The 56,482-nt window shown below is 60.0% G+C and carries 56 protein-coding genes (2 of these 56 only partly in view); 23 read left to right on the top strand and 33 right to left on the bottom strand.

The window, feature by feature from the left end; all coding sequences use genetic code 11:
- Positions 1-697 carry the 5' portion of a ferredoxin--NADP reductase gene (locus V6Z53_RS29090; protein ID WP_338583193.1) on the bottom strand. Its footprint begins 80 nt before the window's first position, so 697 of the gene's 777 nt are visible here — the first part of the coding sequence; it begins with the start codon at positions 695-697; its stop codon lies off the left edge, out of view.
- A gap of 348 nt (positions 698-1,045) precedes the next feature.
- On the opposite strand from V6Z53_RS29090, the gene V6Z53_RS29095 reads away from it, so the two are divergent.
- Positions 1,046-1,777 (top strand): autoinducer binding domain-containing protein, encoded by a 732-nt coding sequence (locus V6Z53_RS29095; protein WP_338583195.1) that lies wholly within the window; start codon positions 1,046-1,048, stop codon positions 1,775-1,777.
- A 158-nt stretch (positions 1,778-1,935) separates the two neighbouring features.
- Complete coding sequence (locus V6Z53_RS29100) at positions 1,936-3,060, top strand: methyltransferase (RefSeq protein ID WP_338583198.1); 1,125 nt, start codon at positions 1,936-1,938, stop codon at positions 3,058-3,060.
- Between the two features lie 66 nt (positions 3,061-3,126).
- On the opposite strand, the gene V6Z53_RS29105 is transcribed toward V6Z53_RS29100, so the two are convergent.
- From V6Z53_RS29105 to V6Z53_RS29115, 3 genes are all read right to left on the bottom strand, one after another.
- Entirely contained in the window at positions 3,127-3,294 is a 168-nt protein-coding gene (locus tag V6Z53_RS29105; protein ID WP_338583199.1) for a DUF2474 domain-containing protein, read from the bottom strand.
- Positions 3,295-3,379: 85 nt separating this feature from the next.
- On the bottom strand, positions 3,380-4,387 hold the full coding sequence (gene cydB, locus V6Z53_RS29110; protein ID WP_128605959.1) for a cytochrome d ubiquinol oxidase subunit II: 1,008 nt from the start codon (positions 4,385-4,387) through the stop codon (positions 3,380-3,382).
- A gap of 3 nt (positions 4,388-4,390) precedes the next feature.
- Positions 4,391-5,821: a cytochrome ubiquinol oxidase subunit I gene (locus V6Z53_RS29115; protein ID WP_338583201.1), complete on the bottom strand. Its 1,431-nt coding sequence runs from the start codon at positions 5,819-5,821 to the stop codon at positions 4,391-4,393.
- 404 nt (positions 5,822-6,225) lie between these two features.
- On the opposite strand from V6Z53_RS29115, the gene V6Z53_RS29120 reads away from it, so the two are divergent.
- The 3 genes from V6Z53_RS29120 to V6Z53_RS29130 all read left to right on the top strand — a co-directional run bounded on the left by V6Z53_RS29120 (position 6,226) and on the right by V6Z53_RS29130 (position 8,128).
- Positions 6,226-7,464: an MFS transporter gene (locus V6Z53_RS29120; protein WP_338583202.1), complete on the top strand. Its 1,239-nt coding sequence runs from the start codon at positions 6,226-6,228 to the stop codon at positions 7,462-7,464.
- An 84-nt stretch (positions 7,465-7,548) separates the two neighbouring features.
- Positions 7,549-7,827, top strand: a complete 279-nt coding sequence (locus V6Z53_RS29125; RefSeq protein ID WP_338583203.1) for a type II toxin-antitoxin system RelE/ParE family toxin — start codon at positions 7,549-7,551, stop codon at positions 7,825-7,827.
- A gap of 13 nt (positions 7,828-7,840) precedes the next feature.
- The gene (locus V6Z53_RS29130; protein ID WP_338583204.1) at positions 7,841-8,128 is read left to right on the top strand and encodes a HigA family addiction module antitoxin; all 288 of its coding nucleotides are present in this window, start codon (positions 7,841-7,843) and stop codon (positions 8,126-8,128) included.
- 5 nt (positions 8,129-8,133) lie between these two features.
- Here V6Z53_RS29130 and V6Z53_RS29135 read toward each other — a convergent pair whose 3' ends face one another.
- Both V6Z53_RS29135 and V6Z53_RS29140 read right to left on the bottom strand, forming a co-directional pair.
- On the bottom strand, positions 8,134-8,685 hold the full coding sequence (locus V6Z53_RS29135) for a DJ-1 family glyoxalase III (protein WP_338583205.1): 552 nt from the start codon (positions 8,683-8,685) through the stop codon (positions 8,134-8,136).
- An 83-nt stretch (positions 8,686-8,768) separates the two neighbouring features.
- The gene (locus tag V6Z53_RS29140; RefSeq protein WP_338583207.1) at positions 8,769-9,206 is read right to left on the bottom strand and encodes a DUF4879 domain-containing protein; all 438 of its coding nucleotides are present in this window, start codon (positions 9,204-9,206) and stop codon (positions 8,769-8,771) included.
- A 220-nt stretch (positions 9,207-9,426) separates the two neighbouring features.
- On the opposite strand from V6Z53_RS29140, the gene V6Z53_RS29145 reads away from it, so the two are divergent.
- Positions 9,427-10,722 (top strand): NCS2 family permease, encoded by a 1,296-nt coding sequence (locus V6Z53_RS29145; protein WP_338583209.1) that lies wholly within the window; start codon positions 9,427-9,429, stop codon positions 10,720-10,722.
- Positions 10,719-11,798, top strand: coding sequence for a tRNA (uridine(54)-C5)-methyltransferase TrmA (gene trmA, locus V6Z53_RS29150; protein ID WP_338583210.1), 1,080 nt, complete (start codon positions 10,719-10,721; stop codon positions 11,796-11,798). The genes V6Z53_RS29145 and trmA overlap by 4 nt, the downstream gene beginning before the upstream one ends.
- Before the next feature lie 54 nt (positions 11,799-11,852).
- Here trmA and V6Z53_RS29155 read toward each other — a convergent pair whose 3' ends face one another.
- From V6Z53_RS29155 to V6Z53_RS29165, 3 genes are all read right to left on the bottom strand, one after another.
- Positions 11,853-12,299, bottom strand: a complete 447-nt coding sequence (locus V6Z53_RS29155; protein ID WP_338583211.1) for a DUF2442 domain-containing protein — start codon at positions 12,297-12,299, stop codon at positions 11,853-11,855.
- The gene (locus tag V6Z53_RS29160) at positions 12,296-12,724 is read right to left on the bottom strand and encodes a DUF4160 domain-containing protein (RefSeq protein ID WP_338583212.1); all 429 of its coding nucleotides are present in this window, start codon (positions 12,722-12,724) and stop codon (positions 12,296-12,298) included. Before V6Z53_RS29160 ends, V6Z53_RS29155 begins: the two co-directional genes overlap by 4 nt.
- A 214-nt stretch (positions 12,725-12,938) precedes the next feature.
- The gene (locus tag V6Z53_RS29165; protein ID WP_338583214.1) at positions 12,939-13,145 is read right to left on the bottom strand and encodes a 4-oxalocrotonate tautomerase family protein; all 207 of its coding nucleotides are present in this window, start codon (positions 13,143-13,145) and stop codon (positions 12,939-12,941) included.
- 119 nt (positions 13,146-13,264) lie between these two features.
- Between V6Z53_RS29165 and V6Z53_RS29170 the strand changes: the two genes are divergently transcribed.
- The 3 genes from V6Z53_RS29170 to V6Z53_RS29180 all read left to right on the top strand — a co-directional run bounded on the left by V6Z53_RS29170 (position 13,265) and on the right by V6Z53_RS29180 (position 15,616).
- Entirely contained in the window at positions 13,265-14,179 is a 915-nt protein-coding gene (locus V6Z53_RS29170; protein WP_338583216.1) for a LysR substrate-binding domain-containing protein, read from the top strand.
- A 136-nt stretch (positions 14,180-14,315) separates the two neighbouring features.
- A complete protein-coding gene (gene aroQ / locus V6Z53_RS29175; RefSeq protein ID WP_338583217.1) occupies positions 14,316-14,756 on the top strand; it encodes a type II 3-dehydroquinate dehydratase in 441 nt (146 codons plus the stop codon).
- A gap of 5 nt (positions 14,757-14,761) precedes the next feature.
- Positions 14,762-15,616 carry a shikimate dehydrogenase gene (locus tag V6Z53_RS29180; RefSeq protein ID WP_338583219.1) on the top strand — a complete coding sequence of 285 codons (855 nt, stop codon included), beginning with the start codon at positions 14,762-14,764 and terminating at the stop codon, positions 15,614-15,616.
- Between the two features lie 105 nt (positions 15,617-15,721).
- Here V6Z53_RS29180 and V6Z53_RS29185 read toward each other — a convergent pair whose 3' ends face one another.
- Together V6Z53_RS29185 and quiC are read right to left on the bottom strand one after the other, a co-directional pair.
- Positions 15,722-16,399, bottom strand: a complete 678-nt coding sequence (locus V6Z53_RS29185) for a TetR/AcrR family transcriptional regulator (protein WP_338583221.1) — start codon at positions 16,397-16,399, stop codon at positions 15,722-15,724.
- Positions 16,400-16,501: 102 nt separating this feature from the next.
- Positions 16,502-18,403 (bottom strand): 3-dehydroshikimate dehydratase QuiC, encoded by a 1,902-nt coding sequence (quiC, locus tag V6Z53_RS29190; protein ID WP_338583222.1) that lies wholly within the window; start codon positions 18,401-18,403, stop codon positions 16,502-16,504.
- A gap of 361 nt (positions 18,404-18,764) precedes the next feature.
- Between quiC and V6Z53_RS29195 the strand changes: the two genes are divergently transcribed.
- Positions 18,765-20,102 (top strand): MFS transporter, encoded by a 1,338-nt coding sequence (locus V6Z53_RS29195; RefSeq protein ID WP_338583223.1) that lies wholly within the window; start codon positions 18,765-18,767, stop codon positions 20,100-20,102.
- Positions 20,103-20,228: 126 nt separating this feature from the next.
- Here V6Z53_RS29195 and V6Z53_RS29200 read toward each other — a convergent pair whose 3' ends face one another.
- From V6Z53_RS29200 to V6Z53_RS29215, 4 genes are all read right to left on the bottom strand, one after another.
- The gene (locus tag V6Z53_RS29200; protein WP_338583224.1) at positions 20,229-21,107 is read right to left on the bottom strand and encodes a DMT family transporter; all 879 of its coding nucleotides are present in this window, start codon (positions 21,105-21,107) and stop codon (positions 20,229-20,231) included.
- Positions 21,108-21,236: 129 nt separating this feature from the next.
- Positions 21,237-22,052, bottom strand: coding sequence for a sugar phosphate isomerase/epimerase (locus tag V6Z53_RS29205; protein ID WP_338583225.1), 816 nt, complete (start codon positions 22,050-22,052; stop codon positions 21,237-21,239).
- A gap of 2 nt (positions 22,053-22,054) precedes the next feature.
- On the bottom strand, positions 22,055-23,110 hold the full coding sequence (locus V6Z53_RS29210) for a Gfo/Idh/MocA family oxidoreductase (protein ID WP_338583226.1): 1,056 nt from the start codon (positions 23,108-23,110) through the stop codon (positions 22,055-22,057).
- 238 nt (positions 23,111-23,348) lie between these two features.
- Positions 23,349-24,125, bottom strand: a complete 777-nt coding sequence (locus tag V6Z53_RS29215) for an IclR family transcriptional regulator (RefSeq protein WP_338583228.1) — start codon at positions 24,123-24,125, stop codon at positions 23,349-23,351.
- 176 nt (positions 24,126-24,301) lie between these two features.
- Between V6Z53_RS29215 and V6Z53_RS29220 the strand changes: the two genes are divergently transcribed.
- From V6Z53_RS29220 to V6Z53_RS29235, 4 genes are all read left to right on the top strand, one after another.
- A complete protein-coding gene (locus tag V6Z53_RS29220; protein ID WP_338583229.1) occupies positions 24,302-26,050 on the top strand; it encodes an FAD-dependent oxidoreductase in 1,749 nt (582 codons plus the stop codon).
- Positions 26,034-26,867 carry an aldo/keto reductase gene (locus V6Z53_RS29225; protein WP_338583230.1) on the top strand — a complete coding sequence of 278 codons (834 nt, stop codon included), beginning with the start codon at positions 26,034-26,036 and terminating at the stop codon, positions 26,865-26,867. Before V6Z53_RS29220 ends, V6Z53_RS29225 begins: the two co-directional genes overlap by 17 nt.
- Before the next feature lie 212 nt (positions 26,868-27,079).
- Entirely contained in the window at positions 27,080-27,970 is an 891-nt protein-coding gene (locus V6Z53_RS29230) for a neutral zinc metallopeptidase (protein WP_338583231.1), read from the top strand.
- Positions 27,971-28,927 (top strand): alpha/beta hydrolase, encoded by a 957-nt coding sequence (locus V6Z53_RS29235; protein WP_338583232.1) that lies wholly within the window; start codon positions 27,971-27,973, stop codon positions 28,925-28,927.
- 95 nt (positions 28,928-29,022) lie between these two features.
- Here the strand turns inward: V6Z53_RS29235 and V6Z53_RS29240 are convergent, their stop codons facing one another.
- From V6Z53_RS29240 to V6Z53_RS29250, 3 genes are all read right to left on the bottom strand, one after another.
- Positions 29,023-29,616 (bottom strand): HAD family hydrolase, encoded by a 594-nt coding sequence (locus tag V6Z53_RS29240; RefSeq protein WP_338583233.1) that lies wholly within the window; start codon positions 29,614-29,616, stop codon positions 29,023-29,025.
- Positions 29,613-30,482 (bottom strand): acyl-CoA thioesterase II, encoded by an 870-nt coding sequence (gene tesB / locus V6Z53_RS29245; protein WP_338583234.1) that lies wholly within the window; start codon positions 30,480-30,482, stop codon positions 29,613-29,615. Before tesB ends, V6Z53_RS29240 begins: the two co-directional genes overlap by 4 nt.
- Before the next feature lie 106 nt (positions 30,483-30,588).
- Complete coding sequence (locus tag V6Z53_RS29250; RefSeq protein WP_338586590.1) at positions 30,589-31,158, bottom strand: GNAT family N-acetyltransferase; 570 nt, start codon at positions 31,156-31,158, stop codon at positions 30,589-30,591.
- Positions 31,159-31,236: 78 nt separating this feature from the next.
- Between V6Z53_RS29250 and V6Z53_RS29255 the strand changes: the two genes are divergently transcribed.
- Together V6Z53_RS29255 and V6Z53_RS29260 are read left to right on the top strand one after the other, a co-directional pair.
- Positions 31,237-32,157 (top strand): histone deacetylase, encoded by a 921-nt coding sequence (locus V6Z53_RS29255; protein WP_338583236.1) that lies wholly within the window; start codon positions 31,237-31,239, stop codon positions 32,155-32,157.
- Between the two features lie 280 nt (positions 32,158-32,437).
- Positions 32,438-33,679: a TIGR03862 family flavoprotein gene (locus V6Z53_RS29260; protein ID WP_338583237.1), complete on the top strand. Its 1,242-nt coding sequence runs from the start codon at positions 32,438-32,440 to the stop codon at positions 33,677-33,679.
- 117 nt (positions 33,680-33,796) lie between these two features.
- Here the strand turns inward: V6Z53_RS29260 and V6Z53_RS29265 are convergent, their stop codons facing one another.
- Together V6Z53_RS29265 and yedA are read right to left on the bottom strand one after the other, a co-directional pair.
- The gene (locus V6Z53_RS29265) at positions 33,797-35,134 is read right to left on the bottom strand and encodes a DEAD/DEAH box helicase (protein ID WP_338583238.1); all 1,338 of its coding nucleotides are present in this window, start codon (positions 35,132-35,134) and stop codon (positions 33,797-33,799) included.
- 67 nt (positions 35,135-35,201) lie between these two features.
- On the bottom strand, positions 35,202-36,131 hold the full coding sequence (yedA, locus tag V6Z53_RS29270) for a drug/metabolite exporter YedA (RefSeq protein WP_338583240.1): 930 nt from the start codon (positions 36,129-36,131) through the stop codon (positions 35,202-35,204).
- A gap of 165 nt (positions 36,132-36,296) precedes the next feature.
- Here yedA and V6Z53_RS29275 point away from each other — a divergent pair, with 165 nt between their 5' ends.
- Positions 36,297-36,755, top strand: a complete 459-nt coding sequence (locus V6Z53_RS29275; protein ID WP_338583241.1) for an Lrp/AsnC family transcriptional regulator — start codon at positions 36,297-36,299, stop codon at positions 36,753-36,755.
- Positions 36,756-36,884: 129 nt separating this feature from the next.
- Here the strand turns inward: V6Z53_RS29275 and V6Z53_RS29280 are convergent, their stop codons facing one another.
- From V6Z53_RS29280 to V6Z53_RS29290, 3 genes are all read right to left on the bottom strand, one after another.
- A complete protein-coding gene (locus V6Z53_RS29280) occupies positions 36,885-37,490 on the bottom strand; it encodes a 3'-5' exonuclease (RefSeq protein WP_034148168.1) in 606 nt (201 codons plus the stop codon).
- Positions 37,491-37,512: 22 nt separating this feature from the next.
- Positions 37,513-37,992 carry an NYN domain-containing protein gene (locus tag V6Z53_RS29285; protein WP_007990686.1) on the bottom strand — a complete coding sequence of 160 codons (480 nt, stop codon included), beginning with the start codon at positions 37,990-37,992 and terminating at the stop codon, positions 37,513-37,515.
- A 120-nt stretch (positions 37,993-38,112) separates the two neighbouring features.
- Positions 38,113-38,892, bottom strand: a complete 780-nt coding sequence (locus V6Z53_RS29290; RefSeq protein ID WP_338583244.1) for a DUF2076 domain-containing protein — start codon at positions 38,890-38,892, stop codon at positions 38,113-38,115.
- Between the two features lie 178 nt (positions 38,893-39,070).
- On the opposite strand from V6Z53_RS29290, the gene V6Z53_RS29295 reads away from it, so the two are divergent.
- Positions 39,071-39,745 carry a YciC family protein gene (locus V6Z53_RS29295; protein ID WP_338583245.1) on the top strand — a complete coding sequence of 225 codons (675 nt, stop codon included), beginning with the start codon at positions 39,071-39,073 and terminating at the stop codon, positions 39,743-39,745.
- 66 nt (positions 39,746-39,811) lie between these two features.
- Positions 39,812-40,891 carry an endonuclease/exonuclease/phosphatase family protein gene (locus V6Z53_RS29300; RefSeq protein ID WP_338583246.1) on the top strand — a complete coding sequence of 360 codons (1,080 nt, stop codon included), beginning with the start codon at positions 39,812-39,814 and terminating at the stop codon, positions 40,889-40,891.
- 90 nt (positions 40,892-40,981) lie between these two features.
- Here the strand turns inward: V6Z53_RS29300 and V6Z53_RS29305 are convergent, their stop codons facing one another.
- From V6Z53_RS29305 to V6Z53_RS29330, 6 genes are all read right to left on the bottom strand, one after another.
- Positions 40,982-41,416: a RidA family protein gene (locus V6Z53_RS29305; RefSeq protein WP_338583247.1), complete on the bottom strand. Its 435-nt coding sequence runs from the start codon at positions 41,414-41,416 to the stop codon at positions 40,982-40,984.
- Between the two features lie 72 nt (positions 41,417-41,488).
- Positions 41,489-42,754 carry an NAD(P)/FAD-dependent oxidoreductase gene (locus V6Z53_RS29310; protein ID WP_338583248.1) on the bottom strand — a complete coding sequence of 422 codons (1,266 nt, stop codon included), beginning with the start codon at positions 42,752-42,754 and terminating at the stop codon, positions 41,489-41,491.
- A gap of 338 nt (positions 42,755-43,092) precedes the next feature.
- The gene (locus tag V6Z53_RS29315) at positions 43,093-44,475 is read right to left on the bottom strand and encodes an aspartate aminotransferase family protein (RefSeq protein WP_338583250.1); all 1,383 of its coding nucleotides are present in this window, start codon (positions 44,473-44,475) and stop codon (positions 43,093-43,095) included.
- A 28-nt stretch (positions 44,476-44,503) separates the two neighbouring features.
- A complete protein-coding gene (locus tag V6Z53_RS29320; protein ID WP_338583251.1) occupies positions 44,504-45,949 on the bottom strand; it encodes an APC family permease in 1,446 nt (481 codons plus the stop codon).
- Between the two features lie 101 nt (positions 45,950-46,050).
- Positions 46,051-47,091: an ABC transporter substrate-binding protein gene (locus tag V6Z53_RS29325; RefSeq protein ID WP_338583253.1), complete on the bottom strand. Its 1,041-nt coding sequence runs from the start codon at positions 47,089-47,091 to the stop codon at positions 46,051-46,053.
- Positions 47,092-47,240: 149 nt separating this feature from the next.
- Positions 47,241-48,731 (bottom strand): aldehyde dehydrogenase, encoded by a 1,491-nt coding sequence (locus V6Z53_RS29330; RefSeq protein ID WP_338583255.1) that lies wholly within the window; start codon positions 48,729-48,731, stop codon positions 47,241-47,243.
- A 229-nt stretch (positions 48,732-48,960) separates the two neighbouring features.
- On the opposite strand from V6Z53_RS29330, the gene V6Z53_RS29335 reads away from it, so the two are divergent.
- The gene (locus tag V6Z53_RS29335; protein WP_338583256.1) at positions 48,961-49,875 is read left to right on the top strand and encodes a LysR family transcriptional regulator; all 915 of its coding nucleotides are present in this window, start codon (positions 48,961-48,963) and stop codon (positions 49,873-49,875) included.
- A gap of 81 nt (positions 49,876-49,956) precedes the next feature.
- Here the strand turns inward: V6Z53_RS29335 and argE are convergent, their stop codons facing one another.
- The 4 genes from argE to hrpB all read right to left on the bottom strand — a co-directional run bounded on the left by argE (position 49,957) and on the right by hrpB (position 55,271).
- On the bottom strand, positions 49,957-51,120 hold the full coding sequence (gene argE / locus V6Z53_RS29340) for an acetylornithine deacetylase (protein WP_338583257.1): 1,164 nt from the start codon (positions 51,118-51,120) through the stop codon (positions 49,957-49,959).
- Positions 51,113-51,790: a DUF1028 domain-containing protein gene (locus tag V6Z53_RS29345; RefSeq protein ID WP_150787112.1), complete on the bottom strand. Its 678-nt coding sequence runs from the start codon at positions 51,788-51,790 to the stop codon at positions 51,113-51,115. Before V6Z53_RS29345 ends, argE begins: the two co-directional genes overlap by 8 nt.
- Positions 51,791-51,907: 117 nt before the next feature.
- Entirely contained in the window at positions 51,908-52,267 is a 360-nt protein-coding gene (locus tag V6Z53_RS29350) for a hypothetical protein (protein ID WP_338583258.1), read from the bottom strand.
- Positions 52,268-52,754: 487 nt separating this feature from the next.
- On the bottom strand, positions 52,755-55,271 hold the full coding sequence (gene hrpB, locus V6Z53_RS29355; protein WP_338583259.1) for an ATP-dependent helicase HrpB: 2,517 nt from the start codon (positions 55,269-55,271) through the stop codon (positions 52,755-52,757).
- A 109-nt stretch (positions 55,272-55,380) separates the two neighbouring features.
- Between hrpB and V6Z53_RS29360 the strand changes: the two genes are divergently transcribed.
- Together V6Z53_RS29360 and V6Z53_RS29365 are read left to right on the top strand one after the other, a co-directional pair.
- The gene (locus tag V6Z53_RS29360; protein WP_338583261.1) at positions 55,381-55,800 is read left to right on the top strand and encodes a polyribonucleotide nucleotidyltransferase; all 420 of its coding nucleotides are present in this window, start codon (positions 55,381-55,383) and stop codon (positions 55,798-55,800) included.
- A 29-nt stretch (positions 55,801-55,829) separates the two neighbouring features.
- On the top strand, positions 55,830-56,482 hold the 5' portion of the coding sequence (locus tag V6Z53_RS29365; protein WP_338583263.1) for a cation diffusion facilitator family transporter. It continues 253 nt past the right edge of the window; only the first 653 of its 906 coding nucleotides appear in the window; its start codon is at positions 55,830-55,832; its stop codon lies off the right edge, out of view.

Raw genomic sequence — 56,482 nt, forward strand, 5'->3', positions numbered from 1 at the left:
GCGTGTCATCAATCATCTGAGGGTTTCCGCACAACATCACCCGCGAATGCTCAGGCGTCAGCGCCACTCCAGCCTCGCGCTCCAGCTCGCCGTTTTCGATCAACGTGGTGATCCGCCCGTTCAGGGCGCCGGGATGCTGCTCGCGCGTCACCGTGTTGATCAGTTGCAGCTTGTGTGCGTATTCCGCCAGATATTCACGCTGCGCCAACCCTGCAATCAGCTCCTGATAGGCCAGCTCCCGCGATTCGCGCACGCTGTAGACCAGGATAATCCGTTCGAATTTCTCCCACACTTCGAAGTCCTGAAGGATCGACAGAAACGGCGCAATGCCGGTGCCAGTGGATAGCAGCCACAGATCGCGTCCGTCGACAAAACGGTCGAGCGTCAGGTAACCGAAGGCCTGGCGGTCGACCAGCAGCGTATCGCCGACACCCAGCCGACTCAGTTCGCTGGTGAACTCGCCTCCAGGAACCACAATGGAAAAGAACTCGAGAAACTCGTCAAAGGGTGACGACACCATGGAATAGGCGCGCCAAACCGTACTGCCATCAGCCTTCGTCACGCCCAGCCGGGCGAATTGACCTGCGCGAAAACGAAACCCGGAATCCCTCGACGCCCGCAGAGTGAACAGGTTCGGGGTCAACGGCTGGACTTCGAGCAAGGTCTGGCGAGTAAATTTCTCTTCACTGGCACTCATGGGGCGCTCCATTCAACAGATAGCCTCAGTGTCTCGCAAAGCGAGCAGCAGAAACACCGGTGATTTGTAGTGTCATTAAGCAGACGCTCTTATTCTCATTTGTATCTCAAAAATTTTTTACCTCCTATTAACCGCTTGGTTAACTTTCAAAAAAATGACATTAATACCAACATACAAACTAACTATTACCTTATGGCAAAGTTTTAGAACCATAGACCTGTTTAAAAACACTTCAGCAAAGCAAAAAAATCTCAACGGAATATCAGAATCATCCTACACTCCAACTCGCGCCTGCCTCTTGGATCCAAGTGCGCCTGTCACGTTAGAAACTTACAAACGGAGCCGATGATGGAAAGGTGGAAGGAACTACAACTCATACAACTATCCAGTACGACGGAAATTGAGAGCGCCTACCGGATCTCACTGAGTTTTGCGAAAAATATCGGATTTAAATTTTTCGCGTTTTCAACAAGTTGTCCAACAAAAAATGAAAGTTTTCACACGGTCCGTTTCAACAATTATCCAAAAGACTGGAACGCCGAATATGAAAGAAAGAAGCTGTGCGCAATAGATCCGGTAGTAGCCCATTGCAATCAATCCATGTTGCCTGTTCTGTGGAGTGAAGAGCTCTTCAGCAACACACCCTGGCTATGGGATGAGCTGGAACAACAAGGGTTACAGCATGGTTGGTCACAAGCCGTCCATGACGAGGAAAGCGGTCTGTGCAGCATTTTGAGTCTCGCCAGAACCCATTGCCCGGTCAGTGCGTGGGAGCTCTACGAGAACCTCGGTTTCTCTGTGTTTATTGGCCGTCACCTGCATAAATTGATTGCCCAGACAATGCCCAAGGCACCTGAACATCCGTCTACACCACATTTGACGCCACGGGAAATCGACGTGCTGAAACTGGCTGCGGACGGCAAGACTGCCTATGAAAGCGCCAGAATTCTCAATCTCAGCGCGCGCACCATCAACTTCCATGTTCAGGAAGCCATTCGCAAACTCGGGGTCAACAACAAGATTTCGGCCGTCATCGCCGCCGTCAAGGCTGGTTATCTCACCAGCAATGCGCTGCGCTGAATCGAAACCTGCGGGTAATCCGACACAAAAAAACGTACCATTCGCGGTCCGGCCTGAGTGAAGACGTGTGAGCTTTCCACGTTGCAGTCCACTCGGACGGCCCCGCCCGCCAAGCCCCTGGGCGCGGGACACCCGTTGATTACCCAGAGCCCCGCCCCATGCCTTTGCTCGAAACGCCTTTCGCCAGCCTCGACCTGATCCGCCAGCCCGAACAGCAGAACGAACCGCTGCAAGCCTTCGATGCGGCGGACGAGTACCTGCTCAACCATCTGGCTGAACAGCAACTTTCGACTGAAACACGGGTTCTGGTGCTCAACGACAGTTTTGGCGCATTGGCCGCCAGTCTGGCCGGCAAGGTCAACGTGATCAGCAGCGGCGATTCGTTCCTGGCGTTTCAAGGTCTGGAAAAGAACCTTGTCCGTAATGGCCAGGCATTTGATGCGGTGCAGCATGTACCAGCCAGCGAAGCAATCACCGGCCCGTTCGACCGGGTGCTGATCCGGGTGCCGAAGACCCTGGCATTGCTGGAAGAACAACTGATCCGCCTGCAAGGCCAACTGGCACCCGGCGCTCAGGTGGTCGCGGGTGCGATGATCAAGCATTTGCCGCGTGCGGCGGGTGACTTGCTGGAACGCTACATCGGCCCGGTGCAGGCGTCGCTGGCGGTGAAGAAAGCCCGGTTGTTGATTGCCACGGTTGAGGCCAAAGCGCCGGTCACATCGCCCTACCCGACGCGCTATCGTCTCGACGAACCGGCCATCGAATTGCTCAACCACGCCAACGTGTTCTGCCGCGAAGGCCTGGACATCGGCACCCGGGCGTTCCTGCCGCACCTGCCGAAGAACCTTGGCACTGCGCGGGTTGCCGACCTCGGTTGTGGCAACGGCGTGCTGGCCATCGCCAGCGCCCTGCAAAACCCCGAGGCCCATTACACGCTGGTGGACGAATCGTTCATGGCGGTGCAATCGGCCGCCGAAAACTGGCGCGCAGCGCTGGGTGAGCGCGATGTCATCGTGCGTGCCGGTGACGGCTTGGCCGGACAGGAACCCCAATCGCTGGACGTGGTGCTGTGCAATCCACCGTTTCACCAGCAGCAGGTCGTCGGCGATTTCCTGGCGTGGCGTATGTTCCAGCAAGCCCGGGAAGCGCTGGTGGTGGGTGGCGCGCTGTACATCGTTGGCAACCGTCACTTGGGTTACCACAGCAAACTGGCGCGATTGTTCCGTGGCGTCGAGCAAGTGGCGGCCACACCGAAGTTCGTGATTCTCAAGGCACGCAAGTAACGAAGCGAAAAAAACCCTCCGGTCGGAGGGTTATGAATCCGCGCCCGCAGACGACGGTATGGGATGTCAGTGTGTGGTCAGGCCGGCGGCGTTCATGAACATCCGCATCAGGCTGGCCGCGATAAACAGTACACCGACGCTGCCAGCCCAGATCAGGGCCAACCAGCCAAGCCGCTGCCAGAGCGGCTTTTTTTCGGCTTCTTCGATGTCGTGCAGGGAATGTTTGTTGTTCATTGCTTCTACCTCTCGTATAGGTCGATGGCGCCTGTGACGACGCCATCGCGAGCAAGCTCGGCTCCTACAGGTTCTATGCGACGCCTTAGTGGTAACCGTCTTCGTGGGTGACCTTGCCGCGGAACACGTAGTAGCTCCAGAAGGTGTAGCCCAGGATGAACGGGATGATGAACAGCGTGCCCACCAGCATGAAGCCCTGGCTTTGTGGCGGCGCGGCGGCATCCCAGATCGAGATCGACGGCGGCACGATGTTCGGCCACAGGCTGATTCCCAAGCCGCTGTAGCCGAGGAAGATCAGCACTAGCGTCAGCAGGAACGGCGTGTAGTGCGCATTGCGCGCCACCGCGCGGATCAGGCCGTACAGGGTGACCAGCACCAGAATCGGCACCGGCAGGAACCAGAACAGGTTCGGCAAGGTGAACCAGCGCGCAGCGATTTCGGCATGGGCCAGCGGAGTCCAGATGCTGACGATACCGATCACCGCCAGCAACACGAACGCCAAGGGCCGCGCCAGGTCATGCATCTGTTCCTGCAACTTGCCTTCGGTCTTCATGATCAGCCAGGTGCAACCGAGCAACGCATAAGCCACCACCAGCGCCGCACCACAGAACATCGTGAACGGCGTCAGCCAGTCCAGTGAACCTCCGGCGAACTGCCGATTGACCACCGGCAAGCCATCGATGAATGCGCCCAATGCCACGCCCTGGAAGAACGTTGCGGCAATCGAACCACCGATGAACGCCTTGTCCCACAAGTGGCGCTTGTCGTCCCTGGCCTTGAAGCGGAACTCGAACGCCACGCCACGGAAGATCAGCCCGATCAACATGAAGATCAGCGGCAGGTACAACGCCGAGAGCACCACCGAATAGGCCAGTGGGAAAGCGCCGAACAACGCCGCGCCGCCCAATACCAGCCAGGTTTCGTTGCCGTCCCAGACGGGTGCGACGGTGTTCATCATCACGTCGCGGTCGGTTTTACCGGGGATGAACGGGAAGAGAATGCCGATCCCCAGATCGAAACCATCCATGACCACATACATCATGATGCCGAAGATGATGATCACGGCCCAGATCAGCGGAAGATCAATACCCATGATTCAAATCTCCTTGGTCAGGCTGTGGTCGGTGTGGTCGTCGTCGGCAGCAGACAACGGCCGGGCCGGCGTGCGTTTCTGGCCGGGGCCACCGTCGTTGGTTTCCTTGCCTTCATCGATCTTCGGCCCTTTGCGCACCAGGCGCATCATGTAGCCCAGGCCGGCACCGAACAGCGCGAAATACACCACGACAAACAGGATCAAGGTGATGCTCATCTGCATGAAACTGTGGTTGGAGGACGCATCCGCCGTGCGCATCAGGCCGTAGACCACCCATGGCTGACGACCGATTTCCGTAGTGAACCAGCCGGCGAGAATCGCGATCAGGCCGGACGGCCCCATCCACAACGCCAGGTACAGGAACGGCCGCGAGGTATACAGCTTGTCGCGTTTGCGCAGCCACAAGCTCCACAAACCGGTGAAGATCATCAGGAAGCCCAGGCCGACCATGATCCGGAACGACCAGAACACGATGGTCGAATTTGGCCGGTCTTCGGGTGGAAACTCCTTGAGCGCCGGCACCTGTTTGTCCAGCGAGTGAGTGAGGATCAGGCTGCCCAGATACGGAATCTCGACAGCGTATTTGGTCCTCTCTTCCTTCATGTCCGGCCAGCCGAACAGGATCAGCGGCGTCGCTTCGTCACCTTTGTTTTCCCAGTGGCCCTCGATCGCGGCGATTTTCGCCGGCTGATGTTCCAGCGTGTTGAGGCCGTGGAAGTCACCGATGACCGCCTGGATCGGCGCGACAATCAGCGCCATCCACATCGCCATCGACAGCATCTTGCGGATCGCCGGGTTGTCCTTGCCGCGCAGCAAGTGCCAGGCCGCCGAGGAACCGACGAAGAACGCCGTCGCGACGAACGCCGCCGTGGCCATGTGCATCAGGCGATACGGGAACGACGGGTTGAAGATCACCGCCAGCCAGTCGGTCGGGATCACCTGGCCGTTGACGATTTCGAAGCCCTGCGGGGTCTGCATCCAACTATTGGACGCGAGAATCCAGAAGGTCGAAATCAACGTGCCGATGGCAACCATGACCGTGGCAAAAAAGTGCAGGCCACGTCCGACCTTGTTCCAGCCGAACAGCATGACGCCGAGGAAACCGGCCTCGAGGAAGAACGCAGTCAATACTTCGTACGTCAGTAGCGGCCCGGTCACGGAACCGGCGAAGTCCGAGAATCGGCTCCAGTTGGTGCCGAACTGATAGGCCATCACCAGCCCCGAAACCACGCCCATGCCGAAGTTGACGGCAAAGATCTTCGACCAGAAATGGTAGAGGTCACGGTAGGTGTCGTTGTGGGTTTTCAGCCACAAACCTTCGAGGACGGCCAGGTAACTGGCCAGGCCAATGGTGATGGCAGGGAACAGGATGTGGAACGAGATGGTGAACGCGAACTGAATTCGGGCGAGATCAAGTGCCTCTAAACCGAACATAAGTCTTCCTCTGTCAGGTAGTACGGCTGCGGGCTGGAAGCCTGCACCCACGGCCCCCACGGATATGGAGTGTGGCGAATCTCTGTTTGTTCTTTTTTTCTACGCATCACAACGCAGGGAGTCTGGCCTTGCGGCCGCCGGATCAAATTCCTTGTGAGGGCTTTGATCTGGATCAAGCAACGATGAAAGAGTAGTCCCATTTTTGGGGATGAACTGCGTGGTCTTTTGCCGCGTGACAAGTTGCCTCATGGCTTTGGTCATGGACAGAAATACATTTCCCGGATCACGGTGCAGTGCGGGCGAATGAAATCGATGCCTGGCTAACTAAAATTTCTGTCATGGCAACTTTCTGTTACAGGTTGGTGATAATCTCGGTTTTCCCTCTCCTCCAAATTTGCCCGCAGATGCCCAGCCAAGAGCCCTTGCTGTTACGCCATCACCGTCCTTTCCTTGCGTTCTGGCTGGCCCGGGTTTTTACCGCCAGCGGCTTTCAGATGCTCACCGTGGCCATTGGCTGGAACCTCTACCAACTGACCGGCAACGTGCTCGATCTGGGTCTGGTGGGGTTGGTTGAGTTCGCCCCGCGCGTACTGTTCATGCTGCACACCGGGCATGTCGCCGACCGCTACGACCGGCGCAAGGTCGCGGCCATCTGCCAGTCCCTGCAAGCGCTGATCGCCCTCTCGCTGGCCATCGGCAGCGCTACCGACCATGTCACTCGGGAGATGATCTTCATCCTCGCTTTCCTGCTCGGGGCTGCCCGCTCCTTCGAGATGCCGACCACCCAGGCCTTGCTGCCGAGCATCGTGCCCAGCGCGCTGTTCCCCCGCGCCGTGGCCGCGGCGCAGTCGGCCCAACAATCGGCAACCATCGTCGCCCCGGCCCTTGGCGGTTTGCTCTACGCCTTCGGCAGTGTCTGGGTCTACGGTCCGACGGTGATCCTGTACATCATCGCCTGCTCGCTGATGCTCAATCTGCCCGCGCGGCAAACACCGTTGAACAAAGGCAAGGCAACCCTGGATTCGCTACTGGCGGGCATTCGCTTCATTCGCAGTCGGCCGGACATTCTCGGGGCGATTTCTCTGGACCTGTTCGCCGTCCTGCTGGGTGGTGCAACGGCGCTGTTGCCGGTGTTCGCCAAGGACATTCTGCTGACCGGTCCGTGGGGCCTCGGCCTGTTGCGCTCGGCGCCGGCGGTAGGTGCGTTGCTGATGTCGCTGTACCTCGCGCGGTTTGCCGTAGAGCGCAATGTCGGGCGGGTGATGTTCACCGCAGTGGGTATATTCGGCGTGGCGACCATCGCCTTCGGCCTGTCGACCTCCTTCTGGTTCTCGCTGGCCGTCCTGGTGGTTTTGGGCGCCGCCGACATGATCAGCATGGTGATCCGCGCCTCATTCGTTCAGCTGGAAACCCCGGACGAAATGCGTGGCCGGGTCAGCGCTGTGAACGGCCTGTTTATCGGCGCTTCAAACCAGTTGGGCGAATTCGAATCCGGCCTGACGGCTCACTGGTTCGGCACCGTGCCGGCGGTGGTCATGGGCGGCATCGGCACGCTGGTGGTGACGGGAACCTGGATCAAACTGTTCCCGACCCTGGCCAATCGCGACCGCATGCATGTGCCGGCCGAAGAAGCGAAGGTCTAAAAATGTCGCGAGGCACAATTTTGCCGACCAGGTGCAATACATAGTTACCGCAGCAGGTGTAATGTATCGCCTTACACTCACCCCATGATCAAATCCTTTCAGCACAAAGGCCTTCGGGGCTTCTACGAAACTGGTTCGACTCGTGGGATCCGGGCAGATCATGCGAAGCGTCTGGCTCGCATGCTGCAGTTCATGGATCGTGCACTGGCGCCGGGTGACCTCGATCTTCCAGGATGGCGGCTCCACCCGCTCAAGGGAGACTTGATCGACTATTGGTCATTGAGTGTTTCAGGAAACTGGAGAGTCGTTTTTCGTTTTATCGGGTCGGACATCGAACTGGTCGACTATCTGGACTACCACTGACAGGAGGCAGGACATGCCCATGCACAACCCGCCGCACCCTGGGGAAACGCTGTTGATGGATGTATTGCCCGACCTGGGGATCAGTGTCGCGCAATTGGCCCGTCACTTGGGCTTCGCCCGCCCACATCTGTCGCGGGTCTTGCACGGTCACGCGCCAATCAGCCCGGACCTGGCAGTGCGTCTGGAACGGGCCGGAATTGGCAAGGCGCGGATGTGGCTCGGGGTGCAGACCGACTACGACCTCTGGCAAGCGGAGCAGCGTGAACAACCGGACATCGAACCTATCGCCCCCCACGCCTGACCGTTCTAAACCACCAACTCCCCCGCCACCGCCGCCCGAGTGGCCTTGCCACATAGTTGTTCAACCAGCGTCAGGGCAAATGCCAATGCAGCGCCTGAACCCTGGGCAGTGATGCAATTGCCGTCGACCACCACCGGTTGATCGACGAAGTTACAACCCGACAGTTGGTGGCTGGCCGAAGGCAGGCAAGTCATGCGCCGCTGGCGCAATACGCCAAACGCTTGTAGCGCCACGGCAGGGGCTTCGGCGATACCGGCGAACAGCCGACCGGCCGCAGCCTGGTCCTTGATCAATTGCTGAAGGGGTTGGTGTGCGGCCAGATGCTGAGTCCCCACGGCACCTCCCGGCAGGACGATCAGGTCGAAGGGCTGGGCCAGCAAGTCCACCAGCATGGCGTCAGAGGTCAGGCGCGTACCGCGTGCACACGTCAGCATGCGTCGCCCTTCGATGCTGGCCACCACCACTTCAACCTTGGCGCGGCGCAGGACATCGATCAGGGTCACTGTTTGCAGGTCGTCAGTGCCCTCGGCGAGGGTAATCAAAGCTCGAAAGGTCATGGGAACAATCCACAGGAGGGTTCTTCAAGCGTAGTCAGCTTTCCTTACCCTTGTTCGAGGCCCGCCGTTACCTGATGTAAAAGCTACTTGATGTAAAGCTGCGTCGACATTGTGTTGCCCGGCGCATTGATCGAGGTGTTGCTGAAGGTGAACGTGCCTTCCTGTTTGCCCGCCAGACTGAAGATGTACAAATTGCCGACGACCTTGGTCCGCTGGGAACAATCAGTCAGGTTACCGTTTTCGTAAGCACAGACCTGCGTGCGGGTTCCGTTGACCTCGAAACCATCCAGCGCGGCATGGGGCTGGCTGCGACCGTAACCCACTTCCAGCACGTAGACCCTGATGTTCGGGCCGCTGTGATTGCAGCGCGTTTGTGTCTGGCCTTCATCAATGGTTTCAAAACCACATTCAGGCGACTCGACCTTGAGCACTTTTACCTGGGTCAACGGCGGTGCCGAGGCTGCCGAGACGGTTTGTGTCCCCAAGGTCAAGGCCAGCAAGATCAACAGACGCTTTTTCATGCAAACACCACCCCAAAAAACCAGCGTGCAGTATGGCTGGTTTGGGCTAAACGCAAAACATCGACGACGATCACCGCCATAAGCAGCCATAACCCTGTGCGGCTGGTATGATGCGCGGCTTTTTCCGACCCACAGAAAAATCCCAGGCGCCTGCAGCGGTCTGTGCTTTGCTGTTGAGGTCGATACATTCACGGCGCCGGGCGCGCCACGGGGAGCAGACATGCTGGAAAGGCTGTTTCAACTCAAGGCACACAACACCAACGTACGCACCGAGATCCTGGCGGGCGTCACGACCTTTTTGGCCATGGCCTACATTCTGTTCGTCAACCCGAGCATCCTCGGCGAGACCGGCATGGACAAGGGTGCGGTGTTCGTCGCCACCTGTCTGGCAGCCGCCATCGGCTCGACGGTCATGGGCCTGATCGCCAACTACCCGATCGCCCTCGCACCGGGCATGGGCCTGAACGCCTTCTTCACCTACACCGTGGTCCTGCACATGGGCCACACCTGGCAAGTGGCGCTGGGGGCAGTGTTCATCTCGGCGGTGTGCTTCTTCCTGCTTTCGATCTTCCGCATCCGTGAATGGATCATCAACAGCATCCCGCTGCCGCTGCGTTCGGCGATTGCCGCCGGTATCGGCCTGTTTCTGGCGCTGATCGCCCTGCACAACGCCGGCATCGTGGTCAGCAACCCGGCGACCATGGTTGGCCTCGGCGACCTGAAACAACCGGCGCCGATCCTCGCCACCCTCGGTTTTGCCCTGATCGTCGCCCTTGAAGCCCTCGCCGTGCGCGGTGCGGTACTGATCGGCATTCTGGTCGTGACCATCATATCCATCGTGATGGGCTTCACCCCGTTCGGCGGCGTGATGTCGATGCCACCGTCGCTAGCCCCGACCTTCCTGCAACTGGACATCAAAGGCGCACTGGACATCGGCCTGGTCAGCGTGATCTTCGCCTTCCTGTTCGTCGACCTGTTCGACAACTCCGGCACCCTGATCGGCGTGGCCAAGCGTGCTGGTTTGATGGGCAAGGACGGCCACATGCCGAAAATGGGCCGTGCCCTGATCGCCGACAGTACTGCTGCGATGGCCGGTTCCCTGCTGGGCACCTCGACCACCACCAGCTACATCGAATCCGCCGCAGGCGTGAGTGCCGGGGGCCGCACCGGCCTGACCGCCGTCGTGGTGGCAATCCTGTTCCTGCTGGCGCTGTTCTTCTCGCCACTGGCCGCCAGCGTTCCAGCCTTCGCCACCGCGCCGGCCCTGCTGTTCGTCGCCGTGCTGATGACTTCCGGCCTGGCCGAAATAGACTGGGACGACATTACCGTCGCCGCGCCGGTGGTGATCACCGCGCTGGCCATGCCGTTCACTTATTCCATCGCCAATGGCATCGCCTTCGGCTTCATTGCCTGGACCGCCATCAAGCTGATGTCTGGTCGCGGCCGTGAGCTGAACCCGGCGCTGGTGATCCTGTCGATTCTGTTCGTGATCAAGCTGGGTTGGTTTAACGCATGACTTTTGATTCCCAGGCCTACGCCGTTCAGCTCGAAGACAAGGTCACGCGCCTGCGTGACCTGCTGGCCCCGTTCGATGCACCGGAGCCGGCCGTTTTCGACTCGCCGCTGCAGAACTTCCGCCTGCGCGCCGAATTCCGCCTGTGGCGCGAAGCCGGCGAGCGTCACTACGCGATGTTTTCCCAGGAAGACAAACGCACGCCGATCCTGATCGAAGAATTTCCGATCGCCAGCCTGCGCATCAATCAACTGATGCCGCAGCTCAAGGCCGCGTGGCAAGCCAGTGCTCCCCTGAGCCACAAGCTGTTCCAGGTGGAGTTCCTGACCACTTTGGCCGGCGATGCGATGATCACCCTGTGCTACCACCGTCCGCTGGACGAGCATTGGCACGCGGCGGCCACGAAACTCGCAGCCGACCTGAACGTCAGCATCATCGGCCGCTCCAAGGGTAAGCGTGAAGTCATCGGTCACGATTACGTGGTCGAGAAACTGGAAGTTGGCGGGCGCACCTTCAGCTATCGCCAGCCAGAAGGCGCATTCACCCAACCCAACGGCACCGTAAACCAGAAGATGCTCAACTGGGCCTACGACGCACTGGGTGATCGTCCGGACGATTTACTGGAGCTGTATTGCGGCAACGGCAACTTCACCCTGCCGCTCGCTACTCGCGTGCGCAAAGTGCTGGCCACTGAAATCAGCAAGACCTCGGTCAACGCAGCGCTGAGCAATCTCAGCGAAAACGCTGTGGATAATGTCACTCTGGTGCGTTTGTCCGCTGAAGAATTGACCGAAGCGCTGAACGAAGTGCGCCCGTTCCGTCGCTTGCATGGCATCGACCTGAAAAGCTACGAATTCGGCAGCGTCTTCGTCGACCCGCCCCGCGCCGGCATGGACCCGGACACTTGCGAGCTGACCCGGCGCTTCGACAACATTCTCTACATCTCCTGCAACCCGGAAACCCTGGCGGCCAACATCGCCCAGTTGCACGACACGCACCGCATTACCCAATGCGCGATGTTCGACCAGTTCCCGTGGACGCATCACATGGAATCCGGGGTGTTATTGACCCGGCGGTGAGTGCAGATGCCGTAAACAAATCAGCCGTCATCACGACGGCTTTTTTGTGGGCGCTCAAAGCACGACATCGACCTTGCGCGGGCGCCCACCTTTCTTGCCATTGGCCCGAGCAGCCTCAGCTTTGGCAGCGCTGCTCTGACGACCATTGCGCGAAGCAATCACCGAAGCCGCCATCGCCATCAATGGCTCGCTGGCCGAGATCATTCCGGCGATAGAGATATGCAGGTCCTTGCCTTCATGGCAGATCGCAGTGCCGGTGAAACCTACCTCTAAACCGGCAAAGTCTTCGATCTGGAATCCATCGAACTCGGGGTAGTTTCCAACCGGCAGCAGTATCCCGCTGCCATCTTCAAAGCTGACCGCCAGACACGGAGCCTGAAAGGTTACCGCTGTCGCCCGTAACCCGCTGTTAGGGCGCGATTTGCCCCGTTCAATAGCTCGATCAAGACGAGCCTCTGTTACTGGCCTGTCTACCTGGACCTTGGCTTTGACCGTTTTCATAACTCGATCTCCACACACTCCTGCGCACCTATCAGAGATAGCCGCGTCCTGTTCGTTTCAGGCTCATAGCAAGCCGAAACGATCATGTTGGTGGTACTGACAATCCTTTTCACTACTACGACCTCACTGGTTTGCCAATCCCACAATTGATTATCAAGGCAGGCCGTTTGCAGTTTTCGCCACCAGATACAGCGAGCCCGCAATAAATGGGCAGGTAGCTTTAGCGATTGACGCAACCCCTCAAGCACCGCAATTGGTGGCCGACGCGAGAGCGGAACAACGTCCCAGAGCTCGACGCCGTTGTGCCAGAAACTGAATTTGAACCGCGCACTCCACGAACCCGCCTCCACATGTGCATGAGGCGGACAATGCTCATCGCGCAACATGATGACCACCGAGAGCCCTTTGTAGCTGCATACTTTCATGCTAACCCATCCGTTAGGTTAATGAATCTGGAGACTCGACATTCCCTGAAAAAACCGACCACTGGTGCCCAACACCAAATGGAATTTGCGTGACTGAGACTAGCGCTCAGCCGCGCTCTGGACCGTTGGATAACGCCAAAGAATCGTAAGCAATCCTTTCCCTGCGACCACAAAAAAGCCGTCACGAGGACGGCTGTTTTGCCTTGCAGAAGAATCACTCCGACGGATTTTTCCGGAACTCAGTCGTGGTAATACCCTTGTATCCCCAGTTATCGGTGTCGATTTCTTCGATCACGATATGGGTCAGCTCCGGCGGCTTGCCGAGCACGCGTTGCAGGGTCTCGGTGATTTCGGCGATGACCTGGGCTTTTTGCTCACGGGTTACGCCGTCACGGGTGATGCGTACGCTGACGAAAGGCATGCTGCTTCTCCTGCTCGCTGATTAATAAAGGCTGACCAAAAACAAGTCACTGTATCCCTGTGAAGCCATCTGATAAATACTGCTCCAGACACTTCATTTGATCCTTGGTGTAATCAATCATGCAGCGACAATTCGACGATCTTCAGTTGGGCAGCATCGAGCTGTTTTGCCTGGCCGCCGAGGCCGGCAGTTTCACCGCAGCGGCGTTGGTGGCGGGGGTTACGCCGGCTGCGGTGAGTCGCTCGGTGTCGCGCATGGAAGAACGTCTGGGCGTGCGGCTGTTCGCGCGCACCACTCGCAGCGTCAAGCTGACCGACAGCGGCCGACGCTATTACGAAGAATGCCGCCAGGCGTTGGCGCAGTTGGTGGAAGCCCAGCGTGAGGTCATGGGCCAGCAGCAGGTGCCGTCGGGGACTCTGCGCATCAGTATCCCCACCACCTACGCCCACCACCGGATCCTGCCATTGATGCCGGCCTTCCGTGCGCGGTTTCCGGATGTGAAGGTTGAGTCGCACATCAGTAATCGCAATATCGACTTCGTCGGCGAGGGCTATGACCTGGCCATTCGCGTGCGCGCCATTCCGGATTCAGGCCTGATCGCCCGGCCGCTGGAGGACGCCGAGTTGGTAATGATTGCCAGCCCCGATTACCTCAGCCGCTGCGGCACACCGCAAACCCTCGATGATTTGCAGCAGCACGACTGCATTCAATATGAACTGCCCAGCAGCGGTCGACGCATCGCCTGGTTGTTCAATGACAGCGGTGTACAGCGCGAGATTCTGGCCGAGGGCAATTACGTTTGTTCCGATGATGTCCTGGGCGGAGTGACCCTGGCGAAACACAGCGCTGGTCTGTTCCAGACCTATCGCTTTATCGTCGAAAAAGAACTGGCCGATGGCTCGCTGATGGAAGTGCTCAAGCCCTATGGCGGGCGTTCTCGGCCGTTTACCTTGCTCTATCCGCAAAGCCGCCATATGCCTCTGCGATTGCGCGCGTTCATTGATTTTCTGGTGGAGCATTTGCCGCGCTGCTAGGGAAACCGTCCGATCACCGCACACAAAGCGCCGGAGAACCACCGGTTCAATTGACCAAATTAACCATCTAGTACAATTTATCTCCACAGGCCGGAACCTCAGGCCAATGCCAAAAATAATAAGTGGAGAAACATCGATGTCCCCGATCATTCTGGTACTCAACGGCCCGAATCTGAACCTGCTCGGCACCCGTGAACCGGCGACCTACGGCCACGAAACCCTCGCTGACATTTCCGCCCTGTGCGGCCGCGCCGCTGAAGAGTTCGGCCTGGCAGTGGAATTTCGCCAGACCAACCACGAAGGCGAATTGCTCGACTGGATTCACGCCGCACGTGGCCGTTGCGCCGGGATCGTGATCAACCCGGCCGCCTGGACCCACACCTCGGTGGCCATTCGCGATGCGCTGGTCGCCAGCGAGCTACCGGTGATCGAAGTGCACTTGTCGAACGTCCACGCCCGCGAACCATTCCGTCATCACTCCTTCGTTTCAGCCATCGCCACCGCCGTGCTGGCCGGGTTCGGCAGCCACGGCTATCGCCTGGCGCTGGAGCATTTCAGTCAACGTCTGAAAGGGTGAACATCGTGAGCCACAACCACGCGGTATTGGCCGGACTGATCGGCGCCGGCATCCAGGCTTCGCGCACCCCGGCGTTGCACGAGCATGAAGGCGATGCCCAGGGTTTGCGTTACCTCTATCGACTGATCGACCTCGATCAACTGCAACTCGACAGCAATGCCCTGCCCGACCTGCTGATGGCCGCCGAACGCATGAGCTTCACCGGGTTGAACATCACCTTTCCGTGCAAGCAGGCGATCATTCCGTTGCTCGATGAGTTGTCGCCGGAAGCACGCGGCATTGGTGCGGTGAATACCGTGGTGTTGAAGGACGGCAAACGTATCGGCCACAACACCGATTGCCTTGGCTTTGCCGAGGGATTTCGCCGGGGCTTGAAGGGCGTTGCCGTTGAGCGTGTCGTACAAATGGGTGCCGGTGGCGCCGGTGCGGCGGTGGCCCACGCGTTGTTGAGCGAAGGCGTACAGCACCTGAGCATTTTCGATGTGGAACTCAGCCGCGCTCAAAGGCTTGCAGACAATCTCAATCAACATTTCGGCAGCGGTCGCGCGGTGGCCGGCCATGATTTGGCGCTGACCCTGGCCGAAGCTGACGGCTTGGTGAACACCACGCCAATGGGCATGAAAAAACTACCGGGCACGCCGGTGCCGGTCGAGTTGCTGCGAGCCGAATTATGGGTGGCGGAGATTGTTTATTTCCCGCTGGAAACCGAACTGCTGCGCCATGCCCGCGCGCTGGGTTGCCGGACGCTGGATGGCGGCAACATGGCGGTGTTTCAGGCAGTAAAGGCGTTCGAATTGTTCAGCGGCGTGGCGCCGGATGCTCAGCGGATGCTGGCGCATTTTCAAAGCATGAATGGTTGAAGTGCAAAAGATCGCAGCCTTCGGCAGCTCCTACAGGTTTCGTGTATGCCGGAATTTCCGCATAGACACCGACCTTTGTAGGAGCTGCCGCAGGCTGCGATCTTTTCAGGCCTGCAAATAACGCAAAACCGACTCGCAAATCATTTCCCGATGACGCTGCTTGATGCTTTCATCCGGCAGATCAATCTGAAAAATCTCACCAAACGTGTGGCGGTTCGAGACGCGATAGAAGCAGAACGAACTGATCAGCAAATGCACATCCAACGGATCAAGCCCGGTGCGGAACAGCCCTTGCTCGGCGCCGCGACGCAGAATCTCGCCCAGTGAATCGAGGATGGTGTTGTTCATCGCCTTGATCGCATCGGAGCGCTTCACATACTCGGCGTTGTGAATGTTCTCGATGCTGACGATGCGTACGAAATCGACGTTGCGATCATGGTGATCGAAGGTGAACTCCACCAGTCGTCGAATCGCCTCCACCGGCGCCAGCTCCGTCAGGTGCAGGCGGTTTTCCGTGCTGCGGATATCGCCGTAGAGCTTTTCCAGAACCTCGACGTAGAGCTGTTCCTTACTGCCGAAGTAGTAATAGATCATGCGTTTTGACGTATGGATGCGCTCGGCGATGGCATCGACGCGCGCCCCGGAAAGGCCTTGTTGAACGAACTCGACAATCGCCTCTTGGAGGATATTCTCGCGGGTTTTTTCCGGGTTGTTCTTGCGACTCTTGCGCGGCTCGGCAATCGGTTCGTCGGGCGCTGCGGAGAGTTCTGAAGTCATTGTCATTGCGGGCTCACGGCCATCACTGCACAGGCTGGCGATTATGAGCCGCGCCGCACAGTGAAGGAAGCCGTGCGGCAGCGGTTTGTCGGCGTGTTTACGATTTTCCTACAACTTTGCCTGACGTACGGCGCCACTTCGGGATTTGGCCATGGCCGCCAGTCGCACCGCCACGTTGGCCGCGCCATAACCGGCATAGCCGTTCTTGCGCTGAATGATCTCGAAGAAGAAGCGCCCTTCGAATGGCTCGGTGTACACGTGAAACAGCTCGCCGCCCTGTGCGTCGCGATCGTACAGCACGTTGTAATACGCCAGTTCGCTGAGGAATTCATCGTCGAAATCGAAACGCGCCGCCAAGTCATCGTAGTAATTGAGCGGAATATCCAGCAGCGGGACGCCCGCCTCTTTCGCGCGGCTGACCTGGGCAAAGATGTCATCGCAATCAAACGCGATGTGATGCACGCCGGAACCGCGATAACTCGACAGCGCGTGTGAGATCGCGGTGTTGCGGTTCTCGGAAATGTTCAGCGGCAGGCGAATCGAACTGTCTCGACTGCGAAGCGCACGGCTCTTCACCAAGCCATAAGGATCGGGCAGGACCACTTCGTCGTCGGCTTCAAAATCCAGCAGGCTCTTGTAGAACAGCACCCAACTATCAAGGCTGTCGGCGGGCAGCGCGATGGCCATGTGATCGATGCGCTTCAAACCGCCGCTGGCTACCGCGTCGGGCAGCATATTGAAGTCGGTGCCGTAGACGTCGGCGTGCTGGTCCACCAGATAAATCAGGCTGCCATCCGGCGCACGCACCGCGGCGAGTTCCAGTTCATTGGGGCCGACCAGCCCGCGATAGGGCTGACCTTTATAGGCCACGGCCCGGGCCAGCGCGCTAGCGCTGTCCTTGACCCGCACGGCGGTGGCGCACAGCGACGGCCCGTGGGCTTCGAAAAAACTGTGACCGAACGAGTACGGTTCCGAGTTGAGGATCAGGTTGATATCGCCCTGGCGCAGCAGGCTGACGCTTTTGGAGCGATGCTGGCCGGCCTTGACGAAACCCAGTCGCTCCAGCCAATGGGAAAGCTTGGCGCCGAGGCTTTCGTCCACGGCGAATTCGAGAAACTCGATGCCGTTGTACTCACTGGCCTTGGGCGTCTCGAACAGAATCTCGGTATTGGCGATCGGTTGGGCTTCCTGCGCCAGACGCTCGCGGGTTTTCTCTTCCAGATACAGCAACGAGCGCAAACCGTCTGCGGCGTTGGCCCGTGGCGGTGCGGCGCGGAAACCGTCGTTGAAGATCTCCAGCGACAGCGGCCCGGTGTAGCCACTCTTGATGATCGGCGCGAGGAAGCCTGGCAAATCGAATTCGCCCTGGCCCGGAAAGCAACGAAAATGCCGGCTCCACTCCAGCACATCCATGGCCAGGATTGGCGCGTCGGCCATTTGCACGAAGAAAATCTTGTCGCCGGGGATCTCGGCAATCGCGCTCGGATCGCCCTTGAGCGACAGCGTGTGGAAGCTGTCGAGCAACACACCGAGGCTCGGATGATCCGCCTGTCGGACGATGTTCCACACCTGTTGGTACGTGTTCACGTGCCGGCCCCAGGCCAGCGCTTCATAACCAATGCGCAGACCCCGCGCACCGGCGTGTTCCGCCAGCAGGCGCAAGTCATCGACTAAAATCTGTTCATCACCGACGGAGTCGACCGAAGCGTTGCTGCACACCAGCACCAGGTCGGTGCCCAGCTCCTGCATCAGGTCGAACTTGCGCTCGGCCCGCTCCAGATTGCGCGCCAGGCGATCGCGGCGGCACCCTTCGAAGTCGCGAAACGGCTGAAACAGCGTGATGGCGATCCCGAGATCGGCGCACATCTGTTTAATTTCCCGGGGGCTGCCGTCGTAGTAGAGAAGGTCGTTCTCGAAAATCTCGACACCGTCAAAACCGGCGGCGGCAATGGCTTCGAGTTTTTCCGGCAGGGTACCGCTCAAGGACACGGTGGCAATGGAACGCTGCATGTTTCGACTCCCGGTGGTGGAGGCAATCTTGTTAGGGACATCACACGCTTTTTTGTAGGAGCACGGCTTGCCGGCGATCTCGCGAACGCCATCGCCGGCAAGCCGTGCTCCTACAGGATAGCGTTTAGCTTTGAATGAATTATTGGCCGCGAAATTCCACACAGCAATTCAAAACGTACTACCCAGTTAGTTTTTTGTGCGATTATCGAACACAATGGCTGTTGGCGAATTGACGATTTTTTGTTCACTGCGCAACATCGTCATCACATTGCGTCCTGCCAAGAACCACCGGTCGTAGTGATTAACAAACCGTTCAACGACCCAGAACACCACATAACAAATTCAAAAACGGGTGGTACACATGATTCCTACTCAAAGCTCTCGCATGGCTCCGGCCATGAGCGCTGCAACTGGTGGCATCGGCGACAAAATCCGCGGCGCCATGGCTGTCGGCAAGACCCGCTGGGGCATGCTGGCGCTGGTGTTCTTCGCCACCACCCTGAACTACATCGACCGCGCTGCCCTCGGCGTCATGCAGCCCATCCTCGCCAAGGAAATGAGCTGGACGGCGATGGACTACGCCAACATCAACTTCTGGTTCCAGGTCGGCTACGCCATCGGCTTCGTGCTGCAAGGTCGCTTGATCGACCGGGTCGGCGTCAAGCGCGTGTTCTTCTGCGCCGTGCTGCTCTGGAGCCTGGCGACCGGCGCCCATGGCCTGGCCACTTCGGCCGTCGGTTTCATGGTCTGCCGGTTCATTCTCGGCCTGACCGAAGCCGCCAACTACCCGGCCTGCGTGAAAACCACGCGCCTGTGGTTCCCGGCCGGTGAACGCGCCGTAGCCACCGGCATTTTCAACGCCGGGACCAACGTCGGTGCGATGTTCACGCCGATGCTGCTGCCGCTGATCCTGCACGTCTGGGGCTGGCAAGCCGCGTTCCTGTGCATGTCGGCACTGGGTGGGATCTGGTTGTTGTTCTGGGGCCTGAAATACTTCAACCCGGAAGATCACCCGAGCGTTAAACAGTCGGAACTGGACTACATCCAGAACGAAGTCGAACCGGAGCAAACCCGCGTACCGTTTTCGAAAATCCTGCGCATGCGTGGTACCTGGGCCTTCGCCCTCGCCTACTCGATCACCGCGCCGGTGTTCTGGTTCTACCTGTACTGGCTGCCACCGTTTCTCAATCAGCAATACAACCTTGGCATCAACGTCACCCAGATGGGCATTCCGCTGATCATCATCTACCTGACCGCCGACTTCGGCAGTGTCGGCGGCGGGATCCTCTCCTCGTTCCTGATCGGTCGCGGCGTCAACCCGATCAAGGCGCGGCTGATGTCCATGTTCCTGTTCGCCTGCTGCATCATCGGCGTGATCATGGCAGCCGGCTCCAGCAACCTGTGGGTCGCAGTGTTCGCCATCTCCCTGGCCATCGGCGCGCACCAGGCCTGGACCGCCAACATCTGGAGCCTGGTGATGGACTACACGCCCAAGCACATGATGAGTACGGTGTTCGGTTTCGGCGGCATGTGTGCGGCGATTGGCGGGATGTTCATGACTCAGTTGGTCGGCCACATCCTGACAGTCACCAACAACAACTACACCGTGCTGTTCACCCTGATCCCGGCGATGTACTTCATCGCGCTGATCTGGATGTACTTCATGGCACCGCGCAAGATTCCGACCGTCACCGACTAAACGTCGGCGCATTAACTCTGTGGGAGCCAGCCTGCTGGCGATAGCGGACAGTCATTCAACATTGATGTTGCCTGACCTACCGCCATCGCCAGCAGGCTGGCTCCCACAGTTGTTTTCGGTGACCTTCTATTTACGGCTTTGCTGCCACGCGGCCGCCAACCCACTGCAGCAAATCACGGCAATGCCGATCACGGTAGTCACCGTCGGCGTGTGGGAAAACAGCAGCCAGCCCAGCAGGCCGGCGAAGATGATCTGGCAATAGCTGAACGGTGCCAGCAGTGCCGGTGCCGCGAGACGGAAAGCCTGGGTCAAAAACAGGTGCGCCGTCATCCCGCAGGCCCCCAACGCCAGCATCATCGCGCCGTGCGCAAGGCTCGGCGTCTGCCAGAAGAACGGCACCAAAGCACTCATCACCAACGTGTTGCACAGCCCGGCGAAAAAGTTGCTGGTGGTCGGGCTGTCGATCTCGGCGAGCTTGCGCGTGAGCAATTGGTAGAAGCAGAAAAACAGCGCAGAACAGAACGGCAGCAACACCGCCGGGGTGAACAAATCACCACCAGGGTGAACGATGATCAGCACCCCGCTGAAACCGAAAATCACCGCCAGCCATTGCCCGCGAGTGACCCTCTCGCCCAACAACGGCACCGACAACGCGGTGACCAGCACAGGTGCGAGGAAGTTGACCGAAGTGGCCTCGGCCAGCGGGATGTACATCAACCCGGTGGTAAAAAACAGGCTGGTGCCCAGCAAGCAAAGCGCCCGAATCAATTGCAGCAACGGTCGCTTCGTGCGCAGCACCCGCAGCCCGGATTGCGGCAGGAAAATCCCGGCCATCAGCAACGTGTGCACCACGTAACGCGCCCAGACCACCATGACGATCGGATAGAAACCGGAGAGGTATTTGGAAAAGGCGTCGTGGCTGGAAAACAGGAAGGTTGCGACAACGATCAGCAGGATCCCCTTGAAGGGCTGATTGACGCCGGAGAGCGGGGTGCTGACGGTCATGAAGGCCTCTAAGTGAAATGGGTATGTGGCGAGGGAGCTTGCTCCCGTTGGACTGCGCAGCAGTCCCAAACAACATCGGCGACCGCTTCGCGCTCGAACGGGAGCAAGCTCCCTCGCCACAAAAGCAGGTTACATCCGCGCCAACAACTCCCGGGTTTTGTCCAAAGCCATCTGCGCCCGGTCCAAACCGCTCACACCCTGCTCCAGCAGATGCACGGTGGGAATCTCCAGGCTCAAGGGAATGTTAGCCGGCAAACACCGCAACAACCCCGGTAGATCGCAGTCGCCGTCGCCGGGAAAACGCCGTTCGTTACGGGCCTGACGCAAGATCTCGGCCATGTCTGCCGGTCGCGGCCCGGCAACGTCACACAACTGCGCATACCGTAACCGCGAAGGGGCGACGCTGACCAGATCTTCCAGTTGCGACCCGGAACGATCGAAGTGAAATGCGTCCACCAGCACCCCTCCATTTTCCCGCCCGGCGTTCTCGACGATCCGCACCGCCTGTTGCAAATTGCGCGCATCGGTCCACGGCATGAACTCCAGATGCGGATGCAGTTCGTAAGGTGCTGCCAGATCACACAGCCGGGCGAAATTTTCCGTCAGCCGTTGCTCGTCGGAATCGTTACCGGCCACCAGCAACTCACTGGCACCGAATTCGGCGCCGACCGCCAGAATTTTCTCGAAGTCGGCGACAACGGTGTCCGGTTTCAGACGCAGGATTTCAACATCCAGCACACGAATGCCGGTGTCGCGCAGACGGGCCAGGGTCTGACGGCGCAAATCGCTATCGGCGACCAAGGCAAAATGGCGTTCCTCGGGGGTTGCCGGCACCAGCCGCAAACCGACATGGCTGTAACCGGCCCGCGCCGCGACCTCGACCATCTCGGGCGGCGACAGCTCCAGCACCGTCAGGCTGGCGAGGGAAAAGATTCGTTCGCTCATGGTCAGTCCTCGATCAACGACGGTGCGCACGCGCGACCGGTTTCGGCGGCTTCGCGGATGGCTTCGATCAGCGCCAATGTGCGGGCAGCATCGGCAGCGCTCACCAGCGGCTCGACCTCCCGACGCGCAACGCGCACGAAATGCTGCAACTGCAAACGCAGGGCTTCATCGGCGCTGAATGTTTCCTCTGTCGCCTGCAACGGTTGGTGCCAGCCGCCATCAATCTCGTTGTAGTGCCAGCGTTTGAGCTGCGGAATGCTCAGCGCCCCGCCGGTCCCGGCCAGCAAATAACACGGCTGATCGGCCTGGCGCGGATACACCGGGTTCTCTCCCGAATCCAGCTCCCAACTCCAGGGCGCCGCCACCGCATCGGAGCCGGTCAGGCTGCCCAGCGCACCGTTGTCGAATTGCAGCAACACCGCCGCACAATCCTCATTGGCAAACCCGCGCACGGCGTTGTTGGTAATGGCCTGGACCTGGCGCACTTCACCGCACAAATGCCGCAGCAGGTCGAGGTCGTGGATCAGGTTGGTCAACAACATCCCCGCGCCGGACTCACGGCGCCATGGTGTCTCGAAATAACTGTCGGGTTTGCGTAATTGCCAGAGCGCCGTGACCGTGGTTAACCGCCCCAGCGCGCCGCTGCGGACAAGTTCATGGGCGCGAACGATCAACGGATTATGCCGACGGTGATGGCCGACCAGCACCGGAACGCCGCTCGCCTTCGAGGCAGCCACCAGCTCACGGGCCTCATCGAGGTGCACGCCCACCGGTTTTTCCAGCAAGACCGGCACGCCGGCCGCCAAGCAATCGAGCGCAGTGCTGACGTGCAAGGTATTGGGGTTGGCGACGATGACCGCGTCTGGCTTCACCTGCTCCAGCATCTGAAGGTGATCAGGGAAATACCTCACGCCCCATTCCGTCGCCAGGCCGGCGGCTTGCGGCCCGGGATCGGCCACCGCACACAGGGTCGCCTCCGTCAGGGTTTTCAGATGCTGGTAATGCTGCTGGCCCATGTTGCCAGCGCCGATCAGCGCGATTCGAAGGGGCGAAATCAAGATGCGGTCCTCTTGTGGTTCTTGTTGGAAGAATGACTTCCATTAATTTAGAACCCAGTTCCACAATCTTACACAGACCGATGCTGAAAGTGTTCGAATAGCGCACAGCTTCTCTAGTTGAACACCGTTCAAAATGTGGGAGCGGGCTTGCTCGCGAATGTGTTGTGTCAGTCGACATAGATGTCGGCCAATGCGCCTTCGCGAGCAAGCCCGCTCCCACATTCGATCTGCGTCGGCCTTAGCTGAACAACTCCGACGCCAGACTCGCCGCACTCAACTCCTCGGTAAACGCCAACAACAACGGCGCCAACTCGTGCAACCGCGCGCCAGGCATCCGTGCACTCGGCCCGGCAATGCTGAGTACGCCAATCACCCGACCATCCCCCGGATGCCGCACCACCGCTGCAATCGCCGAGGTGCCCACCGCCGAGCTTTCCTCGACACAGGCATAACCCTGCTCCCGCGCCAGACGCAGGCGTTCAAGCAATTCGATGTTGGAACGCGGTGCATTCGGCCCCAGCTCCAGCAGCCGGTCCGCCGCCTGGCGCTCCACCAGCGACAACGCCTCGGCATCGCTCATGCACGCCAGCCAGGCATGGCCCGAAGCGGTGTAGAACAGTGGCGCATCACGGCCCATGTCCGGGTCGTAACGCAGGCCGGAACGGGCGCCCTGAGACTTGGCGATCCAGGTCTGCCGCTCACCCTCGATTACCCCCAGACGCACCAGTTCACCGGTTTCCTGAGCCAGCCGATCAAGCACCGGCTGCACGATATCGGCGCCGCTGCTCGACAAATACCGGAACCCCATCGCCACCAGTTTGGTCGACAAGTGATAACGCAGGTTCTCCGGATTCTGCCGCACGTAGCCCAACCGGATCAGCTCGGCGAGCAGTCGGTGAGTGGCACTTTTGGGGATGTCCAGTTGCTCCGCCAGCGTCTGCATCGGTAGCCCGCGAGGGTCGCTGGTGAGGCTTTCGAGCACACTGAAAACACGTTCGATCTGACTGCCGGCCATAGGAGTTTCCACGCTAAATTTTCTCGATTCTAGAAGACAACCCGGCAAATGCGAAATCTGGAACTGAGCGTCCGATAACCGCCCGTTTTAAGCGACGCTCGCTTGCCTGCTCCGATGTGCCTCTTATATTTTCTGGAATCAGATTCCACAACAACTAAAACACCGGAGCCCAAACAATGCCTGCCGAACCGCATTTTCTTCCCGACATTGACTGCGATGTGCTGGTCGTCGGCTCCGGTGCGGCCGGGTTGTCGGCAGCCGTGACCGCCGCGTGGCATGGCCTCAAAGTCATCGTGGTGGAAAAGGACCCGGTATTTGGCGGCGCGACGGCGTGGTCCGGTGGCTGGGCCTGGGTGCCGTGCAATCCTCTGGCACGACGCGCCGGCATCGTCGAAGACGTGGAGCAGCCGCGCACCTACCTCAAACACGAATTGGGCGAACATTACGATCCGGCGATGATCGATGCCTTCCTCGAAGCCGCTCCACGGATGGTCGCGTTCTTCGAACAGCACACCTCGCTGCAATTCGCCGACGGCAATGCGATTGCCGACATTCATGGCGACACGCCAGGCGCCGGCACCGGCGGGCGCTCGGTGATCGCCGCGCCATACGACGCACGAAAAGTCGGCAAACTGCTTAAGCGTCTTCGCAAAACCATGCGGGAAACGTCCTTCATGGGCATGCCGATCATGGCGGGCGCGGACCTCACGGCGTTTCTCAATCTGACCCGCTCACTGTCGGCGGCCTGGCATGTCACTCGGCGATTTACCCGCCATCTATTCGACCTCGTCGTGCATGGCCGGGCGATGCAACTGGTCAACGGCGTGGCGTTGGTGGCGCGCCTGGCGAAATCCGCCGAGGACCTCGGCGTGTTGCTCTGGGACTCGGCGCCCGTTACGGAACTGTTGCGCGAAAACAATCAGGTTCGCGGCGCCGTGATCAGCACCGCCAAAGGCTCGGTGCGCATCCATGCACGCAAGGCCGTAGTGCTGGCGGCCGGTGGTTTCGCCAATGACATCGAACGGCGCAAAGCGCTGTTCCCGCGTACGCCGACCGGGCATGAGCATCTGGCCCTGCCGCCACTCGGCGTGTCCGGTGACGGCTTGCGACTGGGTGAAAGCGTCGGCGCCCACGTGAATGTGGACATGCAGTCCCCCGTCGCCTGGGCGCCGGTTTCGCAGGTGCCGCACGGCGACGGCAGCATCGGCCATTTCCCGCACATCATCGAACGCGGCAAACCCGGGATTATCGGCGTGCTAAGCAACGGTCAGCGCTTCGTCAACGAAGCCAATGGCTACTACGACTACGTGACAGCCATGGTTACCGCTGCCCCGCCGGGTGAAGACGTTGCTTCCTGGCTGATCTGCAGCCACCGTTTTCAGCGACGTTATGGTTTGGGGATCTCTCGGCCATTTCCCGTACCGCTGTCATCCTTTATCCGCAGCGGCTATCTGAAGACCGGCAATACCCTTGAGGAATTGGCATTGGTCTGCGGCATCGATCCACTCGGCTTGCGCAGTACCGTATCGGACTACAACCGCCATGCACGCAACGGCGAAGATCCGCAATTCGGACGCGGCTCGACACCCTACAACCGCAAACAGGGTGATGCGCTGCAACAACCCAACCCCTGCGTCGCGCCGATCGAACAAGGCCCGTTTTATGCGGTGAAGGTCCAACCCGGCTGCTTCGGCACCTTCGCCGGGCTCAAGGTCAATCAGCACGCCCAGGTCCTCGATGACTCGGGCCACGCCATCGCCGGGCTGTATGCGGCGGGCGGCGACATGGCCAGCATCATGGGCGGCCACTACCCCGCTGGCGGCATCAATATCGGCCCGGCGCTGACCTTCGGCTACATCGCCGCCCGCCACATCGCAGGAATCACCGCTTACGAAAAGGAGATCGACCATGCAGCACATCGTTAACGCACAGGGTTTGAACATGCCGAAACTCGGCCTCGGCACCTGGCCGATGCTAGGTGAAGAATGCACCCGCGCGGTGGAACAGGCGCAGGCGCTGGGCTATCGGCACATCGACACGGCCGCGGCCTACAACAACGAGGACGCAGTCGGTCAGGCGCTGGTGAACAGTCCTACACCCCGCGAGCAAATCCACGTCACCACCAAGGTCTGGCGGGATCAACTGCAACCCGATGCGATGCGCCATTCCATGGATCGCAGCCTTGAAGCCTTGCGCAGCGATTACGTCGATTTGTTCATGATCCACTGGCCCAGCACCGATTGGGATCTGCCGCGCACGATTGAAACGTTGGTGTCGTTCAAGGAACAAGGCCTGGCACGCAACATCGGCGTGGCGAATTTTCCACTGCCCCTGCTGCGCAAAGTCGTCGAAGAGCTGGGTGCGCCGCTGTCAGCGATTCAGGTCGAATACCACGTACTGCTCGGACAAAACGCACTGCTGAACTACGCCCGTCAACACGACTTGGCGCTTACGGCCTACACGCCACTGGCGCGAAACAAGGTGTCAGACGTCCCGGCACTCCAGCAGATCGCCGCCAAACACGGGGTATTGCCAACCCAGGTCGCGCTGAAATGGTTGCTCGATCAACCGAACGTAGCAGCGATCCCCAAAGCCAGCAGCGAAGCCAATCAACTGGCCAATCTCGCGGCACTCAATGTGAAACTGGATGACCAGGATCGCGCCTTGATCGCCAGCCTGTCCAAACGCGAGCGTCAGGTCAGCCCGGACTTTGCGCCGGAGTGGGATGCGTTCGACGAATAATCCGCAGGACCGGCGATCGCCCTCTGGAGAAAAACCCGGCGCCGGACGGAATTCGATGGGTTATCCGCGTTCAATACAAGCCTGAATCGTTCTCGGCAGCCTTCACGGGTTGCCGGGAATAGTTGCGTGCGTGGCAAAAGCCGGACGACCGGACTGGCGCCGCTCCCACTTGGCAGCAACACTCATCGCACGGACAACCAGAGGATTCCCACATGCTATGGAAAAAAGGCCGACGCAGCGACAACGTGGTCGATGCCCGTGGCGATGATGTCGGCGGCGGTGGCGGCGGAATGCGCTTTGGTGGCGGCAAAGGTCTGAGCCTGACAGCGATTCTGTTGATCGTCGGGATCGGCTGGATCACCGGCCAGGACCCGATGCAAATCCTCGGGCAACTGACCGGCCAGATGGACCAATCCGCACCCACCACAACCCAGACCCGTAAGGCGCCACCGGCCAATGACGAAGGTGCCGAATTCGTCCGTTCGATCCTTGGCGACACCGAAGACACCTGGCGGCAGATTTTCCAGCAGGGCGGCCGTGAGTACAAAGATCCGACGCTGGTGCTGTTCAGCAATCGGGTGAATTCGGCCTGCGGTCTGGCGACCTCGGCGACCGGTCCGTTCTATTGCCCGGCAGACCAGAAGGTTTATCTGGACATGGCATTCTTCCAGGAGATGTCACAGCGCTTTTCCGCCGCCGGCGATTTTGCCCAGGCCTACGTGATCGCTCACGAAGTCGGACACCATGTACAGACCTTGCTTGGTGTTTCCGCGAAAATTCAGACAGCCCGCCAGCAAGGCCGGCAGATGGAAGGCGACGGCGGTTTGCTGGTGCGTCAGGAATTGCAGGCTGATTGTCTGGCCGGGGTCTGGGCCAACAACGCGCAGCAGCGATTGAACTGGCTGGAACCGGGCGACATCGAAGAAGCACTGAATGCGGCGAACGCCATCGGCGACGATCGCTTGCAGCAACAGGGTCAGGGCCGCGTGGTGCCGGACTCGTTTACCCATGGTACGTCAGCGCAACGGGTGCGCTGGTTCAAAACCGGATTCGCCCAGGGCCAGGTTGGCCAGTGCGATACCTTTGCGGCGAAAAATCTGTAAATGAAGAAGTGGTTGTTGGTTTTGCTGTTCACTTGCGCAACGTCCCAGGCCCAAGAGCATGGGGTCAAAGAGCTCAGTCCCGGGCGCCTGCTGTTGAAGTCGGGTGAAATAGCGGTAGGCATCAGTCCCGCTCCGGCAAAAATCGAGCGCGTGTTGATCATCCTCCATGGTCGGTTACGTAATGCGCAAACCTATCTCCACAGCGGCGTACAGGCAGCGCAACTGGCCGGGCAAAGCGACACGACCCTGGTGATCGCCCCGCAATTCCTCAATGAAAACGACGTCGCGCTGCACCCGGTAGCCGATACCGTTTTGCGCTGGCAAGGCAACGAGTGGATGGCGGGTGGCGAATCCACCGCGCCGTTTCGTCTGAGTTCCTACGAGGCACTGGACGAAATCATCGCGCGGTTGGGTGATCGCCAGCAGTTTCCGGATGTGAAGCAAATCGTCATCGCCGGGCACTCCGGTGGTGCTCAAGTGGTGCAGCGCTACGCTTTGCTGGGCCACGATCAATCGGCCCTGGAAGCCGCAGGCGTAAAGCTGCGCTACGTGATTGCCAATCCTTCTTCCTATGCATATTTCGATGAGCGCCGACCGGTGGCTTTCAACCATGCCGCGTGTCCGGACTTCAATCGCTGGAAGTACGGGCTGACAGATTTGCCCGCCTACGCTGAAGGACAAAGCGCCGCGCAGTTGCAGGAAAAATACCTCAAGCGCGACGTCGTTTATTTACTCGGGCAACAGGACATCGACCCGAACCATCCGGCGCTGGACAAGCGTTGTGAAGCAAAAGCTCAAGGCCCGTATCGATTGGCCCGTGGGCGGTTTTACTTCGATTACCTGAAGCGGCTGCAACCGCAAGGGTTGAACCAGCAGCTGATTGAAGTGCCCGGGGTTGGGCATAACGGCGATGGGATGTTTACATCGCCGGAGGGGCAGAAGGCGTTGTTTCAGTAACCGCAAAAAGATCGCAGCCTTCGGCAGCTCCTACAGGGGGTACTCGATTCCCCTGTAGGAGCTGCCGAAGGCTGCGATCTTTTGACCTTAATAAATCAAGCCGAGAGCATCCGCTGCAACTCGACACAATCCGCCGCATGCCAATCCGTCAGCTCCGGCCACGGATTATCCGGCAGGTTCACCAGCACCGTCCGCGCCCCTGCCGCCCGACCGCAATCCAGATCAAAGCGATAATCCCCAACCATCACCATCTCGCTCGTCGGCACATTCCAGGCTTCGGCCAGCTTCAACAACCCACCGGGATGGGGTTTCGGCGGCGCTTCATCACGACCCAGCACATCCTCCACCGCGAAGCAGTCCGCCAGGCCGATTGCCTCCAGCGTGACATGCGCCAGTTCACGGGCATTGCGCGTAAGAATGCCCAGACGATAACCACGCCCAGCCAATTCGCGCACCAGTTCGACGGCGCCCACGGCCGGTTTCGAACCCAGCGCCAGATCCCGCTCATGCTCCAGCAGCCACGCATGTTTGGCCGCCGCTTCATCGGCCGGCAGCGCGGCGAGGTGAGTGAGAATGTCGTCTTCAGCCGGGATCGCCAACGCCACGCGAATGGCCGCGAAGTCATGCACGGCGACGGTCAGGGTGCCGTCCATGTCGAACACCCAATGGCGCACGTCGGTGAGGCTCATGCCCAATCCTTGCGGTGACGGATCAGGCCTTCCTGCGTGACCGAAGCCACCAGTTGCCCGGCGCGGTTGAACACGCTGCCACGGTTGAACCCGCGCGAGTTGCCGGCCCAAGGGCTGTCCATCGCGTACAGCAACCAGTCATCGGCACGCAGGTTGGCGTGGAACCACAGCGCGTGGTCGAGGCTGGCGACTTGCATATCCTTGTGCCAGACCGATTTGCCATGAGGCTGCATCGAGGTGACGAGCAAGCCGAAATCCGAGGCATAGGCCAGCAAGTATTTGTGCAGCGCAGGAGAGTCGATCAAGGCACCGTCGGCGCGAAACCAGACGTACTTGATCGGGTCGGACGGCAGCGGGTTGTAGGGGTCTTTCTCGGTAATCGGACGGAATTCGATCGGCTTCGGGCACAGCAGTTTTTCACGCATGTGCTCGGGGATCAGGTGCGCACGCTGCTGGGTGATTTCCAGCTCTGACGGCAGGTTTTCCGGGCCGACCACTTGCGGCATTTCGGTCTGGTGCTCGAAACCTTGTTCGTCGTACTGGAACGAAGCGCTGCACGTGAAGATCGGGTGGCCCTTCTGGATCGCGGTCACCCGGCGCGTGCTGAAACTGCCGCCGTCGCGTACGCGGTCAACGGAATACACCACCGGCAACTTGGCATCGCCTGGACGCAAAAAGTAGCCGTGCATCGAATGCACATGGCGCGCCTCTTCCACCGTCTGACTGGCCGCCGACAACGACTGACCGAGCACCTGGCCACCGAACAGCTGGCGAAATCCCAGGTCCTGGCTGCGGCCACGGAACAGGTTTTCTTCGATAGGTTCCAGGCTCAGCAGGTCGACCAGATCATCCAACACTTGGCTCATTCAGACTCTCCTCACACAACGCAATGCCGCGCAGTCTTGGCTGCGTCGGTCGATTCAATTTCTGGCCCGTGCCATCATGAGGGCCATTGTAAACGTCCGTGTCAGGTTATCCATGCAAGGTTTGCAGCCATTGTTCACGGCTGATGCGGTATAGAACGTGATGACGCAGGGGATGACCGACAGCGAGCTTCGGGTGCTCGAAGTCATCGGCCGGATCGTGATGCATGCCAATTGCCTGCATGACTTTCTGCGACGGCAAGTTGCTGTCGGCCGTGAACGACACGACTTCGTTCACCGCCAAACGGTCAAACCCGCAGCGTAGAGCAGTCCACGCGGCCTCGCTGGCATAGCCCAGGCCCCAGTGTTCCCGCGCCAGGCGCCAGCCGATTTCGATAGCCGGGGTGAACGGCGCATCGAAACCGACCACGCCAAGCCCGGTAAAACCTATGAACTGGCCGGTGTCCTTGCGCTCCAGCGCCCAGAGACCATAACCGTGCTCGGCAAAATGACCACGGACTCGCCCGATCAATGAAGCGCTTTCCAGTCGGCTCAAGGGCGCCGGAAAATAGCGCATGACCTGCGGATCGGCGCACATTGCGGCAAATTCCGGCAAATCCTCATCGCGCCATTGCCGCAACAGCAGCCGAGCGCTCGCCAGTTCCAGTATCGGCTCCATCATGCCCCTCCCCCATTTCCATGCTGCAAGTCTACAACGCTGGTAGGATCCGTCTCTCATTCCTGCTTGAAATCATCAATGCCGCTCCCGCTGATTTATCACGAAGACTACAGCCCCGAATTTCCGGCGGATCATCGCTTTCCGATGGACAAGTTTCGACTGTTGCGCGATCACCTGGTGGACAGCGGCCTGACCAGTGACGCTGATTTGCTGCGCCCGCAACTGTGCCCCGCAGAGATTCTCGCCCTCGCCCATGACCCTTCGTATATCGAACGCTACATGAGTGGCGAGTTGTCCCGCGAGGATCAGCGCCGCCTCGGCCTACCCTGGAGCGAAGCCCTGGCGCGGCGCACGGTGCGGGCGGTCGGTGGTTCGCTGCTGGCGGCCGAGCAGGCGTTGGAACATGGGCTGGCCTGTCACCTGGCTGGCGGCACTCACCATGCGCATTACGACTACCCGGCCGGGTTCTGCATCTTCAACGACCTGGCAGTGATCAGCCACTTCATGCTGCAAAGCGGTCGTGTGAATCGGGTGCTGATCTTCGATTGCGACGTGCATCAGGGCGACGGGACTGCACGGATTCTGCACAACACCCCGGAAGCCATCACCGTTTCCCTGCACTGCGAAAAGAATTTTCCTGCACGAAAAGCCGAAAGTGACTGGGACATTCCACTGCCCAATGGCATGGGCGATGCCGACTACCTGAAGGTGGTGGACGACGCACTCAACTACTTGCTGCCGCTTTATCAACCGGACCTGGTGCTGTACGACGCCGGGGTCGATGTGCACAAAGACGACGCCCTCGGTTACCTGAAGCTGACAGACGAAGGCGTCGCCGCCCGTGATGAAAGCGTGATGCGCCATTGCCTGGGCCGGGATATTCCGGTGGTCGGAGTGATTGGCGGCGGCTACAGCAAGGACCGTCATGCCTTGGCCCGGCGTCACGGCATCCTCCATCACAGCGCGAAACGCGTCTGGCAGTCATCAGGTTGTCACTGACCTGTGGATGCTTTACCCACAATGCCTGTGGAACCGCCTGTGGATAACCTGAGTGAAAGGGACTACAGCCCACGCGGCGTATGGGCTACAGACCACTGATTGTTTTTTAACCAGCATTGGCAAACACCACTGAACCCTGTGGGAGCGGGCTTGCCCGCGATGAGGCCGGCACATCTACATCTTTGTTGACTGACAGTCCGCTATCGCGGGCAAGCCCGCTCCCACAGTAATCGTGTACTGCTAGAATGCGCGCCAAATCCGCCACACCGCAGCTTCTACCATGACTCAGCCGAGCACTTCCCTCCCCCTTCAAGTCGCCATCATCGGCGGCGGCCCCGCTGGCCTGATGGCCGCGGAAGTGTTGAGCCAGGCCGGGATCAAAGTCGACCTGTACGACGGCATGCCCTCGGTAGGCAGGAAATTTCTGCTCGCCGGTGTCGGCGGCATGAACATCACCCATTCCGAAGCCTACCCCGCGTTCCTCTCGCGTTACGCCGAACGCGCTCCGCAAATCGCCCCGCTGCTGCGCGGCTTTGGCGCCGATGCGTTGTGCCAGTGGATTCATGAACTGGGCATCGAAACCTTCGTCGGCAGCTCCGGCCGTGTATTCCCCACCGATATGAAAGCTGCGCCGCTGTTACGCGCCTGGCTCAAACGCCTGCGCGACAGCGGCGTAGTTATCCACACCCGCCACCGCTGGCTTGGCTGGGATGAACAAGGTGATTTGCACATCGCCAGCCCCGAAGGCGAAAAAACCGTACACGCCAACGCCACCCTGCTCGCCCTCGGCGGCGGCAGTTGGTCGCGCCTTGGCTCGGACGGCGCATGGATGCTGCCACTGGAGCAACGCGGTGTAGGACTGGCGCCGTTACAGCCGAGTAATTGCGGCTTCGAGGTGCAGGCCTGGAGCGAACTGATGGTCAGCAAATTCGCCGGCGCCCCGCTGAAAAATATCGCCATCGGCCTCAACGACGACGTGCCACGGCTCGGCGAATGCGTGATCACCGCCACCGGCATCGAAGGCAGTTTGATTTATGCGCTGTCGGCATCTATTCGCGAAGCGATCAATCTGCACGGTTCGGCCACGATTCACATCGATCTCCTGCCCGGCAGGCCTGTGGATAAAGTTCAGGCTGCATTGAGCAAACCCCGGGGTTCGCGCTCCATGGCCAAGCACCTGCACAGTCAGTTGGGCATCGATGGCGTGAAAGCAGCGTTGTTGCGGGAGTTGACCACTGCCGAATCCTTCGCCGACCCGGCCCTGCTTGCCAAAGCGATCAAGGCGTTGCCCCTGACACTGGTGAAAACCCGTCCACTGGACGAAGCCATCAGCAGCGCGGGTGGCGTGTTGTTCGAAGCGATGGATGAGCGCTTGATGCTCAAGCAACTGCCGGGCGTGTTTTGCGCGGGAGAGATGCTGGACTGGGAAGCACCGACGGGCGGCTATCTGCTGACCGCGTGTTTCGCCAGTGGGCGTGCGGCGGGGTTGGGAATGGTTGATTGGTTGCAGCGCAAGGGCTGATGACCGCGCAGCTCCCATCGCCAGCAGGCTGGCTCCCACAGGGGATTTGTGTCGCTCACAAAAAACCTGTGGGAGCCAGCCTGCTGGCGATGACGGCCTAACAGACGCAGTGCGTAATCAAGGCTTACGCTTACGCGGCCCAGTATTGAACACCGGCACTTTTCGCACAGGCTTGATCGAAGGCTCCACCGGCGCAGCTTCCCCGCTGTCCACCCACTTACCGAGGTTGCGCTTGCCGCCACCACCCGAGGCTTTTGGCTTCTTCGGTTTCTTCGGCTTCTTGACCACCTGACCACTGGCATCGGTGTCCGGCACGCGGTGCTCGGGTTCGAAGTCCGGCTCGCTCTGACGCTTCAAGGTCTGGCGGGTCAGCATCTCGATGGCCGACAGCAAATTCACTTCATCGGCGCACACCAAGGAAATCGCCTCGCCGGTCGAGCCCGCGCGGCCGGTACGACCGATGCGGTGGATGTAATCCTCGGCCACGATAGGCAAGTCGAAGTTGACCACCAACGCCAAGTCTTCGATGTCCAGGCCACGGGCCGCGACGTCGGTGGCGACCAGGATCTGCACTTCACTCGCCTTGAAACGGTCCAGTGCGCGTTGACGGGTTGCCTGGGGTTTGTCGCCGTGGATGCCGTCGGCGTTGATGCCCAGGCCCTGGAGTTTTTCCACCAGCGCGTCCACGCCGTTACGGGTCTTGGCGAACACCAACACTTGCTTCCACTTGCCCTTGCGCATCAGATGCACGAACAGTTCCGGCTTGCGCTTCTTGTCCACCGTCACGATCCATTGCTTGACCGTATTGGCCGCCACGTTGCGCGGGCTCACTTCAACCGTCAGCGGATCGTTGAGCATCTGCCCGGCCAGCAGGCGGATGTCGTCGGAGAACGTCGCGGAGAACAACAGCGTCTGACGCTTCTTCGGCAGCGCGCGGTAAATGTTCGCCAGCTCTTCGGAAAAGCCCAGGTCGAGCATGCGGTCGGCTTCGTCCAGCACCAGGGTTTGCAGCTGGTTGAACTTCAGCGCGTTCTGGCGGAACAGGTCGAGCAAACGGCCCGGGGTCGCCACCAGCAGGTCGACGCCGCTGCGCAGCTTCATCATTTGCGGGTTGATGCTGACGCCGCCGTACACCGCATAAGTGCGCAATGGCAGGTTTTCGGCGTACTGGCGCACGGCTTCATGAACCTGCTCGGCCAGTTCACGGGTCGGTACCAGGATCAGTGCGCGCACAGAGTTGGCGGTGACTTTCGGCCCTTCCATGGCCAGCAGTTGCAGCAGCGGCAAGGCGAAACCGGCGGTCTTGCCAGTACCGGTCTGGGCGGCGGCCATCAGGTCACGACCGGCCAGCACCGCCGGAATGGCTTGCGCCTGAACCGGCGTCGGAGTCTGGTAGCCGAGCGTCTCGAGGGAGCGCAGCAAGGGTTCGATCAGGCCAAGGGTGGCGAAAGTCATGGGAATACCGTAGGAAAATTCAGCGCGGGGTTGTTCAAAACGAACGTGCAATGCCGCGCAGTTTACCCTAATTCACACGGGATTCTGTCGACACGACCTTCACCGTCGGCAGCGTCGGTGCACGGCGCCACTGCGGCAGGCCAATCAGCACCACGGCGCTGATGATCACGGCCATCGCCAAAGCTTCTTCGATGCCAATGGTCTCGCCGACGAACACGATCCCCAGCAACACCGCCACCGCCGGGTTGACGTAGGCATAACTGGTCGCGGCCGCCGGACGCACGTGTTTCAACAGGTACATGTAGGCGTTGAAGGCGATGATCGAACCGAACACGGTCAGGTACGCCAGCGCGGCCCAGCCTTCGATTGGCGGGATTTTTTCCAGGTGTTCACCGCTCACGGCGCTGGCGATCAGCAACACCACGCCACCCACCAGCATTTCCACGGCACTGGCCATCGCGCCTTGCGGCAACGGCAAGTGCTTGCTCCACACCGAGCCGAAGGCCCAGGTTGCCGCCGCAAATATCAGCAACGCCGCCCCCAACGGGCTCGACTGCAGGTTGGAGCCGAGGTTGAGCATGGCGATACCAATCAGCCCGAGCACAATCCCGGCCCATTCGAGACGGGTATTACGCGCGCCCCAGAAATATCCACAGAGCAAGGTAAACAACGGCACCGTCGCCACCGCCAACGCAGCGACTCCGGAAGCCACGCCCGTGTGCTCGGCCACGCTGACCGCGCCGTTACCGCACGCCAGCAACAGAATCCCGATGATCCCCGCGGCTTTCCATTGCGCCCAGGTCGGTGCCGGCGCCCCGCGCCAGCGCAGGAAGGCGTACATCAAAGTCCCGGCAATCACGAAGCGAATGCCCGCCAGCAGCAACGGCGGCCAGTACTCCACGCCGATACGGATCACCAGATAGGTCGAGCCCCAAATCACGTACAAGGCGAAAAAGGCAGCGATCAAGGGTAAGGGAAAGCGACGAAGGCCAGACATGAGGGCAGCTCACAGGCAAGGACAAGTGAACGCCTATTCTAAAAAGGCCAGCGCCGGAAAATAAGTTACAAAACCTGTTTAAAGCGCCGGTACACTTTTCAAAACACGGACTTCAGCGCTATAAACCGTGCTTTCGAAAGTTGGTCATTTTTCAGGAGTCATCCGATGGATAAGTACGACCGCATGCTGCTCAGCGCGCTGCTGGAAAACGGTCGCGCGTCCTACGCGGACCTCGCGCGCAAGGTCAACCTGTCTGCCCCGGCCGTGGCAGAGCGCGTGGCCAAACTCGAAACCAGCGGCGTGATCACCGGGTATCAGGCAAAAGTTGATATGGCCAAGCTCGGCCTGCCGATCCAGTGCGTGATCGAACTGCGCCTGAACCAGCACGGCAACCAGAAAGCCTACGACGACCTGATCAAAATTCCGCAATTGACGGAGTGCCATCGGGTGACCGGCGATCCGTGCGTGATCATGCAAGCGGCGGTGGGTTCGATGCCTGAGCTGGAGGAGTTGATCAACAGGATTGCGACGTTCGGGTTCAGCAAGACGTCGATTGTGTTGTCGAGTGCGATAGAGAAGCGGGTGCCGTTGGGGCACATCGAAAGCAATGGCAAACAAACCTGAAATCAACACATATCAATGTGGGAGCCAGCCTGCTGGCGATTGCGGTGGCTCAGCCAACCAAGAGGTTGAATGACACACCGCCATCGCCAGCAGGCTAGCTCCCACAGGGGTTACTTGCAGGACTCGGGATCAGCGGTAGCGCTGGAGGTGCTCGGTTACTTTGGCTGCCGGCACTTTCTGCAACTTGCACAGCAAATCATGAGACAGCTCGCGCAAGCCGTGCTTGTGCCGCAGCTCTTCAGCCAAATGCGCAGTCAGGTTGGCCGCCATCTCGGCATCGGCCATTGCCCGGTGAGCCTTGCCGGTGTGCGGCAGATTGGCGAAGGTGGTGAGGGTGCCGAGTTTGTGGTTCGGTGCGGCGGGCATCAGGCGTCGGGCCAGCAGCAACGAACAGGCAAAATTCTGCAACCGGGTGCGTTTGATCCGCCCCAATTCAAAGTCCCAGAACTTCTGGTCGAACGCGGCGTTGTGCGCGAGCAACGGCGTGATGCCGACGAATTCGTTGACCTCGTTCATCACCTGCTCGGCCGACGGCGCTGTGCGCAGCATGGCGTTGCTGATGCCGGTGAGTTGTTCGATGAAGGCCGGGACGCGCACGCCGGCGTTCATCAGGCTCTGGTAACGCTCGACGATGCGCCCCTGTTCGAGAATCACCACGGCGATTTCCGTGGCCCGGCAGCTGCTGCTCGGGGAGATTCCGGTGGTTTCAAAGTCGATGACTGCTATGCGTTCCAAACCTGTTTCAACTCCGTAAAAATCAATTCTTGAGCAGCAACGCGCCTTCGATCGGCACGTAGCGGCTGGCGGCGCGGATCAGCGAGTTGGCGGTCAGGCCCGGCACGCCGTAGGCGACTGCTTGCACGCCGTGTTTGCTGATGATGCGTTCGAGCAGCATGTCGAAATCGCCATCACCGGAGGCCAGGACGATTTCGTCGACGTGATCGGCGGCGTCCATGATGTCGAGGGTAATGCCCACGTCCCAGTCGCCCTTGGCCGAGCCATCGCTGCGCTGGATGTAGGGTTTGAGCTTCACGGTAAAACCGAGGTTGCGCAGGATCTGCTGGAACTGCTGCTGTTTGCTGTCGCCGCGATCGATGGCGTAGGCATAGGCTTCGACGATCTCGCCCTGTTTACTGATGTCAGCCCACAGCGCGGCGTAGTTGAAGTGACAACCATAAGCCTGACGCACGGTGTAGTAGAGGTTTTGGACGTCGGCGAACACTGCGATTTTTTTCACCGGTTTTCCTCAAGGCTGAATCAGGCCCCAGGCCCGAAAAGTCGCCCAGTATGCCAGCCTCAAGGAATGTTCCGCGAATAATCGGCCCGGAGCGCAGGCGCGCTCCGGACGAATGGCGGGTCAGACGAAGGAATCGTCGTCGCCACCGAAGAACGATGAACTGTCATCGCTGTAGTCGGCGTCGGTGAAACCGCCCTGGTCATTGCCGTAGGAATCATTGCCGGCCACACGCTGGTCATCGCCCCAGTCGTTGTTGCCCTGGTCGTTGACCTGGGCCGGTTGCTCCTTGATGACTTCGACGATTTCTTCCGGTTGCTGATTGTGATGGAACAGGCTGCTGATGCCTTGCGCCAGCATCACGCCACCTGCCACACCGGCCGCGGTTTTCAGCGCGCCACCGAGAAAACCGCTGCCCGCCGCTGCCGGAGCCTGTTGCTGGGGTGCATAACCCTGCTGCGGGAAGTTTGGCTGCGGTGCCCCGAAGTTCTGTTGTGGTGGCTGCGAATTGAACGAAGTCCGCCCCGGTTCACGCCAGCCGCCGCTCGATGGCGGCGCGCTTTGGGTCGGTGCAGGCTGCGGATCACGACTGCCACCAAAGATGCTCGATAGAAAACCACCGCTGCTCGGCGCCGGAGTCGCCGTTTGCGCCTTGGCCTGTTGCAGTTCGGCCTGCAATTGCTGGACTTGCGCCGTCAGTTGTTTGTTCTGCTCGTCGAGGCTCTTGATCGCCGCCTCTTGCACCAGAATCGCCTGGGTCATGAAATAACCTGCCGCCGGCTGGCGTGTCAGGTGTTCCTTGATCCGGGCCTCGGCCTGGGCGTCGCGCGGGGCTGCGTCCGTTTCGGCCTGTTGCAGCCGGGAATACAGTCCATCGATCAGGGTTTGTTCTTCGCTGTTCATGGCGACCTCGTAGATTGCCGGGGAAATCGTTGCCCTTCTCCAAGGAGGATAAGGTGCCCGACCTTAATGGAGGCTGAAACAATCTGTTTCAATGACATTTACCCAACGTTTACGTTTGCTTCAGGCGGTACATCATCGGTTACAGTGAGCCACTGTTTATGACCTGCGATACCAACTGATGAACCCGTTAGATGTGCTGCGTGACTCCCTGTATTTCTTCAAGCGCAATCTGAGCCAGATCGTGCAACTGTGCCTGCCGCTGGTGATCATCGAGGCCCTGTTGCAGCAAGTGGTCGACCACTCCACCGAGCCGGACAGTTTCCCCGGTGTCAGCGTGATCGTCGGGCTGCTGATTTACCCGCTGTACACCGCCGCGCTGATCCTGTTTCTCGATGCCCGCAGTCGTGGTGAGTCGCCGCGCAACCGCGACTTGCTGTCGAGGTCTGCCTACTTGTGGCCACGCTTCGCGCTGCTGACGGCGCTCAATACGTTGTTGATCCTGCTCGGCCTGTCGTTGTATTTCCTGCCGGGCATCTGGCTGATGGTGACCCTGGCGTTCGGCGAATACCTGCTGGTGTTGCGAGGCCTGGCCCCGCTGCAAGCGATGAAGGAAAGCCTGCGCCTGACCCGTGGCCATTTCCTGCGCATCCTGGTGTGCATTTTGTGCGTGATGGGGCCGTTGTGGCTGCTCAAGGGCGCGACGCTGGCGGTCTATCCCGAACCGCAGAACCCGGTGATCTCGCTGCTGATCGACAGCGCCCACAGCTTCCTGCAACTGTTCACCAGCGTGGTGCTGTTCCGCCTGTTCATGTTGATCAGCGATGTGCCGGAAAAAATCGACGGGCCACTCTGACCTTGGGCGACCGCCCGTCACTCGGGTATGCTCGGGACCAACTTCCGTAACGCTATAAGCCGAGCCATGACCCGACTGCTGCGCTACACCTTGCTGGGATTGTTGATTGTCATCGGCCTGGCCGGCGTGATGATCTACAGCCTGACCTGGCGCCCCGAAGCCCGCGAAGTGCTGCCGGTCAATTGCAGCACCAAGGCGCCGACCCTGGCGCCCGGCCAGGCACTGAAGGTGATGACCTGGAACGTCCAGTACCTGGCGGGCAAGCGCTACGTGTTCTGGAATGACCTGGCCAACGGCACCGATGAAAAACCCACGCCGGAAGACATGGCCTTCAGCCTCGATGAAGTGGCGCGGGTGATTCGCGACGAGCAACCGGACGTGGTGCTGTTGCAGGAACTCGATGACGGCGCCAAGGCCAGCGCTTACCAGCACCAGCTCAAATTGCTACAGGAACGGCTCGCCGACCTGTATCCATGCAGTGTCAGCGCCTTCGACTGGAAGGCTGACTTCGTCCCTGATCCGCACATCTTTGGCAGCGTCGGCCGGCAATTGGCAACGCTGAGCCGCTACCAGATCGATCATGCCCAGCGCCTGCAACTTCCGGTGGCGCCGGTCAATCTGATCAGCCGCCAGTTCCAGCCGAAAAACGCCTTGCTGGTCGCCTACCTGCCTGTGAGTGATGGCGGTCAGGTCGCAATCCTCAACACCCATCTCGACCGAGTGCGTCAACCTGACGGGACGCTGCAAGCGCAGGTCGCGGCCATAGGCAAAGTGCTCGACAAGTTCGAAAGTCGCGGTACGCCCTGGCTGATCGGCGGCGACTTCAATCTGTTGCCGCTGGGGCAATTCCAGCGCCTGCCCAGCGAGCAACGCATGCCCTACTCTGCCGACAGCGCCCTGCACGTGTTGTGGGACAAGTACCCGATGATCCCCAACAACAACGAGGCCAGCGGGATCGACCGCGCGCGCTGGCTGACCCATTACCCGAACGATCCGAACCTGAACGGCCCGGACCGGACGGTCGACTACCTGTTTTACAGCTCACGTATCAAACGGGTCGAGGCCACGGTCAGGCAGGACGATACGTTGCGCATCTCCGATCACTTGCCGGTGATGGCGCGGTTCCTGCTGCCCGCCACGCCTTGAACTTGTAGGAGCAAAGCTTGCTCGCGATAACGGTGTGTCAGCCGCCAATGAGGCTGGATGTGCCGGCCTCATCGCGAGCAAGCTCGGCTCCTACAGGTTTGGCGTTGCCTGCCAATCATCCGGGATGACTGCAATCACATCGATTTCCATCAGCCATTGCGGTTGACCCAGCCCGGAAATCACCAGACCCGTCGAGATCGGGAACACGCCTTTCAACCACTTGCCAACGACCTGATAAACCGGCTCACGGTAACGCGGGTCGATGATGTACGTGGTGGTTTTGACGATATGGGAAAGATCGCTCCCCGCCTCTTCCAGCAGCTGCTTGACGTTTTTCATCGCCTGTTCAGCTTGGGCACCCGGGTCGCCAAGGCCCACCAGGTTGCCATCGAAATCGGTGCCGATCTGACCGCGCACATAAACCGTGTTGCCGGCCCGTACGGCCTGGCAAAGGTCATTGTCCAGTGACTGGTTAGGGTACGTGTCCTTGGTATTGAACATGCGAATGCGCGTGTGAGTAGGCATCAACTGACTCCCTGAAACTTGAGTGAAGGTGTGGATCGGGAATGGCCACAGGACCACTCCCTCGATCGATTCTTAACGCTGCGACGGGTCGCGGTATTCGAGGTACTGGCGCTGGGTGGCGATGTGGCCAGCGACATGCTTGGCGTCGTGCCAGACGCCCCAGATGAAGCTCGAACCGCGACGCGACAACCACGGCAGACCCACGAAGTAGATGCCCGGCTCGTTCGAGACCCCGCGCTGGTGACGTGGCTTGCCCTTCTCGTCAAAGGTGTCGACCTGCAACCAGCTGTAATCGACGGCGTAGCCGGTAGCCCAAATGATCGAGGTGATGCCCGCCTCGGCCAGATCCAGTTCGAGAATCGGGTTGGTGACGCACTCTGGATCGTGAAGCATGAACCGGGCTTCGGGCTCTTCGGGCAGGTCGAGTCCGTTGCGCGCGATGTAGGCATCCGCCGCGTCCAGCAACGACAGGTAATTCGCGTCGCCCGCCGCGATGTTGCGCGCCAGATCCTGCTGGAACGTCACCACACTGTCGTTGAACGATTGGGTCAGCCCCACCAGCGTCACGCCTTGCTGGGCCAGCGCCCGGAAATCCACGGTCTGCCCGCCACGCGCACCGCTCACGGCAATGGTGACGTGCTCGCGCCCAGGTTCCATGGTTTCCAGATCCCACAGCCCCAGCACGCCCAACCACCAGCAGAAATCACGGTTGCGATAGGCGCGAGGCGGGCGGTCATGTTGGCCGACCGACAAATAGACTTGCCTGCCGGCGCGCTGCAATTCATCGGCGATCTGCACACCGGAAGAACCTGCCCCGACCACCAGCACACCGCCCTCAGGCAGCTGCTGTGGATTGAAATACTGGGCCGAGTGAATCTGTGTGATGGTGCTGTCTTTCGGCGCAATCGGCGGGATAACCGGACGCTGGAAAGGACCGGTCGCCGCCACTACTCGATTGGCCTGAATCACGCCTTCGGAAGTCTCGATGGTGAAGCCCGGACGATCACTGTTGCGTACGACTTTTTTGACTTCGACACCGGTACGAATCGGCGCTTCGAATTTCTCGGCATAGGCTTCGAAGTAAGCGGCCACTTGGTCTTTTGAGGCGAAGGCATCGGGCTCGAGGTCTTCGAAGGCCAGGCCGGGGAAGCGGTCGTGCCAGACCGGGCCGTTCGCCACCAGTGAATCCCAACGCCCGGTGCGCCACGCTTCAGCGATGCGGTTACGCTCCAGCACCAGGTGCGGCACACCGAGTTTGCTCAAGTGTTCGCTCATGGCGACGCCAGCCTGGCCGGCACCGACAACAAGCGTATCTATTTCTATCTTTTTATCATTCATGCTTGTGTCCTTCAGAGAGGCGACTATGGCGCGGCAAGTCGCGACAGATCAGCTGTTTTAATAATTGAATACCGCGTGGATAACTTTGCTGGCGGGGTAGGTTTATTGTGCTTAGCGAATGCCAATAGCGAAAATATGATTTTTGTCGTTGTTGCCCATGAAAAAACTAACCAACAACTAACTTCAGTACCCATTGAATAAATACAAAACCTGTAGGAGCGAGCTTGCTCGCGAAGAACTTGAAAACGCCGCGTTGTTTCAGACAAAACGCATTATCGTTAACGACCATCGCGAGCAGGCTCGCTCCCACAGTTAATGGAGGCGAGCCTGATAGTTGTTTAAAGCACGCCAATTTCTTTGGCAGTTCTATCAACAGCAATCTTGGTTTTGCCAACCAGCTCATCAATTTCAGCACGCGTGGCGATCAATGCCGGCGCCATGATCATCCGGCCCAACGTCGAGCGAATAATCACGCCTTCCTCAAAACCGATCGTGCGGCAGCGCCAGGCGATGTCGCCTTCGTTGGCGAAGCGCTTGCGGGTCGCCTTGTCCTCGGCAAACTGCAACGCGGCCACCAGGCCGACACCCTGGATCTCACCCACCAACGGGTGATTGCCGAACACCTCGCGCAGGCACTGTTGCAGGTACGGGCCGGTGTCGCTTTTCACTTGGGTGACGACACCCTCATCGCGCAACGCCGTGAGGTTGGCAATTGCCACGGCGGCCGCCACCGGGTGACCGGAGTAGGTCAGGCCGTGGGCAAATACGCCGCCCTGTTCCACCAACACCTCGGCCATGCGACGACTGAGAATCAGGCCGCCCATTGGGATGTAGCCCGAGGTCAGGCCTTTCGCGATGGACAAGGTGTCCGGCTCGAAATCAAAGTGCTGGTGGGCAAACCATTCACCGGTCCGCCCGAAGCCACCAATCACCTCGTCCGCACACAGCAGCACGTCGTACTTGCGGCAGATACGCTGGATTTCCGGCCAGTAGCTCTCTGGCGGGAAGATCATGCCGCCCGCGCCCTGGAACGGTTCGGCGATGAAGGCGGCGACGTTTTCCGCGCCCAGTTCGAGGATCTTGGACTCCAGTTGCTGAGCGGCGCGCAGGCCGAACTCGGCTGGCGTCAGATCACCTTCATGACCAAACCAGTACGGTTCATCGATGTGCGCGACGTCAGGAATCACACCGCCCATTTCGTGCATGAACTTCATCCCGCCCATGGCGCTGGCGGCCAGGGTTGAGCCGTGATAACCGTTCCAGCGACCGATCATGATCTTCTTCTGCGGCTTGCCCAGCACCTGCCAGTAGCGGCGTACAGTGCGGATCAACACCTCGTTGGCCTCAGAGCCGGAGTTGGTGTAGATCGCGTGGCTGTAGTGCTTGGGCAGCAGGCTGAACAGCAGCTCCGAAAGCTCGACCACCGCCGGGTGAGTGGTGTGGAAGAACATGTTGTAGTACGGCAATTGCTCCAACTGACGGGTCGCCGCCGCGGCCAGATCCTTGCGCCCGTAGCCGAGGTTGGTGCACCACAAACCGGACATGCCATCGAGGTAACGATTGCCGTCGTTGTCCCACAGGTGCAGGCGGTCGCCACCGACGATCACGCGCGGCCCTTCTTCGTTCAACGCCTTCTGATCGAGGAACGCGTGAATGTGGTGGGCGGCATCGGACGCTTGGTAGTCCTTGGTTTCGCGCTGCGGTTTGTAATCGGTTGTCATTTTTTATTCTCCTGAATTGAATAAAGGTTCAGTTCCCGGACACGGTAGTCAGCGGTGCCACGGCAGGCACACCGTTGTCCTGCGATTCGTTTTGGATCAGGGGTTCTGGCGTAAACAGCGGTTTGCGCATCACGAACTTGACCCACACCACGGCAATGATCGATATCACGCCCAGTACCACGCCAGCGCAAGCAAAAATACTGGCGGTCATCTCCGGGGTTGGCGACACGTGATAGATCGCAAACAGCATGCCGGCGATGCCGACGACCTGAGGCCATGGATAAAACGGTGAGCGGAATGGGCGTGCCAGATGCGGATAGCGGCGGCGCAAGGCGATCACGTCGATGTGCACGATGATGTAGGCCAACAGCCACGCCAACGCGGCAGCCAATAGCAGCAAGCTGATCGCCGCCGCGTCATGCCCCAGAATGAGGATCGGCAGGCCGGTGATCGCGGCAACGAACAACACCGCCACCCAGGGCGTGCGGCCACGTGCGGTGAGCTTCTTGAATTGCGGGAACGCCTGGCCGTTTTGCGCCATGCCGTAGAGCATGCGCGGCAACGCTGCCAAGGATGAGTTCACCGTGCTGCACGTTGCGGTGATGGCTGCGACGACGAGGAACAGCTTCCCTGCCTCACCGAAAACCGTGGTGGCGAGCAAGTAGTGAGGCAGCGCATCGCTCGCCAGTTGTTCACGTGGAATGCACAGCAGCGCGCCAAAGCAATACAACGCAATCACACCGAAAATCACCGTCAAACCAATGGTCATCGAGCGTGGAATATTGCGCTCGGGATTGCGGGTTTCTTCCACCAGCGGGCAGACGAATTCCGCCCCGACAAAACCCCACACCGCCATCGCAGCCAAGGTGATCGCGCCGAACTCCAACGGGTTCCAGCCTTGATCCAGCGGCAGTTGCAAACTGGCCTGACCGTTAGTCAGCGAAGCCAGGCCCATGGCGATGAGGATCACCACCATCACCAGCGCCAGCACGTTCTGCAGCTTGGCGAACACATCGATGCCGAACAGGTTCAGCACGGTGAACAGCCCCAGTACGCCGTAGGCCACCACCATGTGCGGAATGACATCGGGATAGACCTTGCTGATCACCAGGTCCAGCAACAGCAACTCGGCGGAGAGCGCAAACATCGCCACCACCATGTAGCCCGAGAAGGTCGCCAGAATCGCCGGGAAATGCCCGATCGCCACTTCGGTGTAACTGCTGAGGCTGCCTGCCTTCGGAATCATCAAGGCCAATTCGGAAAACGACCAGGCGTAGGTGATTGCCAACACATAAGCGATGGCCAGCGGAATAATGAAACCGAAACCGGCGATGCCCGCGCCTTGCAGCATCAGCACCATCACGCCTTGCGAGACCACGACGCCCACCGCAACGGCCAGCAATGAACCCAGCCCCAGGACCCGGCGCAAACCGCCGGACTGCGCCTGGATGGACGCGGTTGTACTTGAACTCATGACAAACTCCCCGTGTTTTCTTGTTGTTGATCGCCTTCACGTGGAAGGCAGGGATAAACATCGCCACTCATCCGTGAGCGGCGATTGACGACAACAGCGGCTTAGCGTGCCGCCCAGGCGTTGAAGCGTTCCTCAAGCTCTTCGCCGTGATCGACCCAGAACGTGGCATCGACCAACTGGCCTTCAGAAAGATTGGCCTGAGCGGTAGGCAACTGGGCAAGCGTGTCGGCCGGAAGTTGCGCCAGCACATCCTTGCGGATCGGACCGTAAGGGATCTGCGTGGAGAAGGATTTCTGCCCACTCGCCTGGCTGGCGAACACGATGAATCGCTCGGCCAGCGCCTTGTTCGGACTGCCGCGGACGATGGCCCAGTGATCAGGATCGTAGAGGTGGCCGTTCCAGGAGATGGCCAGTTTCGAGCCTTCCTTTTGCGCCACGGCAATCCGGCCGTTGTAGGCCGCCGACATCACCACGTCGCCTGCTGCGAGCCATTGCGGAGGCTGCGCTCCGGCTTCCCACCACTGGATCGACGGTTTGATCTGGTCGAGCTTGTGAAACGCCCGGTCCACGCCTTCCTTGGTGCCCAGCACTTTGTACAGGTCGTCCTGTTTGACCCCGTCGGCGAGCAGCGCCACTTCCAGCGTGTACTTGGCGCCCTTGCGCAGGCCGCGCTTGCCGGGGAATTGCTGCAGGTTCCACATATCCGCCCAGGAGGTCGGGGCCGCAGCCACCTTGTTCGAGTTATAGGCGAGCACCATCGACCACACGTAACTGGCCACGCCGCACTCGCTGACCGCGCCAGCCAGATAGTTTTTTGAATCGCCGATCAGCGCCGGGTCCAACCGCTCGAACAGCCCTTCTTCACAGCCGCGCAGCAGCTCAGGGCTTTCGACTTCGACGACGTCCCAACTGACCTGGCCCACATCGACCATGGCTTTGACTTTGGAAAGTTCTCCGCTGTACTCGCCAACCACAACTTTGCCAGCGCCACTTTGTTCAAAGGGTTTGAAATAAGCCCCCTCTTGCGCTGCCTTGGTGGCACCGCCGAACGAAATAACCGTAAGACTTTCGGAGTGCGCAACAACCGGCACCGTAAATACCAACAACGCTGTTACAACGCTCGAACACGAATATCTGAACATGAAAGCTCCCTCACTTTTTAATTGTGGTTAGTTACTGAGGCAGTCACGGCCACGCAGCCGCAAGTTCACGGAAGACTCTCCGCGTGGTGACATCTTTTTATTCTTCAAACCGCACACCATCAGCGTGCGGTTAATTGTTCAGGAAACGCTTATCGCAATTGAAACCAGGTGGTTTTCAACTGGGTGTATTTATCGAACGAGTGCAACGACAAGTCCCGGCCGAAACCCGATTGCTTGCCACCGCCGAACGGCACGCTGACATCGAGGGCGTCCACGGTGTTCACCGAAACAGTGCCCGCCTTCAGCGCCCGTGCAACCCGGTGCGCACGATTCAGATCATCGCTCCACACAGACGCCGCCAGCCCATAGATGCTGTCGTTGGCCAGCCGCACCGCTTGCTCTTCGGTGTCGAACGTGGAGATCGCCAGCACCGGCCCGAACACTTCCTCGCGCGACAAGTGCGAGTCATGATCGACCTCGGCAAAAATGGTCGGCTCGATAAAGTTGTCGGAACCGTTGAAGCTCAAGCGACGGCCACCGGTGAGCAGTCGGGCGCCGTCTTCGTGGGCGCGCTCGATAAAATTCATCACCCGCGATGCCTGTGCCGAATCGACAATGGCGCCAGCGGCGCTCGCAGGATTCAACGGATCTCCCGGCATCCAGGCTTTGGCTTTCTCCAACAGACGCTCGATAAATTCTTCCTTGATCGAACTTTGCACATACAGCCGCGAGTTCGCCGAGCAGACTTCGCCCTGATTGAAGAAGATGCCGAACGCCGCTTTCTCTGCGGCCAGATCCAGATCCCGGCAATCGTCAAACACCAGGCTCGGGCTCTTGCCGCCGCACTCAAGCCAGACCTGCTTGAGGTTCGATTGCGCGGCGTACTGCATGAAGTATTTGCCCACCTGAGTCGAGCCGGTGAACACCAGGCAATCCACATCGGGATGCAAACCCAGCGCCTTGCCGGCAGACTCGCCCAGCCCCGGCAACACGTTCAGCACGCCCGGCGGCAAACCGGCTTCCAGCGCCAACTCGGCCAGACGCAGCGCCGAAAACGGTGATTGTTCGGCGGGCTTGAGTACCACGCTATTGCCGGCTGCCAGGGCCGGGGCCAGTTTCCAGGCTGCCATGTCGAGCGGGAAATTCCACGGCACCACGGCTGCCACCACGCCCAGCGCTTCACGGGTGATGGTCGCCAACGCCGAGGACGCGGTAGGTGCGACCTGATCGTAAAGCTTGTCCAGCGACTCGCCGTACCAGGCGAACACATGGGCGGCGCCGGGGACGTCGATGTTGTAGGCATCCATCACTGGCTTGCCCATGTTCAGCGAATCCAGCAGCGCCAGCTCTTCGCGGTGCGCCAGCACCAGCTCGGACAGACGCAGCATCACCCGCTTGCGCTCGACCGGCGCCATCCGCGCCCACGGGCCTTCGTTGAAAGCTCGGCGCGCACTGCGTACGGCGAGTTCCACTTCCACTTCGCCACACGCGGCGACACGGGCAAGCAACTGATTCGTCGCCGGGTTGATCGAATCGAATGTTGCGCCCGAAGACGCAGCCACCTGCCGGCCATCGATCAAGGCTTTGTCAGAGAAGGTTTGCCGGGCAGCTCGTTGCTGCCAATAGTCGAGGTCGAACACGCTACGCTCCCTTTGCGACCGCCTGGGTGGTCGGGGTTGTTATCAGAGGTTGTAGAGATAGTGCGGCAACCGTGCGAAGAGGAAAATTATTAAAAATGTGCTCGGGGTATAAGAAAAAACTGGGTAAGCGCTGACCCAGTCCAGAACCCGCATAGGGTAAGGTTCAGTCAACAATCGGCGCGGCGACCATCCGGTCTTTCAGCGCAAAACAAAGCAGAACGAGGTGCGTGTGGCTTCCTATACATTGCGGCAACTCAAGTATTTCGTCACAACGGTAGAAGCCGGCAGCGTCGCTGAAGCCTCGCGGCAGCTGTACATCGCGCAGCCCTCGGTTTCCACGGCGATCAAGAGTCTGGAAGAGTCGTTCAACGTCCAGCTGTTCATTCGCCACCACGCCCAGGGCGTTTCGCTGACACCCACCGGCACGCGCTTCTACCACAAGGCGCAAGAGCTGCTGCGCATGGCCAGGGAGTTTGAACAGAATGCGCTGGCCGATAACGACACCGTGTCGGGACAGATCGACATCGGCTGCTTCGAAACCGTCGCTCCGCTGTACCTGCCGCAACTGATCGCAGGCTTTCGCAAGCTTTATCCGGGCGTGGACATTCGTATTCGCGATGGCGAGCAGCAGGAGTTGGTGCAAGGCTTGACCGCCGGCACTTTCGATGTGGCGTTCCTCTACGATCACGGGCTGGACGGCACCATCCAGACCACGCCGCTGATGCCACCGCAAAAGCCTTACGTGCTGTTGCCTGAAGGGCACCGCTTTGCCGACCAGAAAGAGGTATCGCTGCGGGACCTGTGCAGCGAGCCGATGATTCTGCTCGATGTGCAGCCGAGCCGGACCTACTTTGTGAGCCTGTTCCATGAACTGGAATTGACACCCAACATCGTGTTCAGCTCGCCTTCGATTGAGATGGTGCGGGGTATGGTCGGTCAGGGATTCGGCTTCTCGATCCTGGTCACCCGCCCGCATTCGGAATGCACTTACGATGGCAAGAAAGTGATCTCGGTGAACATCAAAGAGCCGGTCACCCTGTCCGGCCTGGCATCGGCCCATTTGAAACGCAGCCAACTGACCAAGCCTGCGCAGTTGTTCGTGGATTTTTGCCGCGAACAACTGAGCCAGAAAGTCGCGCCCTGAACAAATCAAAAGATCGCAGCCTTCGGCAGCTCCTACAGGGAAACGCATTCCCATGTAGGAGCTGCCGAAGGCTGCGATCTTTTAAGCAGTGCGACACAAATAGTCAGCCAATCGAACCAGCATCGCATCACAACCACTCAACTGCTCCAACGAAACAAACTCATCAGGCCTGTGCCCTTGATCCATGCTGCCCGGCCCACACACCACCGTGGGAATCCCGGCCTGATCAAACAACCCGCCCTCGGTGCCAAACGCGACCGTGCCAAACGCTGAAGAATTGCTCAACAGCGCCAGCAGCCGCGCCGCTTCACTCTCGGGCGGTGTCGCCAATCCGGGGTAAGCGCTCAGCGGCCGCAGACGAATGTCAGTGTCCGCCTGCACCGCACGCATCTTGGGCAACAGGTTTTCCTGAGCAAAGACCTGCAACTGATCCGCCACCTCTTGGGCATCGAAGTCCGGCAGTGCCCTGACCTCGAAATCGAACTCACATTCAGCGGGAACAATATTCAGCGCCCGGCCACCTTTGATCACCCCCGTTTGCACCGTCGAAAACGGCGGATCAAAACGCGAGTCATGGTGATCGGGATGCGCGAGTTGTTCACCGATCACGCCGAGCCGGCCAATCAGTTGCGCGGCATATTCAATGGCGTTCACCCCATAAGGCGCATACGCCGAATGGCACGCCGCACCGCGCACCTCACAACGCATCGCAAGTTTGCCTTTGTGACCGAGCACAGGCTTGAGTTCTGTCGGTTCGCCGATCAGGCACAGTCGGGGCTTGAATGGCCGCTTCTCCAGCTCGGCCAGCATCGGCCTGACACCCAGGCAGCCGATTTCTTCATCGTAGGAAAAGGCCAGGTGCACCGGGGTCAAAAGCGGACGCTGCACGAAGGTCGGCACCGCCGCGAGAACAGAGGCGATAAAGCCTTTCATGTCCGCAGTGCCACGGCCGTACAGGCGCCCATCCTTTTCCGTCATCTGGAACGGATCCACCGTCCAGGCTTGCCCGTCTACCGGCACCACATCGGTGTGCCCGGAAAGCACCACGCCACCGGATTTGAGCGGGCCGATGGTCGCGAACAGATTTGCCTTGGTCCCTTCTTCGTTGAATAACAGCTCGCTCTGAACGCCATGCTCGGCCAAATACGTCTCGATGAAACGAATCAGTTCAAGGTTGGAATCGCGGCTGACAGTCGCGAAACCGATCAGGCGTTCCAGCAGTTCGCGACTGGACGACTCACTCATCCCCCGGCACTCCGTAGCTCGGCGCCGTCGTCGGGTTGAGCGCGCGAGTCAGGTAGTCCTGCATTTGTGGGCGATAGGCTTGCCAGAGGCCATCCAGCTGTCCGATGGGATCTTCCTCGGCCCAGTCGACCCGCAAGTCGATGATCGGCCAGGTGTGATCACCCACCACTTTCAGCGCGGCGGAATGCACCGGCCCCGCTTCGCCACCGGCCGCCATCGCCGCGTGCATGGCCGCCAGCAACCGGTCCGCCAACTGACCCGGCTCGGCCTCGAACGCCGCGACCATCGCTTCGATGACCCGCACGTCGCTGAGCAAATTACCCGCCGCGACACACTGCTCGCCCTTCACCGCGTTATGCACGCCCAACGACTCTTTGCCGCTGAACAGCGCAATCCGCCCTGACGCATCGATCACCGTGACCTGTCGGTACTGGCTCCAGCCATTGGACGTCAGTGCCTTGTCCAGCGCCGCGTCGGGCTCCAGATGCTGATGCTCCAGCAGGTCCAGAATCTGAGGCCCTAACGCCGGCAGCGTAATGTTCTGCGTAGAAACCGCACCCACACCCGCCCGCGCCCAAGGGCAACGCGCACCGACCGCAATACTCGAAGAACTGATGGCAATACCGAGCTGCCCGGTTTCAGGGCAGCGTCCGATAATCGAGAATGTCATGACTCACTCCTTAAAATTCCAATGCACGCGCAACTGCATTCTGTGCATGCACTGGAAAGGGAGAAAGCAGGTTTTTTGTGGCTACTGATGAGGAAAAAACTGGTCAGCCCCGCAGGCTTACTCAGGCGGGTCGATCTGATCCAGCACGCGATTGGCCGTGATCTCCGCCAGCATCACGCTGTTGGAAATACCCAGCAGGGCATTGCGGGATTCGCCGTCCAGGTGATCGACCAATTGATGGACCATCACATCGACCGAAGCCAGCGTCTCGACCAGATACACCACAAGGGTTTCGGTCGTGACCTCCGGGTCGACGGTAAACAGCGTGCTGACGGTGCGCGGCGTGGCTTTGATGTCGGCGGTCGAGGGGAAGTGAAAGTCGAGGGCGCGTTCGGCGGCCTCGTTGAGTTTTTTGGAGTCGGGTTCGTACGGGGATGCCGGATCTGTTTCCGGCGGATTTGGAGTTACCTTGAACATAGTTGCGTCCCTTCTTTAGTAGGGCTGCATCCATCTCGCGACTAAACGAAGGGGTGGCAGCCGTGCGCAAGTTAGTCGACCGGCAAGGAACGAAAAAATCCGGCGCGTCCGAGGACGCCATGCGCACAGCTGCCATAAAGTGCAGGCGATACCTGACTGATGACACTCGTGCGACCGTATTCCTTAGCCGGGCGACTAAACCCGATCACTGATGAGCAGTGACACGAATCAAGTTACCGATGGCCTCCAAAGCGCACAAGCCGGCGGATTCTGGCGTACCTGTAGGCAACGGCGCAAGGTCTTGTAGCTTGCAGGAAGTATCCTTAAACGCCTTTAAACACGGGCCCTCCGCCGATAAAACCTGTAGGAGCGAGCCTGCTCGCGAAAGGCACAAAGACGCCGCCGCGCATCTGGTTTTACGCGTTATCGTTTACCACCATCGTCGGAACGCCGCCCGGAGCAGGCTCGCTCCTACAGGGGACGTGGTTTACTTGCGCGGTTTGATGCGTGCCGTGGCTTCGGCCACCAACGGATCATCCGGCCAATAGTGTTTCGGATACCGCCCCTTCAAATCCTTCTTCACCTCGGCGTACGTGCTGCGCCAGAAGTTCGCCAAATCCTGGGTCACCTGCACCGGCCGCCGCGCCGGGGACAGCAAGTGCAGCTTGACCACTTGCCGGCCACCGGCGATGCGCGGGGTTTCGGCCAGGCCGAACAACTCCTGCAAGCGCACCGCGAGGATCGGTGGCTGCTCGCTGTAATCCAAACGAATCGAAGAGCCCGACGGCACGCTCAAATGGTGCGGCGCCAACTCGTCGAGCCGTTGCGGCAGCGGCCATGGCAGCAGGTTGTGGACGATGCTCGACAGGTCGAGGTTGGCGAAGTGGCTGAGCCGCGAGACCTTGCCCAGGTACGGCATCAACCAGTGTTCAAGGCTTTTTAGCAGCGCAGCGTCGCTGACGTCCGGCCATTCGCTCTCGCCCTTGCCGGCCAGATCCAGCTGGCGCAACAACGCCACCCGCGCCTGCCACTGGCGCAGCTCCGGCGTCCACGGCAACAGCTCCAGGCCTTTGCGTCGCACCAGATTCACCAACGCCTGACTGCGAGCGGTTTCGTCGAGACCGGTCAGCGGTTCGCGGCTGAGGATCAGCTCGCCGACCTTGCGCTGACGCTCGGCACGCAACACGCCTTCGCGTTCGTCCCAATCCAGTTGATCGACGCAGCGCACCTGCTCCGCCAACACCGAATCGAACAGCGCCGGATCAAAATCCGCCGCCAGATAAATCCGTTCTTCGCGCTGTCCCTGACGACTGCCGAGGTCGGCGATCACCAGCCACGGCTGCTTCATCAAACTGTCCGCCTCGGCGAACAACGCAGCGCGACCGTTGGCCAAGCGATATTCGGCGCCACCGGCACGACGTTGCTGAGCGACGCGATCCGGATAAGCCAACGCCAGCAACGCGCCGAGCCAGCGCGGATGGTCGGGATCGCTGACCGGTTCCGACGCCTTGCCACGCAAATAACCGCGATACTGCCGCGCCAGTTGCCGGGCTCGCTGCACTCCGCCCTGCGCGCCGCGCGCGGCCCGTTCTTCGCCAGACAACAACACCAGCCGACTGTGCAGATCCGCGCCAGCGCCGCGCAAAATATCGCGTTCGCCGAGCAACGCCGCGACATCGCAAGCCATGTCCGCCAACCCCAGCGCCTGGCCGCGCAACAACAAATGGCCGATGCGTGGATGCGCCGGCAATTCGGCCATGGCCTGACCGTGGCGGGTCAGCGCTTCGCCTTCGAGGGCGCCCAAGCGTTCGAGCAAATCCTGCGCTTGTGCATACGCGGCGGCGGGCGGCACGTCGAGCCACACCAGTTGCCCGGGCGTTACGCCCCAACGTCCGAGTTGCAAGGCCAGCCCGGCCAAGTCCGCCGAAAGAATTTCCGCGCTGCCGTACGCCGCCAATTGTTCGTGCTGATCCTGCGACCACAAGCGATAACACACGCCCGGTTCCAGTCGCCCGGCCCGGCCCGCTCGCTGCGTGGCGCTGGCTTTGGAAATACGCTGCGTGTCGAGGCGGGTCATGCCGCTGCCGGGGTCGAAACGCGGCACCCGCGCCAGCCCGGCATCGATCACCACGCGCACGCCGTCGATGGTCAGGCTGGTCTCGGCGATGTTGGTGGCCAGCACCACTTTGCGTTTGCCCGCTGGCGCCGGATCGATCGCCGCACGTTGCGCGGCGAGGTCCAGTTCACCGTGCAACGGGCAGAGCAAAATCTGTGTGCTATCGCCCAGTGCATCGGCCAGTTGTTGATGCACACGCCGAATTTCCGCCTGCCCCGGCAGGAACACCAGCACGCTGCCGGTTTCGTCGTTCAGGGCTTCAAGGATGGTTTGCACCAAGCGTGGTTCGATGAATTCACCGGGCTGAAATGGTCGGCCCCAGCGCATCGCCACCGGGTACATGCGGCCTTCGCTGCGCAAAATCGGCGCGTCGTCGAGCAACCCAGCCAAGCGTTCGCCTTCGAGAGTGGCCGACATCAACAGGATTTTAAGCGGCTGATCGTCGCGGAACAGCTCCCGGCCATTGAGGCTCAGGGCCAGCGCCAGATCGGCATCGAGGCTGCGTTCGTGGAATTCATCGAAGATCAGCAGCCCCACGCCGTCCAGTGCCGGGTCATCCTGCAAGCGCCGAGTGAGAATGCCTTCGGTGACCACTTCGATACGGGTGTTGGGGCCAACCTTGCTGTCGAGACGAATGCGATAACCCACGGTTTCGCCAACCTTCTCGCCCAACTCACTGGCCAACCGCTCCGCCGCCGCCCGCGCCGCCAGGCGACGCGGCTCCAGCATCAGAATGGTCTGCCCGGCCAGCCACGGTTCATTGAGCAAGGCCAAAGGCACGCGGGTGGTTTTACCGGCACCGGGCGGCGCTTCGAGCACGGCTTCGTGACGTGTAGCGAGGGCTTCACGCAGGGCGGGTAAAACTTCATCGATCGGCAAAGAAATCATGCTGGCTCCAAAACAGAGGGCCGAGTATAACGGCGAACTGCCGGGCGTTCGTCAGGGTCTTAATTAGTACCGACGACGTTTCGTTTCCAGATGATCCAGGAGATTTCATATGCGTATTCCCTTTCGCCTGATTGGCGGTGTTCTGGTTGCAACCTTGCTGACTCAACTGACCGCGTGCGGCTCGATTTTCTACCCGGACCGTCGTGGCCAGATCGACGGCAAGATCGACCCGGCGATTGCCGTACTCGATGCCGTGGGCCTGCTGTTCTACATCGTTCCCGGCCTGATTGCGTTTGCCGTGGACTTCGCCACCGGCGCGATTTATTTCGCACCGGGCGAGACAGCCCAGGTCTCCCCGGAAAAACTCCAGGAAGCCATCGGTGCCGACGGCAAGGTCGATAACCTCAAGTTGCAGACTATTCTGGAACGTGAAACGGGCCGCAGCCTGCCGCTGGACGATCCACGTTTGATCCAGCACAAAGGCAGCACTCAGCAACTGGCCCTGCTTGGCCTGCAACCCGCCGCGTAATCGGTGCACTTGAAGGAATAGCCGCACTCATGATTTCCAGCTCCGAACACGCCCGCCTGCTGCGGCTGGCGACCCGTGCCTCGGTGGCGGTGGCCTGCACGCTGATCGTCGCCAAAGCCATCGCCTGGTGGTTGAGCGGCTCGGTGAGCATGCTCGCCGGGTTGACCGACTCGGCGCTCGACGGCGTGACTTCGCTGCTCAACCTGCTGGCGGTGCACTACGCGTTGCGCCCGGCTGATGATGATCATCGCTATGGACACGGCAAGGCCGAGTCGCTGGCCGGCATGGCGCAGGCGTTGTTCATCGGCGGCAGTGCGGTGCTGATTGCGTTGCAGGCGTTCGACCGGCTGAAGCATCCGGAACCGGTGGGCGCACCGTGGATCAGCATTGGCGTGATTGTCTTCTCGCTGGGCCTGACCCTGGCGTTGCTGATGTTGCAGCATCGGGTGGTCAAGGCCACGGGGTCCAACGCTGTGCGCGCCGATTCGTTGCACTACCGCTCGGACATGCTGCTCAACGGCAGCATTCTGGTCGCGTTGGTGTTGACGGGGTTTGGCTGGCATCAGGTCGATGCGTGGTTCGGTTTGGGAATTGCCGCGTACATCCTCTGGAGCGCAGTAACGATCGCCCGGGAAAGTTTTGCGGTGTTGATGGACGAAGAACTGCCGCCGGATGTCAGCCA

Source organism: Pseudomonas sp. MAG733B (assembly GCF_036884845.1).
In the GTDB taxonomy this organism is placed as follows: domain Bacteria; phylum Pseudomonadota; class Gammaproteobacteria; order Pseudomonadales; family Pseudomonadaceae; genus Aquipseudomonas.

Coding starts and splice junctions, on each gene's coding strand:
- V6Z53_RS29145 (WP_338583209.1), top strand. CDS start 9,427: ATGCTGGAAAGGCTGTTTCAACTCAAGGCACACAACACCAACGTACGC.
- cydB (WP_128605959.1), bottom strand. CDS start 4,387: ATGGGTATTGATCTTCCGCTGATCTGGGCCGTGATCATCATCTTCGGC.
- V6Z53_RS29165 (WP_338583214.1), bottom strand. CDS start 13,145: ATGCCTTTCGTCAGCGTACGCATCACCCGTGACGGCGTAACCCGTGAG.
- V6Z53_RS29310 (WP_338583248.1), bottom strand. CDS start 42,754: ATGAATGATAAAAAGATAGAAATAGATACGCTTGTTGTCGGTGCCGGC.
- V6Z53_RS29215 (WP_338583228.1), bottom strand. CDS start 24,125: ATGGCCGGCAGTCAGATCGAACGTGTTTTCAGTGTGCTCGAAAGCCTC.
- V6Z53_RS29170 (WP_338583216.1), top strand. CDS start 13,265: ATGCAGCGACAATTCGACGATCTTCAGTTGGGCAGCATCGAGCTGTTT.
- argE (WP_338583257.1), bottom strand. CDS start 51,120: ATGAGTGAGTCGTCCAGTCGCGAACTGCTGGAACGCCTGATCGGTTTC.
- V6Z53_RS29100 (WP_338583198.1), top strand. CDS start 1,936: ATGCCTTTGCTCGAAACGCCTTTCGCCAGCCTCGACCTGATCCGCCAG.
- V6Z53_RS29295 (WP_338583245.1), top strand. CDS start 39,071: ATGAACCCGTTAGATGTGCTGCGTGACTCCCTGTATTTCTTCAAGCGC.
- V6Z53_RS29135 (WP_338583205.1), bottom strand. CDS start 8,685: ATGACCTTTCGAGCTTTGATTACCCTCGCCGAGGGCACTGACGACCTG.
- V6Z53_RS29255 (WP_338583236.1), top strand. CDS start 31,237: ATGCCGCTCCCGCTGATTTATCACGAAGACTACAGCCCCGAATTTCCG.
- V6Z53_RS29120 (WP_338583202.1), top strand. CDS start 6,226: ATGCCCAGCCAAGAGCCCTTGCTGTTACGCCATCACCGTCCTTTCCTT.
- V6Z53_RS29265 (WP_338583238.1), bottom strand. CDS start 35,134: ATGACTTTCGCCACCCTTGGCCTGATCGAACCCTTGCTGCGCTCCCTC.
- V6Z53_RS29220 (WP_338583229.1), top strand. CDS start 24,302: ATGCCTGCCGAACCGCATTTTCTTCCCGACATTGACTGCGATGTGCTG.
- V6Z53_RS29305 (WP_338583247.1), bottom strand. CDS start 41,416: ATGCCTACTCACACGCGCATTCGCATGTTCAATACCAAGGACACGTAC.
- hrpB (WP_338583259.1), bottom strand. CDS start 55,271: ATGATTTCTTTGCCGATCGATGAAGTTTTACCCGCCCTGCGTGAAGCC.
- tesB (WP_338583234.1), bottom strand. CDS start 30,482: ATGAGCCAAGTGTTGGATGATCTGGTCGACCTGCTGAGCCTGGAACCT.
- V6Z53_RS29160 (WP_338583212.1), bottom strand. CDS start 12,724: ATGAAAGTATGCAGCTACAAAGGGCTCTCGGTGGTCATCATGTTGCGC.
- V6Z53_RS29315 (WP_338583250.1), bottom strand. CDS start 44,475: ATGACAACCGATTACAAACCGCAGCGCGAAACCAAGGACTACCAAGCG.
- V6Z53_RS29105 (WP_338583199.1), bottom strand. CDS start 3,294: ATGAACAACAAACATTCCCTGCACGACATCGAAGAAGCCGAAAAAAAG.
- V6Z53_RS29130 (WP_338583204.1), top strand. CDS start 7,841: ATGCCCATGCACAACCCGCCGCACCCTGGGGAAACGCTGTTGATGGAT.
- trmA (WP_338583210.1), top strand. CDS start 10,719: ATGACTTTTGATTCCCAGGCCTACGCCGTTCAGCTCGAAGACAAGGTC.
- V6Z53_RS29225 (WP_338583230.1), top strand. CDS start 26,034: ATGCAGCACATCGTTAACGCACAGGGTTTGAACATGCCGAAACTCGGC.
- V6Z53_RS29325 (WP_338583253.1), bottom strand. CDS start 47,091: ATGTTCAGATATTCGTGTTCGAGCGTTGTAACAGCGTTGTTGGTATTT.
- V6Z53_RS29205 (WP_338583225.1), bottom strand. CDS start 22,052: ATGAGCGAACGAATCTTTTCCCTCGCCAGCCTGACGGTGCTGGAGCTG.
- V6Z53_RS29260 (WP_338583237.1), top strand. CDS start 32,438: ATGACTCAGCCGAGCACTTCCCTCCCCCTTCAAGTCGCCATCATCGGC.
- V6Z53_RS29095 (WP_338583195.1), top strand. CDS start 1,046: ATGGAAAGGTGGAAGGAACTACAACTCATACAACTATCCAGTACGACG.
- V6Z53_RS29195 (WP_338583223.1), top strand. CDS start 18,765: ATGATTCCTACTCAAAGCTCTCGCATGGCTCCGGCCATGAGCGCTGCA.
- V6Z53_RS29320 (WP_338583251.1), bottom strand. CDS start 45,949: ATGAGTTCAAGTACAACCGCGTCCATCCAGGCGCAGTCCGGCGGTTTG.
- aroQ (WP_338583217.1), top strand. CDS start 14,316: ATGTCCCCGATCATTCTGGTACTCAACGGCCCGAATCTGAACCTGCTC.
- quiC (WP_338583222.1), bottom strand. CDS start 18,403: ATGCAGCGTTCCATTGCCACCGTGTCCTTGAGCGGTACCCTGCCGGAA.
- V6Z53_RS29360 (WP_338583261.1), top strand. CDS start 55,381: ATGCGTATTCCCTTTCGCCTGATTGGCGGTGTTCTGGTTGCAACCTTG.
- V6Z53_RS29250 (WP_338586590.1), bottom strand. CDS start 31,158: ATGGAGCCGATACTGGAACTGGCGAGCGCTCGGCTGCTGTTGCGGCAA.
- V6Z53_RS29185 (WP_338583221.1), bottom strand. CDS start 16,399: ATGACAATGACTTCAGAACTCTCCGCAGCGCCCGACGAACCGATTGCC.
- V6Z53_RS29230 (WP_338583231.1), top strand. CDS start 27,080: ATGCTATGGAAAAAAGGCCGACGCAGCGACAACGTGGTCGATGCCCGT.
- V6Z53_RS29240 (WP_338583233.1), bottom strand. CDS start 29,616: ATGAGCCTCACCGACGTGCGCCATTGGGTGTTCGACATGGACGGCACC.
- V6Z53_RS29345 (WP_150787112.1), bottom strand. CDS start 51,790: ATGACATTCTCGATTATCGGACGCTGCCCTGAAACCGGGCAGCTCGGT.
- V6Z53_RS29155 (WP_338583211.1), bottom strand. CDS start 12,299: ATGAAAACGGTCAAAGCCAAGGTCCAGGTAGACAGGCCAGTAACAGAG.
- V6Z53_RS29350 (WP_338583258.1), bottom strand. CDS start 52,267: ATGTTCAAGGTAACTCCAAATCCGCCGGAAACAGATCCGGCATCCCCG.
- V6Z53_RS29200 (WP_338583224.1), bottom strand. CDS start 21,107: ATGACCGTCAGCACCCCGCTCTCCGGCGTCAATCAGCCCTTCAAGGGG.
- V6Z53_RS29125 (WP_338583203.1), top strand. CDS start 7,549: ATGATCAAATCCTTTCAGCACAAAGGCCTTCGGGGCTTCTACGAAACT.
- V6Z53_RS29115 (WP_338583201.1), bottom strand. CDS start 5,821: ATGTTCGGTTTAGAGGCACTTGATCTCGCCCGAATTCAGTTCGCGTTC.
- V6Z53_RS29275 (WP_338583241.1), top strand. CDS start 36,297: ATGGATAAGTACGACCGCATGCTGCTCAGCGCGCTGCTGGAAAACGGT.
- V6Z53_RS29300 (WP_338583246.1), top strand. CDS start 39,812: ATGACCCGACTGCTGCGCTACACCTTGCTGGGATTGTTGATTGTCATC.
- V6Z53_RS29140 (WP_338583207.1), bottom strand. CDS start 9,206: ATGAAAAAGCGTCTGTTGATCTTGCTGGCCTTGACCTTGGGGACACAA.
- V6Z53_RS29235 (WP_338583232.1), top strand. CDS start 27,971: ATGAAGAAGTGGTTGTTGGTTTTGCTGTTCACTTGCGCAACGTCCCAG.
- yedA (WP_338583240.1), bottom strand. CDS start 36,131: ATGTCTGGCCTTCGTCGCTTTCCCTTACCCTTGATCGCTGCCTTTTTC.
- V6Z53_RS29290 (WP_338583244.1), bottom strand. CDS start 38,892: ATGAACAGCGAAGAACAAACCCTGATCGATGGACTGTATTCCCGGCTG.